The sequence below is a fragment of the Pseudoalteromonas maricaloris genome (assembly GCF_024746855.1).
Taxonomy (GTDB): domain Bacteria; phylum Pseudomonadota; class Gammaproteobacteria; order Enterobacterales; family Alteromonadaceae; genus Pseudoalteromonas; species Pseudoalteromonas maricaloris.
This window is the reverse complement of record NZ_CP024625.1, coordinates 3,970,515-4,028,185: the sequence shown is the minus strand read 5'-3', so window position 1 is coordinate 4,028,185 and position 57,671 is coordinate 3,970,515. Positions and strand designations below refer to the sequence as shown.

The 57,671-nt window shown below is 43.9% G+C and carries 45 protein-coding genes and 2 pseudogenes (2 of these 47 cut by a window edge); 23 read left to right on the top strand and 24 right to left on the bottom strand.

The annotated features are described in order from the left end of the window. On the top strand, nt 1-338 hold the 3' portion of the coding sequence (locus CTT31_RS17815) for a hypothetical protein (protein ID WP_039493197.1). 181 nt of this gene lie to the left of the window's left edge; the window shows 338 of its 519 coding nt (coding positions 182-519); its start codon lies off the left edge, out of view; its stop codon occupies nt 336-338. A 49-nt stretch (nt 339-387) separates the two neighbouring features. On the opposite strand, the gene CTT31_RS17810 is transcribed toward CTT31_RS17815, so the two are convergent. The 6 genes from CTT31_RS17810 to CTT31_RS17785 form a co-directional block, all read right to left on the bottom strand. After that, nucleotides 388-561 (bottom strand): hypothetical protein, encoded by a 174-nt coding sequence (locus CTT31_RS17810; protein ID WP_017218574.1) that lies wholly within the window; start codon nt 559-561, stop codon nt 388-390. 237 nt (nt 562-798) lie between these two features. After that, nucleotides 799-3,345 carry a family 20 glycosylhydrolase gene (locus tag CTT31_RS17805; RefSeq protein ID WP_260491694.1) on the bottom strand — a complete coding sequence of 849 codons (2,547 nt, stop codon included), beginning with the start codon at nt 3,343-3,345 and terminating at the stop codon, nt 799-801. Beyond that, nucleotides 3,335-4,210, bottom strand: coding sequence for an ROK family protein (locus CTT31_RS17800; RefSeq protein ID WP_260491693.1), 876 nt, complete (start codon nt 4,208-4,210; stop codon nt 3,335-3,337). Before CTT31_RS17800 ends, CTT31_RS17805 begins: the two co-directional genes overlap by 11 nt. A 6-nt stretch (nt 4,211-4,216) precedes the next feature. Then, the gene (locus CTT31_RS17795; protein WP_260491692.1) at nt 4,217-5,482 is read right to left on the bottom strand and encodes an MFS transporter; all 1,266 of its coding nucleotides are present in this window, start codon (nt 5,480-5,482) and stop codon (nt 4,217-4,219) included. Nucleotides 5,483-5,588: 106 nt separating this feature from the next. Further along, on the bottom strand, nt 5,589-7,076 hold the full coding sequence (locus CTT31_RS17790; protein WP_260491691.1) for a tryptophan halogenase family protein: 1,488 nt from the start codon (nt 7,074-7,076) through the stop codon (nt 5,589-5,591). Nucleotides 7,077-7,134: 58 nt separating this feature from the next. Further along, the gene (locus tag CTT31_RS17785; RefSeq protein ID WP_260491690.1) at nt 7,135-9,789 is read right to left on the bottom strand and encodes a TonB-dependent receptor; all 2,655 of its coding nucleotides are present in this window, start codon (nt 9,787-9,789) and stop codon (nt 7,135-7,137) included. 284 nt (nt 9,790-10,073) lie between these two features. On the opposite strand from CTT31_RS17785, the gene CTT31_RS17780 reads away from it, so the two are divergent. The 3 genes from CTT31_RS17780 (at nt 10,074) to thpR (ending at nt 12,382) form a co-directional block, all read left to right on the top strand. Continuing rightward, nucleotides 10,074-10,940, top strand: a complete 867-nt coding sequence (locus tag CTT31_RS17780) for a helix-turn-helix domain-containing protein (protein WP_260491689.1) — start codon at nt 10,074-10,076, stop codon at nt 10,938-10,940. Between the two features lie 171 nt (nt 10,941-11,111). After that, nucleotides 11,112-11,834, top strand: a complete 723-nt coding sequence (locus CTT31_RS17775; protein WP_017218581.1) for a helix-turn-helix domain-containing protein — start codon at nt 11,112-11,114, stop codon at nt 11,832-11,834. 29 nt (nt 11,835-11,863) lie between these two features. Then, a complete protein-coding gene (gene thpR / locus CTT31_RS17770; RefSeq protein ID WP_260491688.1) occupies nt 11,864-12,382 on the top strand; it encodes an RNA 2',3'-cyclic phosphodiesterase in 519 nt (172 codons plus the stop codon). Between the two features lie 2 nt (nt 12,383-12,384). Here thpR and CTT31_RS17765 read toward each other — a convergent pair whose 3' ends face one another. The 4 genes from CTT31_RS17765 to CTT31_RS17750 form a co-directional block, all read right to left on the bottom strand. Next, on the bottom strand, nt 12,385-13,038 hold the full coding sequence (locus tag CTT31_RS17765) for a lysozyme family protein (protein ID WP_017218583.1): 654 nt from the start codon (nt 13,036-13,038) through the stop codon (nt 12,385-12,387). Further along, entirely contained in the window at nt 13,002-13,751 is a 750-nt protein-coding gene (locus tag CTT31_RS17760; protein WP_017218584.1) for a hypothetical protein, read from the bottom strand. Before CTT31_RS17760 ends, CTT31_RS17765 begins: the two co-directional genes overlap by 37 nt. Before the next feature lie 23 nt (nt 13,752-13,774). Next, the gene (locus CTT31_RS17755; RefSeq protein ID WP_017218585.1) at nt 13,775-15,061 is read right to left on the bottom strand and encodes a LysM peptidoglycan-binding domain-containing protein; all 1,287 of its coding nucleotides are present in this window, start codon (nt 15,059-15,061) and stop codon (nt 13,775-13,777) included. A gap of 230 nt (nt 15,062-15,291) precedes the next feature. Beyond that, nucleotides 15,292-16,155 carry a LytTR family DNA-binding domain-containing protein gene (locus CTT31_RS17750; protein ID WP_045965497.1) on the bottom strand — a complete coding sequence of 288 codons (864 nt, stop codon included), beginning with the start codon at nt 16,153-16,155 and terminating at the stop codon, nt 15,292-15,294. Nucleotides 16,156-16,321: 166 nt separating this feature from the next. On the opposite strand from CTT31_RS17750, the gene CTT31_RS17745 reads away from it, so the two are divergent. Beyond that, nucleotides 16,322-17,524 (top strand): acyltransferase family protein, encoded by a 1,203-nt coding sequence (locus CTT31_RS17745; RefSeq protein WP_260491687.1) that lies wholly within the window; start codon nt 16,322-16,324, stop codon nt 17,522-17,524. 137 nt (nt 17,525-17,661) lie between these two features. After that, entirely contained in the window at nt 17,662-21,087 is a 3,426-nt protein-coding gene (locus tag CTT31_RS17740; protein ID WP_260491686.1) for a GMC family oxidoreductase N-terminal domain-containing protein, read from the top strand. Between the two features lie 38 nt (nt 21,088-21,125). Here CTT31_RS17740 and CTT31_RS17735 read toward each other — a convergent pair whose 3' ends face one another. The 4 genes from CTT31_RS17735 to CTT31_RS17720 form a co-directional block, all read right to left on the bottom strand. Then, the gene (locus tag CTT31_RS17735; protein WP_260491685.1) at nt 21,126-23,093 is read right to left on the bottom strand and encodes a TonB-dependent receptor; all 1,968 of its coding nucleotides are present in this window, start codon (nt 23,091-23,093) and stop codon (nt 21,126-21,128) included. 139 nt (nt 23,094-23,232) lie between these two features. After that, nucleotides 23,233-24,009, bottom strand: a complete 777-nt coding sequence (locus CTT31_RS17730; protein ID WP_017218591.1) for a LytR/AlgR family response regulator transcription factor — start codon at nt 24,007-24,009, stop codon at nt 23,233-23,235. Between the two features lie 131 nt (nt 24,010-24,140). Next, nucleotides 24,141-25,466: a sensor histidine kinase gene (locus CTT31_RS17725; protein ID WP_017218592.1), complete on the bottom strand. Its 1,326-nt coding sequence runs from the start codon at nt 25,464-25,466 to the stop codon at nt 24,141-24,143. Nucleotides 25,467-25,477: 11 nt separating this feature from the next. Next, nucleotides 25,478-26,890, bottom strand: coding sequence for a sigma-54-dependent transcriptional regulator (locus CTT31_RS17720; RefSeq protein ID WP_045964984.1), 1,413 nt, complete (start codon nt 26,888-26,890; stop codon nt 25,478-25,480). 249 nt (nt 26,891-27,139) lie between these two features. Here CTT31_RS17720 and CTT31_RS17715 point away from each other — a divergent pair, with 249 nt between their 5' ends. From CTT31_RS17715 to CTT31_RS17685, 7 genes are all read left to right on the top strand, one after another. Then, on the top strand, nt 27,140-28,393 hold the full coding sequence (locus CTT31_RS17715; protein ID WP_017218594.1) for an efflux RND transporter periplasmic adaptor subunit: 1,254 nt from the start codon (nt 27,140-27,142) through the stop codon (nt 28,391-28,393). Nucleotides 28,394-28,403: 10 nt separating this feature from the next. Next, complete coding sequence (locus CTT31_RS17710; RefSeq protein ID WP_017218595.1) at nt 28,404-29,111, top strand: ABC transporter ATP-binding protein; 708 nt, start codon at nt 28,404-28,406, stop codon at nt 29,109-29,111. Between the two features lie 2 nt (nt 29,112-29,113). Next, nucleotides 29,114-31,510 (top strand): ABC transporter permease, encoded by a 2,397-nt coding sequence (locus tag CTT31_RS17705; RefSeq protein ID WP_017218596.1) that lies wholly within the window; start codon nt 29,114-29,116, stop codon nt 31,508-31,510. A gap of 226 nt (nt 31,511-31,736) precedes the next feature. Next, the gene (locus CTT31_RS17700) at nt 31,737-34,151 is read left to right on the top strand and encodes an FtsX-like permease family protein (protein WP_260491684.1); all 2,415 of its coding nucleotides are present in this window, start codon (nt 31,737-31,739) and stop codon (nt 34,149-34,151) included. 122 nt (nt 34,152-34,273) lie between these two features. Then, nucleotides 34,274-35,620 (top strand): 3-deoxy-D-manno-octulosonic acid transferase, encoded by a 1,347-nt coding sequence (locus CTT31_RS17695; RefSeq protein ID WP_260491683.1) that lies wholly within the window; start codon nt 34,274-34,276, stop codon nt 35,618-35,620. Between the two features lie 2 nt (nt 35,621-35,622). Continuing rightward, nucleotides 35,623-36,651, top strand: coding sequence for a glycosyltransferase family 9 protein (locus CTT31_RS17690; RefSeq protein ID WP_260491682.1), 1,029 nt, complete (start codon nt 35,623-35,625; stop codon nt 36,649-36,651). Then, nucleotides 36,648-37,772, top strand: a complete 1,125-nt coding sequence (locus tag CTT31_RS17685) for a glycosyltransferase (RefSeq protein WP_260491681.1) — start codon at nt 36,648-36,650, stop codon at nt 37,770-37,772. The genes CTT31_RS17690 and CTT31_RS17685 overlap by 4 nt, the downstream gene beginning before the upstream one ends. Nucleotides 37,773-38,169: 397 nt before the next feature. On the opposite strand, the gene CTT31_RS17680 is transcribed toward CTT31_RS17685, so the two are convergent. Continuing rightward, nucleotides 38,170-38,463 (bottom strand): transposase, encoded by a 294-nt coding sequence (locus tag CTT31_RS17680; protein ID WP_211858884.1) that lies wholly within the window; start codon nt 38,461-38,463, stop codon nt 38,170-38,172. 203 nt (nt 38,464-38,666) lie between these two features. Here CTT31_RS17680 and CTT31_RS17675 point away from each other — a divergent pair, with 203 nt between their 5' ends. Next, nucleotides 38,667-38,987: a DUF6482 family protein gene (locus tag CTT31_RS17675; RefSeq protein WP_039493248.1), complete on the top strand. Its 321-nt coding sequence runs from the start codon at nt 38,667-38,669 to the stop codon at nt 38,985-38,987. 64 nt (nt 38,988-39,051) lie between these two features. On the opposite strand, the gene CTT31_RS17670 is transcribed toward CTT31_RS17675, so the two are convergent. Next, nucleotides 39,052-40,932: a PKD domain-containing protein gene (locus CTT31_RS17670; protein WP_260491680.1), complete on the bottom strand. Its 1,881-nt coding sequence runs from the start codon at nt 40,930-40,932 to the stop codon at nt 39,052-39,054. A 149-nt stretch (nt 40,933-41,081) separates the two neighbouring features. Between CTT31_RS17670 and CTT31_RS17665 the strand changes: the two genes are divergently transcribed. The 8 genes from CTT31_RS17665 (at nt 41,082) to CTT31_RS17630 (ending at nt 50,558) form a co-directional block, all read left to right on the top strand. Further along, nucleotides 41,082-41,864 (top strand): DeoR/GlpR family DNA-binding transcription regulator, encoded by a 783-nt coding sequence (locus CTT31_RS17665; RefSeq protein ID WP_010377680.1) that lies wholly within the window; start codon nt 41,082-41,084, stop codon nt 41,862-41,864. 10 nt (nt 41,865-41,874) lie between these two features. Then, nucleotides 41,875-43,695, top strand: a complete 1,821-nt coding sequence (gene glmS / locus CTT31_RS17660) for a glutamine--fructose-6-phosphate transaminase (isomerizing) (RefSeq protein WP_260491679.1) — start codon at nt 41,875-41,877, stop codon at nt 43,693-43,695. Between the two features lie 521 nt (nt 43,696-44,216). Continuing rightward, nucleotides 44,217-44,396 carry a hypothetical protein gene (locus CTT31_RS17655; RefSeq protein ID WP_260491678.1) on the top strand — a complete coding sequence of 60 codons (180 nt, stop codon included), beginning with the start codon at nt 44,217-44,219 and terminating at the stop codon, nt 44,394-44,396. Between the two features lie 157 nt (nt 44,397-44,553). Beyond that, nucleotides 44,554-44,703 carry a hypothetical protein gene (locus CTT31_RS17650; protein ID WP_235956599.1) on the top strand — a complete coding sequence of 50 codons (150 nt, stop codon included), beginning with the start codon at nt 44,554-44,556 and terminating at the stop codon, nt 44,701-44,703. After that, nucleotides 44,672-45,238: a TnsD family Tn7-like transposition protein gene (locus CTT31_RS17645; RefSeq protein WP_260491677.1), complete on the top strand. Its 567-nt coding sequence runs from the start codon at nt 44,672-44,674 to the stop codon at nt 45,236-45,238. Before CTT31_RS17650 ends, CTT31_RS17645 begins: the two co-directional genes overlap by 32 nt. Beyond that, nucleotides 45,225-46,841: a Tn7-like element transposition protein TnsE gene (locus tag CTT31_RS17640; RefSeq protein ID WP_260491676.1), complete on the top strand. Its 1,617-nt coding sequence runs from the start codon at nt 45,225-45,227 to the stop codon at nt 46,839-46,841. The genes CTT31_RS17645 and CTT31_RS17640 overlap by 14 nt, the downstream gene beginning before the upstream one ends. A 130-nt stretch (nt 46,842-46,971) precedes the next feature. Beyond that, nucleotides 46,972-49,161 (top strand): helicase HerA domain-containing protein, encoded by a 2,190-nt coding sequence (locus CTT31_RS17635; RefSeq protein WP_260491675.1) that lies wholly within the window; start codon nt 46,972-46,974, stop codon nt 49,159-49,161. Next, nucleotides 49,161-50,558 carry a hypothetical protein gene (locus CTT31_RS17630; protein WP_260491674.1) on the top strand — a complete coding sequence of 466 codons (1,398 nt, stop codon included), beginning with the start codon at nt 49,161-49,163 and terminating at the stop codon, nt 50,556-50,558. Before CTT31_RS17635 ends, CTT31_RS17630 begins: the two co-directional genes overlap by 1 nt. On the opposite strand, the gene CTT31_RS17625 is transcribed toward CTT31_RS17630, so the two are convergent. From CTT31_RS17625 to CTT31_RS17610, 4 genes and pseudogenes are all read right to left on the bottom strand, one after another. Beyond that, nucleotides 50,553-51,440 (bottom strand): DNA adenine methylase, encoded by an 888-nt coding sequence (locus tag CTT31_RS17625; protein WP_260491673.1) that lies wholly within the window; start codon nt 51,438-51,440, stop codon nt 50,553-50,555. The genes CTT31_RS17630 and CTT31_RS17625 overlap by 6 nt on opposite strands. A gap of 293 nt (nt 51,441-51,733) precedes the next feature. Beyond that, the gene (locus tag CTT31_RS17620) at nt 51,734-52,225 is read right to left on the bottom strand and encodes a hypothetical protein (protein WP_260491672.1); all 492 of its coding nucleotides are present in this window, start codon (nt 52,223-52,225) and stop codon (nt 51,734-51,736) included. Further along, a complete protein-coding gene (locus tag CTT31_RS17615) occupies nt 52,222-53,202 on the bottom strand; it encodes a hypothetical protein (protein ID WP_260491671.1) in 981 nt (326 codons plus the stop codon). Before CTT31_RS17615 ends, CTT31_RS17620 begins: the two co-directional genes overlap by 4 nt. A 431-nt stretch (nt 53,203-53,633) precedes the next feature. Further along, nucleotides 53,634-53,807, bottom strand: a pseudogene (locus tag CTT31_RS17610) (transposase); the annotation flags it as partial. Between the two features lie 199 nt (nt 53,808-54,006). On the opposite strand from CTT31_RS17610, the gene CTT31_RS17605 reads away from it, so the two are divergent. Then, complete coding sequence (locus CTT31_RS17605) at nt 54,007-55,377, top strand: hypothetical protein (protein WP_260491670.1); 1,371 nt, start codon at nt 54,007-54,009, stop codon at nt 55,375-55,377. 43 nt (nt 55,378-55,420) lie between these two features. Here the strand turns inward: CTT31_RS17605 and CTT31_RS17600 are convergent, their stop codons facing one another. The 4 genes and pseudogenes from CTT31_RS17600 to CTT31_RS17590 form a co-directional block, all read right to left on the bottom strand. Next, nucleotides 55,421-56,182 (bottom strand): hypothetical protein, encoded by a 762-nt coding sequence (locus CTT31_RS17600; protein WP_045963994.1) that lies wholly within the window; start codon nt 56,180-56,182, stop codon nt 55,421-55,423. A 653-nt stretch (nt 56,183-56,835) separates the two neighbouring features. After that, nucleotides 56,836-56,970: pseudogene (locus tag CTT31_RS17595) on the bottom strand (transposase); the annotation flags it as partial. Between the two features lie 292 nt (nt 56,971-57,262). Then, nucleotides 57,263-57,613: a LytR/AlgR family response regulator transcription factor gene (locus CTT31_RS23630; protein ID WP_370649627.1), complete on the bottom strand. Its 351-nt coding sequence runs from the start codon at nt 57,611-57,613 to the stop codon at nt 57,263-57,265. Nucleotides 57,614-57,664: 51 nt separating this feature from the next. Continuing rightward, a protein-coding gene (locus CTT31_RS17590) for a hypothetical protein (protein ID WP_260491669.1) crosses the window boundary here: on the bottom strand, nt 57,665-57,671 show its end. Its footprint extends 1,217 nt past the window's final position; only the last 7 of its 1,224 coding nucleotides appear in the window; its start codon lies beyond the right edge, outside the window — the gene reads right to left on this strand; the stop codon is at nt 57,665-57,667.

Here is a 57,671-nt window from a genome sequence, read left to right as displayed (position 1 = left end):
ATGGCACAGCCATTCGTACCTTACATTCAATCAACGATGGCATGTACGGCGGAGAGTCATTAATTTTCTGGGATAAAAGTAAAAACAGTCTAGTGTTTTACTATTTTACGACGGCTGGGTTTTACACCCAAGGAACAATGGAAGTCCTGAACCAGAGCGAGTTTGTGGCATACGAAGAGGTTATCAATAACAAAGATGGTATTACAAAGGTGAAATCAACCAGTAAGTTTGAGAGTGGTCAATTTACGGTGTCGACGCAATACTTGAAAAACGGCGAGTGGACTGAACCTGAGTCGCGCATTTATACAAAAAGCGACAAAAAAGTTAAATTTAAGTAAGCCTTAAAGTGCCTCCTTAGAGGCACTGAACTGTGTTATTTACTCTCGATTAGTAAATATCAGGGCAAGTATGGCGACCACACGTATTGGCAACACAATGCGTTAGCCTGTCTTGGCTGAAACGAAGCGCGCCGCCTGCAACCTGTGGAGTCATTACTGCTGGAACAGTTTGCTTGTCAGCTGATAGAGCTTTGATTTTCTTCTTGTTTAACGATAATTTCATTTCAGTATTCCTTCTAAATTATAGGCTCTGATTGAGCTCATTATATTGTAGTTATGTCATCTGATTTATTCTTCAGTGAACAAAAAAGTAACACAACAACTAAGCTAAAACATATTTATTACTTTTTCAACATTTTGCTATTAATTACATTTTCTCAATGTTTCTTTTGCGGCTGATAATGGTGATAGAGATGCTAAGAACTAAGTAGGGCTTAGCATCACATGTTGATCTTATTCGTTATTTTTTCTCTAAACTCAAAGCTCGTCCTTTGCGATCAGAGTTTGGGTGCACCGCTCTAAGCGCCTGTACTTGATTAAGTGAGGCATTGAAGGGCACCCAGTTGCCGTTTTCAAGCTGTGCTTCGATAACAAAACCCGGAATGGCGGTAAAAGCGTCGAGCTTTGCTCCAGATAGCTGTTTTGCGGCGACGACGGGAATGCGAAATTCAATTCCGGCTTGTGCTAACTTAGGTAGTTCTTGATTGCCCAAAATAGCCACGAATCGTTGCCAATCAGCCTCACGTTGCGCCTGTAACTTAGCCGTAAAATATCCGCTAGACTGGCTGTATATACGACCGGCTTGGTAGGGTAATTCCCACTCGGCATGGTGCCATGCACGCTCTGCAAGGGCCAATAGCCGTGGATAAAGCATGTATTCGGCTTGTGCATCACTGCGCAGCATTTCACTCCATAAGTGCCCTTGGAGCCCGGCAAACTTAATCCCTTTGTTTAGTGATGAGTCGCTGTCGTTGGCTATGTAGGCGTGGTTATTGGTATTTTTCCAGATCTCTGCATGTGCAGGAAGGTTGTCTGGCATAAACTCAAATATCTTCTTGCTTTCGATAGCACGGCTTGCCCAGTGATTACCACGCTCTTCTGGGTGAGACTGATATGGAAAGTCAAAGTAGGTTACATCAGGGCTAGACAAGACAACCTGCCAGCCCTGATTGGCGAAGCGATGCGCGACCGCGTGCCCGTTTTCGCTTAATGTCGCCCAAGCATTGCTCTGTACGTTTGCTGGCATATTCGCAGCACGTACATCACCTAAACCGTCGCTCCACCCTGCAACCTGTATTCCTTTTTTATCTAGTAACTTTGCGATCCGTTCAATGAAGTAACCGTTAAAGTTGGTAAAATCTTTCACGCTTGCCTGCAATTTTTTACAAGCCGGCGACTCTAGCCAAGCACCTGCGGTTTCATCTGCACCTATATGGTAAGTGTTGAGTGGTACACCAGCACGGTCATGCAGCACTTTTACTTCGCTTAATACTTTATCGATAAAGGTATAAGTGTTTGCAATACAGACATTTAGCGTGTTGTCGTTGTAATGTTGAATGGAGCTGTAACGCGTCTTATCTGCAGTTTCTACTAATCGATATTGCTGCGCATCCTCAGGTTTGCCTTGTGCCATCAACTTTTTATATCGCGCCTCCATGGCGATGATTGCAGCGCGTGAGTGACCTGGCATATCTAATGAGGGTAACACCTCGATATGATGCGCCTTGGCATAGCGCAGGATCTCAATATAATCCTCTGCAGAGTAAAAGCCATTCACTTGCGCGTTTTTATCATTCCCAGCGCCTAATTGCGGCAATAGGCAGCGAGTTTCGGTCAAATCAAAGCAGCGATAAGCGCCGACAGAGGTGAGTTCGTCAAGACCGTCGATGGCTAAGCGCCAGCCTTCATCATCCGCTAAATGAAGGTGCAGTTTATTTAGCTTATACGCCGCCATCTGTTCAATGGTTTGTAAAATAAAGGCTTTGGAGCGGAAGTTGCGGGCAACATCGATGTGTAAACCACGAAAGTCATACCTTGGTGTATCAATAATATCCACCTTGGGAATACTCAAATCATTAATATCCAACAGTCCTGCGAGGCTTTGTAGCGCATAAAATGCTGCGGCGCTGTTATTGGCTTGGATTGAGATATTATTTTCGGCGACTGTCAGTTGATAATGTGGACTTGATTGCTTATTTGGCTTTACAGCGACATTAACTACAAGTCCGTTCTTGGTGCTTTTTACCCCAAGGGTATTGAGTCGCTGTTGTGCCATGGCGATAGCCTCAGCGGAAACGCCTGAAAGTTGCAGATTGATACCGGCCGCTAAATTGAGTCGTTTATCGGACAGCACTGTCAGTTGTTTGGGTTTTGGTATCAGCCCAACTGCAACATCAAGCGTTGGCTTCACTTGATGTTGATATAAGTATTCACTGCCCATCCACGGCGTGTCATCCTTACTGCTGGTTTGCAGCTGGTTGAGCGTATCAAATGGCGTCAGATAAGGTTGTAGCTCAAGTCCTGTGTCGTTATCGCGCTGGGTTTGCGTGCTTTTGATCACTTGTGGGGTGAGCTTAAGCTGCGCGTCCGTTACAACATAATTTGGCATAAATTCTGAGCGTGTAACCTGAGAGTCCTTGGTATAAAAGCGCACGGTAGTGGGGGCACTTGAAAACCCACTAAACCCTGCTGTAGGCGTGATTTTGTGAATATCACCATTGATATGGGTGATGGCAAAGTTATCGCCCTCAACATGGTAAATCGGCATCAGTTGGCTAAAAAAGATAGCAAAGTCATTATTTGCCTTGGTATTTTCTTTAGCTACGCTAAAACTCAGCTCTGAGTAATAGCACTTTTGTTGTGCCTTGGGGCAGGTGCTCGGCTTGCTATCAAGCAAGGTGTACTTTACATCAAGATTTTGGCCTAACCAGTTTACTGCGGTTTGGTCGAGCGCATAAAGGGGTGACGACACCCCAAAAAGTAGGGCCATAAGCCGATTAAACTTCATTGGCTAGTTCCTTGTTATCATGGTTAATTTTATTGTGTTGAAACAATCCGTATGCCCCTAAAAGTGGCGCGTGATTTAAGGCGCTTGGAATGACACGAACGGATTGATATAAAGCATTGCCAAGCAATTGCTGCATCTTGGCGTCAAGTGCAGCGTTAAAATAGTCATATGAATGCGTCACGGAGCCGCCAAGTACAATGACATCTGGGTTAAGCACCATGACTATTTGCGCGAGTGCATGACCAACGTGACTGCCAAAAGTCTCAAATTGTTGTAGTGCAAATGGGTCGCCACTGTGTGCTTGTTCGGCCAACCACCTCCCTTCAATTCCTTGTCGCCCAAAGAACTGTCCTGAAGCATAATCTTCAATAATTCCATCAAGATAGCTTAAGTTTCCCAGTTCACCTGCAGCACTATGGTTACCCGTATATAAATTACCGTTAAACACAAAACCGGCACCAATGCCTGTGCCAAGGCATACGCCAATTAGGTTGTTGGCATGGTGGCCACCATATAAGTATTCACCAAATGCAAAGCAGTTTGCGTCATTATGGACAACAACAGGCAAAGAAAATTGCTGTTCTAACAATCCCTTCAGAGGCACATTTTGCCAATGAGGAATATTTTGTGTTGTCAGCACGGTGCCGCTGCACACATCCAGTGTGCTTGGTACGCCAATCGCAATACCGGTTGTTTCGGCTGTTAGGTTTTCTTCGATTAAACGGATAACAAAGGCATTAACTTGGTCCAAGTTGGCCTGACTAGGCACCGCATATTGGCGTACCTGCTCGACCTGAGTGTGCGCAACCGAAGCCACGAGGGCTTTGGTGCCACCCAAGTCAATACATAACAAAGAGTGATTCATCGTAATTTAACTATTTTCATTTAGAGGTTGAGACAGCGTCTTTTGACTATTGCCAAAAGTTTTATTTTTAATCAAAGGATTAGCCCATACACCAACACTCAGAATATAGCTAAGTGGCAGTAGTAACAGCAGGGCAGCAAGTTGTAAGTTGTTACTCAATTCAGCTGCAAAACCTATGATGGGAGACATAAAAGCACCGCCAATGATCCCGGTACATAAGATCCCTGTGATTGCGCCATGGCCGGTTTTGAATGAATTTAATGCCAGAGCAAAGATGACCGACCACATAATGGAGAGGAAGAACCCCACAACTGGAAAAGCGATAAGCGCCACGGTAGTGTTACCGAATAACGCACTTAGAAGTGCGATAGCGGCGCCAGAGCTGAATAAAATCAAAAGCTTTTGTGCATCAATGAGTTTAAGTAGTGCCAGTCCAAGTAAACAGCCTAAGGTTAGGCATAACCAGAATTCGCTCACCACTTTGGCGCCTTCAATGGCTGGGTCTAGGCCATGATATTGCTGCAAAAATACGGAAATAAGGTTAGCGACACCTTGTTCTAGCGCAACATAAGCGGCGATGGCGGCAAAAAATTTCAATACGGTGTTATCTTTAAAAAAGCCGATACTTTGTGACCAGCTCAGCTGCTGCTTTTTCTGCTCGGGTACCGCGCTAAATGGCGTAAATTGCGAGAGTAATAGCATCACGACGCTTAGGATTGCGAATACCGCATAGATACTTAGCCAGGTTTTATCTGCTGGGATAACACCAGACAGCGCTCCGCCAAATCCCTCTGCGGTGGTGACTTGAGACTGTAGTTTGCTATACACCAGAGGCGCGAGTGTTGCTGCAGCACCAAACATCAACTGCGCAAACACCGAAAGCACGGCAAAGTGTTCTGAACCACCGCTAGCGCGTAATAGAGGATTGATAGCCACTTGCAGTAGTGCCATGGCACAGCCGAGCATAAACAGTGCAACCATGGCAATGGCAAACGTTGGTATTAGCACAAAGGTCGTTGCGCCAATTGCAGCAAGGGTAAATGCGAGCTGCATAACGGTTTTTTCTCCAAAACGCTGAACTAGCAGTCCCGCTGGAATAGACATCACCCCATAAGCGATAAAAAAGGCGAACGGGAAAAACCCCGCGAGCGTTAGGCCTATGCTGTAACTTTCTATTAATGCTGGAAAAATCGCGCCTAAAATATTGGTGATAAAGGACACCGTAAAAAAGGTTGCCAATACTAAGGCAATCACTAGGTAGCTTTTTTTCATGTTGTATTTCCACCTTCATTAGAGAGCGGGTGATGGCGTGGCGATCTCGCTTGTGGGCAGACAAACAAAAAGATCAAGGGGAATCTCACCACCACCCGCAATTGGGTTATGCACGGAACGCTTGTGCTCGCTGTAATTGTTCCAGTGCTGTTGTATGGGCAGTAAAATGCTCATCACTAAGCTTCGTAAGATAGGCCTTGGCCGCCTGTTCGATATGCTGTGGTGCTTGATCAAAGGGCATTTGGCAGGTGCTATCGCGATGATCCATACCGCCAAGTAAGCAATACCAACTGGGACGAATATAGGGTGAGTGCATCCTGTGTTGGTTGAGCCAGGCATCAAAATCACCACCGCTACGCCAGTGTGTGAGCAGCTCATCGAGCTCGTTTAAGCTCAGTGCTGCGATTTTTGCATCTTGCCAATACGGTGAATCTACGCGCTTGCTGGTGGCGTAATGTGCCTGTACATACTCTTTAATACCGAGCACCAGCTCTGACAGTTGTTGATTGATGGCTTGCGCCTCGAGCTGTTGCGAAAGCAGCCTATTCAATAACTCAATGCTATAACCTGTGACCATCAGCGCAGTGGCTTCGAGTGGTTCAATAAAGCTCTGCGCGAGGCCAATAGCAAACACATTGCCTTCAATACTGCGCGCCATCATGCCCACTTTCATGGTGAGATGTTTGGCTTGTCCTTTATCGAGTTGCGCGGCTTGACGCAGTTGAGCCTCAGCCTCTTCGGGAGTGGTATGTGCGCTGCTGTACACGAAACCATGTCCGGTTCTGCCTTGTAGCGGGATCTGCCAGCGCCAGCCGTACGGCATCGCGATAGCTGAAGTGCTTGAAGGTAGCGGGTTTATTTTATCGCCAGCAATTGCGACAGCTGAATCATTGAGTAACTGATCTGCAAAGGAAATAAAGGGCACTTTGAGTGTTTTCTCTATCAACAGGGCGTTAAACCCTGAGGCATCGACGTAAAAATCGCTTTTCACCTGCTCACCCGACTCAAGTGTTAATGCAATAATTTCTTTGGCGTGATGCTGTACGCTACTCACCGTACTTTGAATATGTTTTACGCCTCGCGCTAGGCTAAATGCCCTTAACCAATCCGCGAGTTTTTGCGCATCAAAGTGATAGCCGTACTCAAGCGCCCTTGGTAATGGACGCTGCGGCAGTGGTGCTTGTTGCTTTTCGGCCAGTACTGCCGCTAAAAAGTAATGTTCGGGCTTATCTATATATTCGCTACCACGACGTCTGGCGTTGGCGTTGACAAAGTAGACTTCCGCTGTTTTTACATCCATTTCAGAGAAGAAGGGATGGAAATAGCTGCCATTGTCGCCATTCCAGTTATCAAAATAGATCCCGGTTTTATAGCTTGCTTGGCATGCGGGCATCCAATCGCGTTCTTTCACACCAAGACTTTGCATAAAAAGCTGCAAATGTGGCGTTGAGCCTTCGCCAACGCCAATTCTGCCAATACTCGATGATTCAATCACTGTGACCGATAAATTGGGTTGATGCTTAGCAAGGTAGGCTGCGCACATCCAACCGGCAGTACCGCCACCAAGGATGGTAAGTGAGTGTATTGTTTTCATAGGCAAATGAGTTTTCATAGGCAAATGACCCCAGCCGCAAGCGACTGGGGCTCCGAGGTTAGAACTTATAGCTGACGCCAAGGTAATAACGCGTACCAAATTCAATGGTGTTCTGCGTTAAGTTGTAGTTGGTGTCGTAAGATTGAATAACCTCATTGGTCAGGTTTACACCCTCTAAGCTGACATCCAGATTTTCCATTGCATGCCACACCAAAGATGCATCCCATTGTTGGTAGCTATCGTTGCGCACCGCTTGTGCTGCACCGACGCCAATCCATTCACTACGCCAGTTATAAGCGATACGTGCACTAAATTGCTCGTTTTCGAAAAATAGCGAGCCGTTGAATGAGTTTTCAGATACTCCCGGCACCATTTCTTTTGCATTATCTGGTGTGGTGGTTTCACTATCCACGTAGGTGTAGTTAGTAATAAAGCCGAAGCCATTATCAAAGCTATGTTGAAGCTGCAGTTCTATCCCTGTTACGTCACCGTCTCCGTTACTACGTGGGCGTGTGACTCGGCATTGATCATACTTAGAAGGGTCGGTACCGCATCCGTCCACATATTCAATCGCTTCGGTAGAAAAGACAACGTTGTCAATTTTCTTCACAAAAACGGCTGCTGAGAGCAAGGAAGCTTCGGTAAAGTAATATTCGACGCCAATATCTGCTTGATCTGCTTCATAAGGTTTAAGGTTCGGGTTACCACCGGTGGCGGAACCAAAGTTGGCATCAATCGCTAGACCTGGTTTTAAGTCGTTATAATTAACTCGAGACATAACGCTGGAGGCGGCCGCACGGATGATAATATCGTCGCTGTAGTCATAAGCGAAGTTGATGCTCGGTAGCCAGTTGTCGTAGTCAACCGTTTCATCGAACACCGTGTTATCAACATAGCCGCTGGACTGCTGTTCTGTATCCACATAGCGTAAACCGATATTACCGCGGAAGTTTTCACCGCTGAATTCACTTTGCACATAGATAGCGAGCATATCTTCTTCGACATTGTAGGTTTTACCAAAATCTTGCTGCTCGATTAATTCACCCGCCTCATACTTGCCAGTGATAAAATCCCACCACTTATCTTCATCGAGCTTGGCGTATGAATTAAGAATATGTCCGCCCGTTTGCGAATGAAGATTGGTAAAAATACCATCACTCCAGTTAGCTAAGCTATTACCATCAGGGACAAAACCAACAACATCCGCTGGGTTTCTTTGTATTGCGATACGTGCAAATTCGTTTTTATTAACCTTCACACCCGCTTTGATGTTCTTGAAGTAATCATGCTCTAGCATCCACTTGATATCGGCTTGTGCATAACTCACTTCATGCTCTTGGACCGTAGTTTGGAAGTTTGATTCCTGAGCAAATTTGAGCTGTGAGGCATCGGTTGGGTCTAGTGAATCAAACCAAATTTGATAAGGGCCGGATGCATCGTAAGTAAAGCCGCCATCAGTACTATTTTGACCGTTAGGGAAGGCTGGATCGCCAATTTTTCCACCCTCATCCGTTGCCGGGATCCACCAACTTGAGGAACCAAACTGTGTACCACCATCAGATGTTGAGCGACCAATAACACCGCTAATCTCGAAAGTATCACCGACGTATTTACCACTGAAGTTTAAGGCATCGACTTCCATGTTTACGGCGTTACGAACAGTGGGGTTGTATATAATGTTCGCGTAAGCTGGCAAAATACGCGCACGCTGTGTACCGCCTGCAGCGTTGTTTTGTACATCAACAGCACCTGCACCACGGGCACTTACGGTAAGAAAGTTATGGTTTACATGTGGATTGTCAAACTCAAAGCGAAAGTAGTCTACCGCAAATTCGGTGTTATCGCTTGGTGCAAATTGCGCGGTAAGTTGCGCGCTGGTGCGCTCGCGCTCAGCTCTGAATGCTTGCGAGCCGATAGCCCAAGCGCCCACTGTAGATGCTTGTCCCGTGTCTTGATCCGCCGCAAAATATTCATAGTAGCCACCAATGGACTCAATAACGTGACGGCCTGAAGTCAGGTTCTCAATAGAGTATGCTGCGAGCACACCAAATTTTTCATCGTCACTTTTCCAGCTACCTAAAAATGAGCCACTTATATCATTTTCATCATACAAGGTAGAGCGGCCCATTTCTGCTGACACCATGTAAGTGTGTGCATCTAAGTCCAGAGGTTTACGCGTGACAAGATTCACTGTACCACCCAGCGCACCTTCTTCAAGGTTTGCTTCAGGCGTTTTGTAGACGTTCACTGCCGAAACTTGCTCTGCTGATAACAGCTCCATGTTAAAAGTACGTGTCGATGGACCCAAATCATACCAATCGGTACTGGCGACAGATTGGCCATTTAATAGAATGCGAGATTGCTCGGGCGCGGTACCACGGATAGTAACACCACTTACTTCACCATATTGGCGATCGACCGTGACCCCAGAAATACGCTGTAGCGCATCACCAATGTTTTTGTCGGGAAACTTACCAATATCTTCCGAGGTGATAGCATCAACAATACCATCTGCAAAGCGCTTGGTGTTCATTGAAGCTTCAAGCGAGCGGCGAATGCCTCTTACTTCAATCACTTCGACTTTTTCTGTTGCGCTTTGTTCTTCGGCTAATGCTGATGGTGCAGCGGTGAGTAAAAGGGGGGATAAGGTACTTGCTGTCACGATGGCGGCAAGTTTATTCAATTTAAATTGCTTCAACTTAGTTGTTTTCATTGTTCTGCCCATTGTTCCTATTTGTTGTTGGCAGAAGCTAGGGTATCGCCTTGAGTGTTTTTTAAGCGGTATATTTCTATCTACTAATGATACTTTTCACGCTTAAATGAGCGTAATTTGACAAAAATACTTCACTGCACTTCAGGCTGTCGCTATATTTCGATAGATTAATATTGTTTGGTGATTGAATTTGCATGGTGTGCAACTAGGTGTAACGAGCAGTTGTTTTAAAATTTATAACATGCCGATTTTAAATAAGTTTATTAATGTAAAAGGAAATTGCTATGCGAGCGATGTACGAGAAAGTACTACCATCTCCTGGATGTTCATGGCGTTATTGCCTGTATCAATTGCCCGAAATTCCCTTTAATTGGCACTATCATCCGGAATATGAGATCTGTTTGACGCTCAACAGTGTCGGTGTATGTCATGTGGGTGATCATATCGCCCCTTACGAAGACTTAGATTTGGTTATCCTAGGTCCTGACTTACCACATACTTGGCAGTCAAAGCCGAATCCGGATCACTCCGCTCACGTTGTCCATGTTGCACAAATACCCGCGCACTGGTTGGAGTCTTTAGTGGCTCAGCACCCTGAATTACACGGCTTATCTGAATTGTTAAATGCAGCGCGCCGTGGCGTCAAATTTCCTGTGGAAGTCGCAAGGCAAGCGAAAAAGTGGTTTGAGCAAATCGCGGATGCCGAGCCGTTAATGCGCTTTGTGCTTTTGCTCGAAATGTTAACGCAGATGACGACATCGAACTATCAACATTTAGCCAGTAGTGGCTTTCGCTTTGACGCCCGCCATGACCCCGCGAAAGACAAGTTCGACCGGGTTATTGCCTATATCTATGACAATTACACCGACAAATTAAGCGCCGATGAGCTTGCACAACAAGTGCACATGAGCACCAATCACTTTCATCGTTTCTTTAAAAAGCGCACGGAGCGTACTGTGACGGAATTTATCAATCAGCTGCGTATTGCCAAGGCCTGCAAACTATTAATTAGCTCCGCCTCTCCCATTAGTGTGATATCGGATCAATGTGGTTTTAATAATATTTCTAATTTTAATCGTCGTTTTCAAGCGTTGAAGGCGTGTACACCCAGTGAATTTCGCGCACGGCTGCACCAAAAGGCATTGTATTGATCTAAACGTGGGCCTGTTTATTGTGCTTTTTAATCAAAACTTTAATTCAAACCATGAATATTTCGTAATGCTATGATATTCATGCTTATTCCTAAATATTCAACTTGGTATTTACCAAGGAATTGCCAAGAATGTGCGAGGTCGCAACAATAATAAACGAGGATGACCGTGATGACACTAGGACACTTTATTAAACAGATCCGTACACAAAAAGGCTTGAGCCAACCTCAGCTAGCTGAGCAAATGTGTGTTGAGCAAAGCTATTTATCTAAACTAGAAAACGACAAATCCGTGCCTTCTAACGAGGTATTTAGAAAGTTGCTAACGGCGCTCAATTTATCCTTAGATGAGTGTATGCAAACCTTATCAGCGCAAGGGAAACGTGAAGAATTAAGCCAAATTCCAGACATCGAATATTGGTATAAGCAACATCAGCAATCAAAACAAAAGCAATATAAGCAACTTGCGATGTTGGCTATTTTGCTAGTGTCTCTCGGTGTCGGATTATTTTGGAGTGGCTACAAACAGATATTTTTTAGTGAAAAGCTGTTTGAATATGAATCTCAAGGTGTATTGCAAGCCGGTGAGCCCGTCGAGCTATATAGAAAGTGGCGCTTTCTCCTTGTTCCTCATAGTAGGAATAGCGATATTGAATTTGTGGAGCAAGTTAAGCTTGCCATGGCGAAACGTTTAGACAAAAAAACGGTATTTTTCTCAGACTATAGGGGAAGCGCTTATACCGAAACGGTAACCGATGGTAGAAGGCATTATCGTTTTCAAGGCCCTAAATTTAGTGAGCGTGTAGAAAACGCCTGGCTGCAATTTGTTGGCTTATTATGCTTCTCTGCTGGGGTTATGCTAACTTTAGTAGGCAAACGGTTAGTTAAGCCTTAGTTTATTAAACCTTAAGGTAAAGGTGTAAGATGCAAAAGCGATTTTTTTTTGGTATTGGCATGGATGACGACGTTCGAGCGCATATCGGTCAGTGGCTGGTGGATAGCGTGAGTGCCAGTAAAGCCAATACACAACCAAGTAATTGGCATCTTACACTGGCGTTTCTTGCTATGGTAGAAGAGTCACAAGTAGCCGAGCTTTGTGATTTTGCTAGTAGTTTATCGGTGCCTAAATTTACACTCTCCTTTGATGACTATGGCTACTGGCAGCACAATGGTATTTTTTACTTAAAGCCCGAACAAAAACCACAAGCTTTGCTTGATTTAGCCAATCCACTGCGTGCTTTTGGAGAAAAATGCGATCTCTATCATAATCCGCATCCGTTCTCACCACATACCACACTATTTAGAAATTGTAAGCCAGAGCCGAGTGTTACGAAGCCCATTACGCCTTTTTCACTCACAGTAAAGAAATTTCATCTCTATCATTCTCACCGCAATGAGCGTGGCTTGATCTATGACCCTATTGAGTCATTTTTTCTGAGCTGAACTTAAGACAGCCAGCGCTTTAGCTTTTTAACCAAAGTTTCAAACCAAGTGAGTTGATAACGCTGGTATTTGTCGCACTTGAGGAATAGCTTTTTGGTGGCCTCGTTTCGTGCTGGACTAATATGTAGGCGACTGCACTCTTTACTTGCGCTGTGCCAATCTTGTGCGCTGACGGCTTTAATCAAATTAGGGAAAGCCAAAAATAACTTACTGGTACCGAGGTTGTAAGCCATATCCAACAGCGCAATCTTAGCGGGGGTTGGTAACAACTGATAAGGAATGCTACCGGTATCTTGCTTGGCAAGAAAGTGCACTAAATGCTGTTCAAATTCTTTGATCTGTTCTTTAAGGTATTGTTTAGACGCTTTTGGTGGCAAGGTAAGCTCGGTATATTGCGCATACCAAGAAGCCTTGTAGCCGCTGGGTTTGCCCTTAATCTTACGGTATTCATCGCGCTTTTGTTGCAAGGTGGCAGACCGTTTAGAGCGCCTATCCCGCATTGGTAACTGGCAAAATTGCTCAACACTTTGCATATGAAAACCAACACCAATCGTCGGATTGGCATTTACGTCTAGGTACAAATGCAGTACCTCGCCCTCAAATTGCAATAGATGCTGTATTACTCGTTGATAGAATTTGTCGGTGTCGTTGAACAACTAGGTACCTCAGTGATCACTGCTTTTTCGTTCGTGGTATAGCACTGTTTTAGTATAGAACAGTAGCAGGCCTCTGCCTTAAAAACCGATTTGTGGGCATCAATTTTATCCCATAATCCACGATTAAAATTGCTTTTTGGCATGGTAAAAATGTTGAAAGTGTCGCCATCTGCCAGCAAAATCTTTTGTGGCGCACTGGAAACATACCAGCCAAACTTTTTTAGATAATTGATATTTGACTCTTCGTTTTGAGCATCGCTAAGCGCTGCTTGATAGGCATTGAGGTTGCAGCATGCATCCATAAGTTCGGTAACATCAAAGTAATTTTCGCCATCAAACTCGTACTTAATGTAGTGGATTATGGCAGGTCCGGTCCCCGAATTGCGAATATCGACTCGAATGGTTGCTTGAGTGGAGTCTAAATCAAAGTTGCTATAGCTAAATTGAAGCCATGGCCAAGTTTCAGTTTTTAGCTGCTTTTCGGCTGCGGAAACTTGCTCCTGAGCAGCCTTTGCTTGCAGATAAGTTGCGTAAAACGACGCTGCGGAAATAAACATCGCACACAAAGCCAAAATGGTATTCATTTTGGAGCGAGAAAGTTTAAAGGAGCCCCTTGAGTGTCTTGAGTTGTGTGGCTGTGGCCGAGCAGGCTTTGCTGCCTGCGTTTCGGCTACATTTTCAGAGGGTAAGTTATTATTGTTATGTTCTGACATATTTATCCAACTGACACTACGGCCTAAGGCGACAGAAATACGAGTAACGTATCGCCAATTTTCAGTCTATCTGTCGATAGCTGGTTCCATTGCTTTAGCTTAGCGACACTGACATTAAATTGCTTAGCTATGCGCCATAAACTATCGCCGTGTTTTATCTTATAGTCCAGTTGTTTGTCAGCCAAAATGGGCAAAATTAGCTTTTTTCCTGCACGAATTCGGTCACTCTTTAATTGATTAAAGGTTTTTAACTCGGCGACGGTTAGCGAATAGCGTTTTGCAATGGTGCTGAGAGAGTCTCCACGTCGGATAGTATAATGTTGCCATGTATCTGCAGGCATTTTTGGTAAGTGTGTGAGCATGGTTTGCCACTCTGACACGCGCGCTGTGGGAATGACAATATGCTCAGGGCCGCCGAGTAATGCTGGAAAACGTGCATAGCCTGGATTTAATACCTCGACTTCTTTCCAGCCTTTGAGATCAGATAAAATGGCTTGTTGTTCGAGTTTAATAACGCTGATCAGCGAGCGATTAGGGATCTTAGGAAACTTCATCAAGTCATGCTTTAACAACTGTGATGCCGCAAGTAGCTTTGGTACGTAGTGGCTGGTTTGACGTGGTAGCTTCAAATGGAAAAAGTCAGTTGGTTTACCTGCTTTTTTATTTCGTTCAATGGCCGCAAGCACTCTACCTTCACCTGTGTTATAGGCGGCAATGGCATGATACCAATCACCATCAAAACGTTTGTGGAGGTATTGCAAAAAGTCCAATGCGACGCGGGTCGAGTCTACGATATCTTGGCGACCGTCATACCAAGCGTTGATCTTGGCACCATAATGTTTTGCGATCAGCGGCGTGAGTTGCCACAAACCTGAAGCATGCTTGTGAGAATAGGCTTGGGTGTTAAAGTCACTTTCTATTAGCGGCATCAATGCAAGCTCTATTGGCATATCGCGCTTTTCGACTTCTTCTACTAAGTAATAAAGTAGCGGCGCTGCACGTTCACTGATGGTATCCATATAATTGGGATGCCTGAGGTACCAATCAATCCGTTGTTTTACACGCTTATCGTCGGAATCGGCAAAGCTGAGTTGATCTTTAATACGGAGCCATAAATCATCAGTTGCGAGTGGATCATATGGCGTTTTAACCACCGTTTTAGCTTCGTCTTTGACTGTATTTTTTGGCTTGTTATGAGTAGATTGTACGGCGTTATCTGGCGTTGGTTCATTCTGTTGAGGTTGCTGTATTTGGCTACAGCCATTTAGCAGCAGGATTGCTGCAAGTAATGGAGTGATGAGGTTTTTCATAGAGCCTTTTTTATTATCCTTTTATTATGCAGTCCAATGAGGCATCTGAACTACATAAGATTGTATATAAATTCGGTGCAAATGCAAAAATAGGCACCTTACCTGTTGCGGCTGTGTAGTGTAGGGTGATGAAATGGATACAAAATGAACTTTAGCGTTACAGCATTTAGCATTGATTAATGGAATTAATGCAATAACACTCGGTTACTTGGTAATTGTGTATTGCTCACTTACTCAAGGCTTAGTTGGTGCTTAAACTGTGTTTTATAGGTTCGCGAGAGCGTTAATACTTTCCCACTTAGCAATGCGATTTCACTGTCACCGCTGGCGAGCGGCGTAATACTTACCACTTTAGACACATTAATAGCAAAAGAGCGATGAATACGCACGAAGCCAACGGGGTCTAAGCGCTGACATAACGTAGCAAGCGTGGAACGTAGCGGATAAATGCGGCCATTTACGTGTAGATTGACGTAATTTCCAGACGACTGTAACCACTCAACCTCTTCAACTTTAACGATAAATTCTTTACCAAGCTTACGTACCAATAAGTGATGAATAGGTTTGTGGAGTGTTTCATCTTCATCGCTTTCTTGTTTTATCGGAGATGCTTCACCAAGCATATGGGAGACACTAAATTGATAAGCTTTTATGAGTGCAATAAAAAACACTAAGCTCCACGCATCTTTTTGATATTCATAGATAAGTTCAAACCAAGAAAGGTGAAAGTTGTAATCTAGTTGCAAACTAAAATAAATCGTTTCACGTAATAACACCATGATGCCAACATGGCCAAAACAAAATAACAGTGAGGCAATAAAAAAGCTAAAAGCGACATTAAAAGGTTTGTGCCACTGCCAAGGAAATGCGTTTAAATACCAAGATATGGCAGGAATTAAGGCTAAACTGGCAGCAGCACTGGTATATTCCCATACGAAAGGTTCCCACAGCGCAAAATCGAGCTGCGCATCTCGTTTGGCATCCATGATCAGAGTAATGGCATTCAAGGTGTTATTAATCGTTAGAAAGAGGGCGAGTAATGCCATTGCCATCAAAGGGTGGAACTGCTGAATAAACGTACGTGAAAACATCATGGTTTGAGTTTTTCTTTTACTCTAGCAACTGGATGCAAAGCGGTCACTTATTTTATCCCTCTATTCCACGGTTTATCCCTAGCTATTGTTATTTAAGCAAATTTCGTTTGGTTGTACGCTGTATTGGCGCACTGTAGGGGGAAGTTTATTTTCAAAAAGAAATCCCATGGATCATTTAAATCGGCGAGTAGAGCTAGACTGGCTGCGTGTTATTGCATTTATGATACTCATTTTTTATCACACCGCCATGTTATATGTACCTAACTGGGGTTTTCACTACAAAAGTGCTTATACTTCGGTTTGGCTAGAATATCTAATGTTACTGATCTCACCATGGCGCATGTTGCTTATCTGGTTTATCTCGGGAGTTGCGCTTAGATATATTTTTGATAAACAAGGTGCATGCACAGCCATGCTCTTTCGCACTCCTTTGCTGTTGCTCCCGCTATTATTTGGCATATGGCTTGTTGTGCCCGTACAACTGTATGCAGAAATGCAGCAAAATGCTGGATTAACGCTTGGGTTTGTTGATTTTTACAAACAATTTATTGATTTTAACAGCCCTTTATTCAGTCAGTATCAAAGCGGTATTTGGCCCCATGTTGACGTCAATCACTTGTGGTATTTGCGAGAATTATGGTGTTTTACTTTGCTCCTTGCTGTGTTTCATATCGTCTTTAATTCTAACCTTCAAGTAATACTCCGGCATTTTATCACTTTGCGCTGGTCAACTTATCTACTAAGCGTGCTGGCTTTTGCAAGCTTACTCTGGGCTCAGCTAGCATTGGACGGCGATAGCAAAAGAGAGTTTCAGGGGGTTGTTTTTCTGCTCGCAGGTTATCTGCTTGCTAAGCATAATCGGTTTTGGGCTTGGCTTACTCGACAAGGTAAAGTGCTGCTGTGGGTTTGTGCAGTCAATGCTGTGATTATTTTGCTTTTATATCATTTTTACTGGTTGCAGCAAGACACGCGCACAACCTTCATTACTTTGGGTGGGAGTCTTGTGTTGGTGTTGCAGCGCGTGTGTGCGGTGTTGTTGATATTGGCATTAGCAGCGCGTTATCTTAACCGTCCTCATCCGCTGCTTACGAGGCTCAATAAAGTGGTGTTTCCCATCTATCTCTGGCATCAAAGCGTGATTATTGCCTTGGCGCTTTGGCTGAGTCGTTATCAACTCGGTGGTGTGCTTGAGAGCTTGTTGGTGATCACAGGAACACTGCTATTTTCTAGATTGTTGTTTTGGCTGGTGCCAAAGCTGGGTTCTCTTGGGTTGGTGGTGGGGTATCGCGCAGCCTTGCTGACAAACAATAAAATGCTTTGGGGGGTGGGGTGTTTGTTATTGTTGCCGCTGATCCTCCGGATTATTTAACCAGAGTACTGCACCATTGTGCAATAAATGCTCTACTCTTATTGCTAGGGTCAGTATGCCTCCGATGGAGGATACTTCACGGATAGCATCGCCACGGGCAAGGTGGTGAGCGAAAATAAGAAGAGGGAATCAAGCAAATGAAACCAATTTCTTCACCTCTGGCGGCAATTCAGCCGCATTACGATGTACTTGTTATTGGTAGTGGTTATGGCGGTTCTATCGCTGCGTCACGCATGGCGAGAGCCGGAAAATCAGTCTGCCTACTTGAGCGAGGGCGCGAGTTTTTAACGGGAGAATTTCCGGATACCGAATTGGAGGCCGCTGGCGAGTTGCAGTTTAATAGCCAAACAGGACACAAGGGCTCTCATTTGGGATTATTTGATATTCATATGCACCGTGAACAGAATGTCGTCGTCGGTTGTGGTTTAGGTGGCACCTCTCTTATCAATGCCAATGTTGCTTTGCCCCCAGTAGATGCAGTACTGAGAGATCCAGTATGGCCACACGCGATTAGAGATGATGAGGATGGCTTGTTGGAAGAGGGATTCACGCGGGCTCGAGAGATGCTGAAACCTGCCTTATACCCTGAATATTACCCAACTTTGAATAAACTGAAGGCTCACCAGCAGTCGGCAAATGCATTAGAAGCTCCCTTTAATAAAGTACCAATCAATGTATGTTTTGCGACGCCTGAAGGTGGCGTTAACCATGTGGGTGTTGAGCAGCAAGCATGTAATAACTGCGGAGACTGTGTGTCTGGCTGTAATTTCAATGCCAAAAATACCACTCGAATGAATTACTTACCGGATGCTTGGAATCATGGCGCAGAAATTTTTTGCCAGGCCAGTGTGCGCTACTTGGAGAAAACCGACTTCGGTTGGCGGGTGTTTTACCAAGACATGGGAACCGGCGCAGAGTGCTTTTCTGCAGCCCCGTTATTTGTTGAGGCGGATCTTGTGATTTTGGCTGCAGGCACGCTGGGCAGTAATGAAATTTTATTGCGTAGCCAAAGTCGTGGTTTGGCTATCTCTTCGCAACTTGGTCAGCATTTTACTGGTAATGGCGATATGTTGGGTTTTGGCTATAACTGCGACACCGAAATCGATGGTGTTGGGGTTGGTAATCTAGAGCCAGAAGGCAAAGCGCCTACAGGACCTTGTATCACCAGTGCAATCGATCTTCGTGAAGCGAGCGAACGCGCGCAACAAATGATTATTGAAGAGGGAAGTTTACCCGGCGCCATGGCGGGAGTGTTACCAACTGCGCTTGCAAGTGCTGCGGGTGTAATTGGGCTCGACACGGATCACGGTTTTTATGACGCTTTGGAGGAGCAAGCGAGAGTATGGCAAAGCCAATGGCGAGGCGCTTATCATGGTGCGGTAAAACATACTCAAACCTACTTAGTAATGAGCCATGACGATAGCCAAGGTGTCATAACTTTAGAGCAAGACAAGTTGAACATCCGTTGGCCAGAGTTAGGATCTCAGCCTAATTTTCATCATGTGAGTGAAAAGCTGCTTCAAGCGACAGCGGCGCTCGGTGGCACCTATGTTAAAAACCCAATTTGGTCACCGTGGTTGAATAATCGCTTGGTTACAGTTCATCCTTTAGGTGGCTGTCGGCTTGCTGAGACGGGTTCCGAAGGGGTGGTGAATCATAAAGGGCAAGTGTTTACAGGAGAGAGTGATGCCTGCTACGACTCGCTCTATGTGTCAGATGGTGCCATCATTCCAACGTCGCTTGCGGTCAATCCGCTGCTTACGATAAGTGCATTGACGGAGCGCTGCTGTGCACTTATCGCCAAGGACCGTGATTGGCAAATTGACTATCAATTGCCATCAAGCCGCTCCCGTAGCGCTGAGCCGACTACAACAGGGTTGGCGTTTACAGAGCGCATGCAGGGCTATTTTAGCCGCGTGGTAGAGCCAAGCACTACCTCTTTACAAACCTACTTGGCTGCCTATCAGCAGGGTCAAGAAACAAACCAAACGCTGTCGTTTGTATTGACGGTCACCTCGACGGATCTAGAGGTGATGTTGACCGACCCACAACATAAAGCGCATATTTCGGGTCGCGTTGAGTGCAATCTGCTTTCTGATAAACCACTGACCGTTCGCAATGGTGAGTTTCGTTTGTTTGAGCGTCAGGCCTTTCCTCCAAATACTCGGAAGATGATCTATAAAATGAATTTAACGGCGGAGGATGGCAAGCAGTACTTCTTTAATGCCTTTAAGTTAATCAAAGACGACCCTAACTCTCTCGATCTTTGGGATGATACTACAACCTTATTTGTTGATATTCATGAAGGAGAAGATACTCAAGGGGCCGTATGTGGTCACGGTATTATGAAGATAGCGCCGATTGATTTTGTGACGCAGCTTGCCACTATTCGTGTAAGTCATGCCGAGAGTAAAGCGGCTCGCTTAAAAGTCATCGCGCGCTTTGGGCAATTTTTTGCGGGCACACTATATCAAAGTTACGGCAGTATTTTTTACCAAGAAAAAACGCACAGTGGTGAATTGGTGCGCAAAAAGCGGCCGCTAAGGGCTCCAACACCTGAAGTATACTTGTTTGATACAGCTGATCATGTGCAGCTATCGCTGACTCGTTATCGTGGCGGTGACAAGGGCCCAGTTATGTTAGTGCATGGTCTGGGAGTTGCTTCGAGTATCTTTTCCACCGACATGATTGATACCAACTTAGTCGAGTACCTAGTCGCTAACCAATATGACGTGTGGCTATTGGATTATCGAGTCAGTATTTTGTTGCCTGCTGCCGCAAAGCAATCAAATGGCGATCAGGTAGCGAAATACGATTACCCAGCCGCGGTGAACAAGATCCGAACCATCACGGGAGCAGATAGTATTCAGGCGGTGGTGCATTGTTATGGTGCTACGACCTTCTTTATGTCTATGCTTCGCGGCCTTTCAGGGGTTCGCAGTGTTGTTGCATCACAAATTGCGGCGGACGTCGTGGTACCGATGGCAACAAAAATGAAAACAGGTTTACACCTCCCCTCATTTTTAGAAAGGCTGGGCGTAGACTCGCTAACGGCGCGTGTACCAGAGCAGAGCAATGGGCTTGCCTCTTTGTATGATAAGGCGTTAGGCTTGTACGCGCTCGCTGAAGCACAGGGGCGATGCAATAATGACAGCTGCCATCGCGTGACCTTTATGTACGCCTCCTTATACCGTCATGATCAGTTAACCGATTTGCTGCATGAGCATATTGATGAACTATTTGCCGAAGCCAATATTCAAACCCTAGAGCACCTTGCTGCAATTTGTCGCGCAGGAAAACTGGTTGATGCAGATGGCAAGGACGTTTACATGCCACACATCAACCGATTAAACGTGCCGACGCTATTTATTAGCGGGGCAGATAACGAATGCTATTTACCTGAGAGCACGAAAAAAACTTATGAACGTCTTTGTCTTGCCTTTGGTGATGAGCAATTTACGCGTAAGGTGATCCCCAATTACGCGCACATAGATTGTATCTTTGGGCGTCAGGCTGATGTAGATGTTTTTCCACATATTCTCAATCATTTAGAGCGATATTAGTTAGGACACTAAAGGCGGTAGGCACGATTAGTATCGGCCTACCAACTTCCGCTTAGCGTGAACGCAAACTCCGGTGGTACACGCTCGTAAATAGTTTCTACTGCGCTTATGGCGTTTGCCCGTGAGGTGTTGTAATACAAGCGTCGATATTCGTATCTAGACGTGAGTGGCGAAGCTTCTAAGTTGAGCTTAACTCGCTGGCTTACTTGAAGCTGCGCTTGCAAAGTCAATTGCAATGAGCCTGATTCAATAAACTGCTCATCGGAGTAATATTCGCGATAACTATCCCCGCTGGAAATCTCTGCGCTCCACGAAAAGCGATTAAAGCTTTGTCGAAACTGCACGCTAGCCCAATGTGGAACAGTCCCGTTAATCGTACGTTTTCCTGTGAGCGCGTCACGGTATGATGCGTCTCGATAACTATAATCAAGATTGAGCTGACTGTTGTTGATCCAGCTTGATAAGTCTAGATTAACCGCACCATCTAGCCCCCAAAGTGCGGCATCCCCGGCATTTTCAACTATGCTTTCACCTCGATTATCTTGCTGATATTCATGCACATCTTTTTGCCACTGATAAAAAGGCTTAACGTTAAAACGCCATCTTTCACCTTCTTCAATATCAATTTGCAGTGCAAGTTCAGTGTACTGCATTGGCTTTATTTCAAGATTGCCAAACTGTAAGCGGCCAAATCCTGCGTTGAGCTCTGGTAAAAAAAGTGAAAAATCGAGCTGTTCCACTTCATGCTTTAAGGTGGTTGTAAGCTGAATGTGTTTTGTTGCGTCATAATTTAATCGCACCAACGGCTTGGCGATGAGATGCTGAATATCTTCACTTTTACTACTGTTGGTCGAAAGCGTAGCCTGTTCGGCTGCCAGTTTGCTGTATAACTGCCATTTTGGTGAAAGCGACCAAGTAAAAGCAGCAAAAGGCTCAATACTTAGCTCTTTTATCGTGCTGTGTAACTGCTCCTCGGGCAATAGTGTGTTGGCATTCACGCGATTGATACTGGCCTCAAGACCGTACTCCGAGACAGTGTCGTTTACCATCAGGCGAATTACTCGCTCGTCAGTACGCCTATACTGTGTAAAGCTCGGTGTTGAAAGCCGCGCAGAGAGACCATCAAGCATGTGCAACTCATTTTTTTGTTTTGAGTAGTAACCTGTAAGTTGTGTGCTCCAGCGCTGACCTTGCCACTGCCTATCGATAGACATTTCGCTAGTGTCTGTTTTATCGCGCTCTTGCGAAAACGCAGATTCAACATCGCTGGGTGAAGTTGGCGTGCGGTACAGCCATTCGTATTGCGACTGCAAGTTGTCTTTTACAGCCTGAACATTGAGCGTTAGGGCACCATCCTGCATGGTTTTATGGCTGGTAAGTGAGAGCGTTATTCGCTCACTTTGCTCTTTAAATGTTTCTTCGCTCTTTTCCTCGAGAGTATTACTAGACGCAAACAGTTGACCTTTATTGGTACTTTTAAATGGCTCATCCTGAGCTTGAATATGACCGCTGTGTGTCCATTGCCCTTTAGGTAATACAAATCCCGCCATTGCTGTTTTGCCAGTGGAGGCACTGGCATTTATTGCACTACCTAGTTGCCAATTATAGGCATTGTTTTTTTCATCACGAATGATGTTAACAATTTGATTATATTGCTTAAGTGAAGGAAATGGATGGTGACTTAGGTACACTTCTAGCGCAACGATTTGGTCAACGGGAAGTTGTTTTAAATACTCCGAGACCGATCCAGACTTTACGCGGATCTCCATACCATTTAATAAAATATTGGCAGAACTGCCTCCGAGGCCGCGCTCACCACTTTGTTCAATGAGTGTGAATGACGGTAAGCGCTCGATAGCTGCAAGTGCATCTTGTGCTGCAAACTGTTGCAGTGAACTTCCAGCATAAACACTCGGTTTAGCGTTATCCATATTGGCGTAAACGCTGCTACTTATGACGCTCATTAAAGCGTAATAGGCCGCCGTGAAGGGATGAAGTCGTGTCATTGTTCCTCTTTGAATAAAAAGCTCTCCATTGCGCTATTAAAAATAAAAAAGCAGATAAAACAAATTATTAGGTACGTAAGGTGGTTCTATGGGACGGAGCGACGGGAAACCGTAAGCGGGTTCACGTCGCTCGTTGGTGTTATGCGGCTTGAGAAAGCGTATCAAAGCGTGACTTTAGTGCTTTCTTGTAGCCTTTACTCAAGCTAATTTGCGCGCCCGTTGATAACTTGATGATGGCATTACCAGAAGCTTTGGTGATGATACGTTCAACATAGGCTAGGTTAACCAAATAAGAGCGGTGGGTGCGCACAAACATATCGCTTGGCAGCATGGCTTCAAACTGAGATAGGGTCGCTCGTTTGAGGTATTGGTGTGACTCGGTGTGAATTTCAACATAGTTTTTAGCTGCCACAATGTGCACTATGTCTTTGATTTGTAAAAATGACTTATCGCCGCCTAAATCCACAAGCAAACGTTGATTTATCGCGGTACTATTGTTTTCTTTATTGCTTTCAATACGGATAAACTTGTGCCAAATCATAAAGCAGACGTAGATCACCAGCGGGTGTAATGGCGCAAAATAATACAAGGTATAGGGAATATCATCGCGATAAACGAGATAGTCGAATCCAGCTTGTATAGACATGCTCAGCACGAATAAAACCGAGCAGCAAACGAGGTAATTGCGCCAACATACCTTATTCTGTTGGCTGAGTTTATTTAGCCATAAGAAGAGTATAGGTGTGTAAATATACCAAAGCCCCCATTCCTGCAAGGCCCACCAGATAGGGTTATTCAGTCGCTCACTTTCTATCTCAACCCAATCGTGCAGTAAGTCGATTGCGGTTAAAAATATGATGACGGCAGTCCAGCCAACTCCAGTAATAGTAAGAATAGGTTTGTATACGGTGTGCACGAACTTTTCCCTAAATTAGATACTTCTAGTTTACCGATTTTTTATAAGTTCACAAATCCTCAAGGAGCGACCTGGCATGTAGTCTTATTTGCCTTTAACTAAAGATAAGCCTTAAGCAAAGCTCAAGTGAGTTAACCAAATACGCATCTGAAGCATGCGCCTTGCTCGCGCCTAAGATAAATTAAGTCGCCGCCATGATTGATCATAATTTGTCTCGATAGGCTTAAGCCTATCCCCGAGCCTTGTTGTTTAGTGGTAAAAAACGGCACGAAAATCATGTCAATGACATGTTCTGCGATGCCGGGCCCATTATCGCTTATTTCTATATAGTGCTGGCCTGCGTTATTGGCTCCAGTTTTCAACACCACTTGGCGGGTGTTTCGCTGGTCTTCGTCATTGCGCTGCTGCACCGCTTCAATGGCATTTTTGGTTAAGTTAATAAGCACTTGCTCAATCTGAGCCGTGTCTAACATCACCAGTTGGGAGTGGCTAACATCAAGCTGTAAGTCTATGTTCGCTTGATGACAGCTTTGTTGATGTAACTGATAAATCCCTTCTACAATCGACGCAAGCTGGGCAGGTTGCAGCGCTGGGCTGGGTAAATTACTCACCGTTCTAAAACGGGCGATAAAAGCGCCCAGATACTCAGTGCGTTTTGCCAGTGTTTGCAACGCTAAGGCTAGGTCTTGTTTATCCTCTTCATCGTCAAAACTTAATGTGTCGGGCAAGAGTCCCTCACAGGTTTGTGCAATGGATGACAGAGGTGTAATAGAGTTAGCCACCTCATGCGTAAGCACTTTGGTGAGGCGCTTATAGGCTTGCTGCTCTTTGTTTTGTAATGCATCACGAATGGATTGTAAGGTGACAATTTTACGAATTTGCCCTTGGATCTGCGCTGACGTTATTTGTATAGACAAGTTATCTTGTTGCTCGCCATATTGCCAATTTGCTATTGTTTTCAAGCTGTTATCGCATTCATTAATCAGTGGTGCGATATCTTCTAAATCTTCGCTGTGATTAATGGGTTTACCGAGTAAGCGGGTTACCGCTGGGTTGGACTCAATGACATTACCATCTTTATCGAAAACCAGTACGGCTAAATCTATATGCACTAAGAGGGTCTGTAAAAAGTGAGCTTGCTGCTCAGCGCTCAACCGCGCGTTTTGGATCCGCGTTTTAATTTCTTCTAAGTGTTGCCGCATGGGGTGATGTTGGCTTAATCCCAAGGAGCTATCGCCATTGGCTAAAGACTTAAGTACAAAGCCCATGTGCTTGTTTTGCTTGTTAAATTGAAAGTATAAGGCCGAGATAAACACGATGGTAATAAGGGTGATCAACAGCCAAGTTGCCGAAAAGCCACCTTGTATATACAAATATAACGAGAGCCCATTGGAGATTACTAAGCCAATAATAGTAAAGAAAAAAACAAGGGTGGGGTGGTGAGCAAGGCGGGTCATTTCTTTTCTTCCTACAAATCGTACTTTTCTAAGCGACGATACATCGCCCCTCGGGTTAACCCGAGCGCTTTGGCTGCGTTTGAGACATTGCCTTGATAATGCTTGAGCGCTGCACGCACCGTACGTTGTTCAATCTCTTCAAGGTTGAAAGTGCCTTCAAAAGTGAGTGTGTTGGTGTCCGAGGTATCTTCCATACTTGCTTGTGCCGCCGTGGGATTAGTGCCAATCACGGTACTGATATCCAAAAACTCGCTTTCACTTAAGATCACCGCACGCTCAATAGCATGTGCGAGCTCTCTGACATTACCTGGCCACGGGTAGGTTTGTAGACATTGCATGTCGCTGCTATTTACCTCAAGCTGCCTTTTATACTTGTGGCAAAAGTGTTTAAGGTAGTAGTTTACGAGCAGTGGAATATCCTCGGTACGCTCGCGAAGCGGTGGCAGACGGATCTCTATGGTATTGATCCGATATAATAAATCTTGCCTAAAACGGCCTTCATCAACCGCTTTTTGCAGATTGTCGTTGGTGGCACAGATAAGCCGTATGTCCACTGAAATGGGCTTATTGCCGCCCACTGGAGTGACTTGCCGATTTTGTAGCGCTGCAAGTAGCGTTGTTTGTTGGCTCATTGGCAGGTTGCCCAATTCGTCCAAAAACAAGCTCCCCTCGTGTGCGAGTTCAAAGCGGCCTACCTTATCGCTTTTCGCATCTGTAAACGCCCCTTTTTTATGACCAAACAATTCGCTTTCAAACAAACTTTCTGAGATAGCACCCATGTCTAGGCTGATAAAGGTATTGTCGCGGCGCATACTCGCCTGATGAATGGCGTGGGCGGCGAGCTCTTTGCCCGTGCCACTTTCGCCGGTGATCAGAATATTGGCATCGGTGAGTGCTGCGCGTTCTATGGTACTAAATACCTTTTGCATGGCCGGGCTTTGACCTAAAAAAGCAAATTGATGGCTACCACTAGATTGATTGAGTGCCTGATTTAACCCTTGTGCCTGACGAGTGAGCTTACCAACTTGCTGCTTGTCTTTGGCATGGGCAAATGCGGCAGCAACCGCACCGAGTAGTTGGTCGTTTTGCCAAGGCTTAGCGATAAAGTCGGCGGCGCCTGCTTTTATCGCATCAACGGCAAGCTGAATGTCACCATAGGCAGTCATTAACAACACCACAATGCTTGGGTCTTGTTCGACAATTTTCTTTAACCAATAAAAGCCCTCTTTGCCACTAATAGCATCTTGGCTAAAGTTCATATCAAGCAAGATCACATCTATTTGCTGCGAAGCGATCTGCGCTTCTATATCAAAGGGGTTATCTGTGGTGATGATGGTTTGGTAATGCTTTTTTAGCAAAAGCTTTGCTGCAATTAATATATCGCTGTTGTCGTCGACAATTAATATGGTGCCTTCCTGCTTCATATCCTGATCGCTTTATTTTTCTTTTAGCGTACCGCAATCGTTTAGATCTCGTCTACGAAAAGTGTTCATTTATGGACACTTTGTTATTTTTGATGTGTTCTATTTCCGGACACTTATTATTCTTAGAATATAATGCTAAACGCCTAACATTTTGTAATTGCTAATAAAATCAAGCTTGGCACGGGGCTTGATATTAGTCATACATATTCGATAAAACGATTTAACCGACTAACAACAAGAGGCGTGATTATGGATAAGAAAATAGAGCGTTCAGGATTGCAAAAACATCTTAAAAAAGCGGTGGCAGGTGGTGTACTTCTGAGCATTGCAGCAGCGGCACTGGCATTCAATAACACTGCCTCTTCAGGCCGTAGTCAAAATCTCGCGCTGAGTAGTCTCACGGTGAGTACCGTAAGCAAGGGGGCGTTTGTGGACGCACTAAGCTTACGTGGTCAAGTCGTACCAAAAACCACGATTTACTTAGATACCATCGCCGGTGGTCAAGTGGAAGAGCGCTTGGTGGAGCAGGGTGAGTTTGTTGAAGCGGGTCAGCCATTAGTGAGATTGAGCAATACCAGTTTACAGCTAGACGTGATGAGTCGCGAAGCGCAAGTAACAGAGCAGCTTAACTTCCTAAGAAACACCCAAATGACGATGGAAACCAGTCGCCTTAATTTACGCCGTGACTTGCTTGAAATTGACTTACAAATTAGTCATTTGGAACGTCGTTATAAGCAATCCAAGCCACTTGTTGAAAAAGGCGTGCTGGCAACCGACAGATTGTCTGAAATTGAGGACGATTTACAGTATTACAAGGCCCGAAAGGAGCTGACGTTAGAGCGCCAAACGCAGGAAAATTCAATTCGTAAAGTACAAGTCGAACAGCTAGAAGACAGTGCTGAGATGTTACAGAAGAACTTGCAATTTGCCCGTAAAAATCTCGAAAACCTACTGATCAAAGCGCCGGTGTCGGGTTACTTGAGTGAGCTGGATGTTGAAATCGGTGAGTCAAAGAGTAAAGGGGCAAGGTTAGGCCAAATTGACATTCCGAATGAATACAAGTTGGTTGTCCGTCTTGATGAGTTTTATTTAAATCAAGTACAACCGGATATGGCAGTGAATGTGATGTTAGACAGTGGCTTAGTCAGTGCAAAGGTGAGCAAAATTGATAGCCGTGTAACGCAATCACAATTTCAGGTAGAAGTGGCATTACCAAGCGGCCAAAGCGACATTAAACGCGGCCAAAGCATAGATGTAGAACTGATGCTTGGCGGTAACAAAGAAAATGCCTTATTGCTAAAACGCGGTGCCTTCTTTACTAGCTCTGGTGGTAACTGGGTATACGTGTTGGCAAGTGATGGCAAAACCGCCGAGCGTCGTGATATTCGCTTAGGTAAAAAGAATCAAGATTATTACGAAGTGTTAGATGGCTTATCACAAGGTGAGCAAGTGATCACCTCAAGCTATAGCAACTTCGACAAAGCGCAACAACTCAATTTCTAAGGATATAACAATGATAAAACTAACTAACCTAAACCGTGTATTCCGTACTCAAGACGTTGAAACGACTGCGCTAAACGATATTAACCTCGCCGTTAATGAAGGTGAGTTTGTCGCCATCATGGGCCCATCTGGGTGTGGTAAGTCTACTTTATTGTCCATCCTCGGGATGTTGGACTCACCGTCATCTGGGCAGTTTGAGTTTGCGGGCACGGACATTGCGGGCTATAGCGAAAAACAGCTCTCACAGCTACGTAAAGCGTCTATTGGTTTTGTATTTCAAAGCTTTAACCTGATTGATGAGCTAACGGTGTTTGAAAATGTTGAGCTACCGCTGCAATACCAAAATATCTCAAAAAGTGAACGTAAGCAGCGTGTAGAGCAGATTTTAAAGCGCGTTGCCATCGACCACCGTGCCGATCACCTACCACAGCAGCTTTCTGGTGGTCAGCAGCAGCGTGTGGCGGTTGCAAGAGCGCTGGTTATTAACCCTAAACTTATCTTAGCGGATGAGCCAACGGGTAACTTGGACTCCAAAAACGGCGAAGAAGTCATGGCGATGTTACGCGAGCTAAACCGCGAAGGCACAACCGTGATCATGGTAACGCACTCAGAAAAAGAGGGGTCATACGCGGATAGACTTGTTCGCCTTCTCGATGGCCAAGTGATGTTAGACAAAGCCAACACAGTGGTGCAACCACAAAAAGTAGAGGTGGCATAACGATGATAGTGAATTATCTAATAACGGCATTGCGTGCTTTTAAGCAGCAAAAACAGCATTTTATTTTAAATGTACTTGGGCTTAGTGTGGGCTTAGCCGCGGCAATTTTGGTCGCACTGTTTGCAAAAAATGAACTGTCTTACGACAGCCAGCAACCTCAAGCTGAGCGCGTGTATCGAATTGCACAAGACTATTCGCAATTAGGGCTTGGGGTCGTTCCTGTTTTTAATTACATCAATGGCACTCGAGCACTTGAATATAGCCAGGTTGAAGAAGTCTTTGCGCTGACGATGGTGGAGTTTACTCGCGAAGCTGAAGTCGATGTGACAGTAAAAAATCAAGGGTTTAAACTGAATGATCTTTATGGCGCAACTGCAAATATCGAGAATTTTATCGATATGGAAACGGTGGCAGGTAGTCTAAGTCGCGCCATGAGTGTACCGAATAGCATTGCATTGAGTAGTTCAGAAGCTCAGCGTATTTTTGGTCGCACAAACGTGGTTGGCGAGACTCTACAGCATAAAAACGGCCAATATACGGTAGGTGCAGTATTTACAGATTTACCTGAAAACACGCATTTTGGCTTTAAAAACCTAGTGTCTGTAGAGCATGATCCAGTCAATACGGATATAACTTCTAGTTATGTTTATTTAAGATTGGCGCCGCAAACAGATGTTATTGCTTTGGAAAGCATACTGACTGAGAAATATTATTTCGGTGATTTTAAGGGTCGCTTATCGCTGCAATTACACCCCTTAACGGAGCTTCACTTTACTGCAAAGTCGCCGTTTGAAATGAAAGTGGGTGGTGCGAAACAAGTGGTGATGATCTGTGTTGGTTTAAGCGTGCTGCTGATCCTTATCGCTGGCTTTAACTTTATTAATATGACGGTTGCACAGTCGACCAAACGTGCAAAAGAAGTGGGTGTACGCAAGGCACTTGGTGCCAGCAAGTCGCAATTAGTTGCACAGTTTTTATCTGAGTCTGTACTCGTGTCATTGCTTGCAATGACAATAGCCTGTGTTTTGGTCGAGCTACTATTACCAAGTTTCAACAATCTAGTTGGCCGTGAATTAAGTATTGATTATGCATCTATGTTTAGTGTCGTTGTGGTCGCGGTTGCCGTCACTGTGGGGCTATTGGCAGGTCTTTATCCTGCATTTTTTATCTCATCTTTTAGTGCTAAACGCGTATTAAGCGGAGATTTACAGCGTGGGAGTACTGCGATTTGGGTGCGCAAAAGTCTTTTAACTGTACAAGCTGCACTTGCGGTTGGGTTAATTATTGCTTCGGTAATGCTACAGTACCAGTTGGCACATTTGCAAAACTTACCGCTTGGTTACGAAACCACACAACGTTTGGTGGTCTCAGAAGTGCCCGTTAAAGCGGCTTTAACAAAAGCGCCAACATCATTAGTTAAACAGTTCGCGGCGATTGAGGGCGTTGAACATATCAGTGTGATAGATACGCAGCTGACTCGCTCGATTAATAATACCCTAGTACCAACTTGGCCAAATGGTGAACAGTCACAATCCCTAACGCCAGTTATTGGCACAAGCTACGAGGTAGTCAAAGGATTAGGGTTAACGCTACTTGCAGGTCGAGACTTTAGCCGAGAGTTTGCCGGTGATTGGTCAAATCGAGTTAACGGCGTAACCACAATAGGCACCATTATTACCGAGTCGGTCGCTAAGCAAGCTGGCTACAGTAATGTTGCTGATATTATTGGCAAAACTATCAAAGATACTGGCCGCAACGTAGAGATGCGAGTGGTTGGCGTCGTCGCAGACGTCAAAGTGGGGAATGCACAAGAAGCGAGTTCTAATATTATGTTTTTATTAGGATTTACTTATTTTAATCCAACATCTGAAGTGATCTTAACGATTAACCCGCAGTATTTAGCACAGATTAGACAAGATGTGATTAGTGTGTTGGCAAAAACCGCAAACGTGTATGAACCAGAGATCAACCTACTGTCAGACAGTTATAGGGCGGTACTTAGTGGTGATGAGCGTATCTCTAAGGTGGTACTTATCTTCACTGCACTAGCTGTATTCTTAACCTGTTTGGGCACTTTTGGATTGGCATCTTTTGCAACGGTTCGCCGTCAAAAAGAAGTAGCTGTACGCAAAGTCTTAGGGGCATCACGGCTAAGCATTGTGAATATCTTAGCAAAAGAGTTCCTGACTTTGGTGGGAGTCAGTATCGCCATAGCTTATCCAATCACCTATTGGCTTGTTGGTGATTGGCTTGCAAACTTTAATGACCGCATTGAGCAAGCAATGTGGGTTTATGGTGCAGCAGCCTTGGTGGTTGCCGGTATCACTTGGTTGACTGTGGCGACCCTTGCCTTTAAAGCCGCGAGTACACGTCCGTCGCTGATCTTGCGATATGAGTAAATTAAATTGGTAATCACTCAAGAAATTGCGGCCTAATTTAGGCCGCTTTCATCATTTATTTCTTGGTGTGTTCATCACTAATATCGGCACGACCATTTCTGCTTTTGAATGGTGTGAATATGCTGCTACAAGCAGTCATTTCAAAAGTGAGTCACAATCGCGAGTGGAAAAATCAAGTGACTTTGTACTGGATATCTTTATAAAAAATAACTAAAAAGGATCTTCTATGCTCACTTCATATTTGAGTACGGCAATTCGGGTAAGTAAAAAGCAAAAGCTACACACACTGCTCAATGTCATCGGTTTCAGCATTGGAATTGCTGCTGCAATTATCGTGGCTTTATTTGCCCAAAGTCAGTTGATTGTTGATAAACATCAGCCTGATGCAAATCATGTTTACCGAGTGCATTTAGATTTGCGTTCTGTGGGTGTGGGCGTGCGCGGTGCGATTGACCCTAGAATGCCGCAGCTGATGCAAAAGCACAGTCAAATTAAGGACCTGTTGATTATTAGTCGGATTGAATCGTTACAATATAGTGGCGAACCAATGGCGGATATCGTGAAGGTTAAAGATCAGCGCTTTAAGTTCAAAAAGGCGTATGTTGCGACGCCAAATTTGGCTGAGTTTGTGAATATCTCTGTATTACATGGAGACTTAACTCAGGCTCTTTCTCAGCCCAATCTTATCGCCCTTAGCCAGACAGAATCAAAGCGCTTGTTTGGCGATACAGATGTTATCGGCAGGCAACTTGAATACGATGGGGGAAGCTATGAAGTGGCTGCTGTTTTTGCGGATTTGGAAGCAAATACACACTTTGATTTTGATGTGCTGATGTACTTACCCAAATTACAGCGCGGTCCTTTTAGTAGTCATGTGTATTTGAAGTTGCAGCCAGAAGCAGATCCCAACGCGTTAGCCCAAGAGATGACGCGCGAGATGCAAAAAAGAGCTAAAAACCCGAACTTCAAAGACATCCAGTTTCAGTTTATTCCGTTGACCCAGTTGCATTTTCACACCAATGGCACCGTAGAGATGAAGCAAGGAGGGTCTTATTTGGCACTACAAGTGAGCGTTGTGCTGAGTACTTTACTTGTGATCATAGCCAGCGCTAATTTTATTAACTTCAATATTGCCAGTGCTGCAAAGCGTGCTAAAGAAGTCGGCATACGTAAAGCGCTAGGTGCCAGTAAGTCGCAACTCGTCACACAATTCCTGTCAGAATCGTTACTGACTGTACTGTTTTCAGGGTTTTTAGGGGTTGTAATCGTTGAGTTGGCATTGCCGCACTTTAATCAGTTAATCGCGCAGCCCCTGACATTGGTATACAACTCTCTATTTATGCTCGGTCTTGTAATTACATTGACAGTGGTTGGTTTATTTTCTGGGCTATATCCAGCTTTATTTATCTCGTCATTTGGTGCGAAAAAAGTGTTAAGTGGCGATTTTAGTCGAGGGCGTTCATCAGCAAGGATCCGCAAAATAACCTTATGCTTACAAGGTGCGATTGGCGTAGGGCTGATAGCAGCTATCAGCATGCTCTATCAACAAATGATGCTGGTAAAACAGTTGGATGTAGGTTACGAAAAAGCACAGCGAATTATCATTCGAGAATTGCCCTCAGAGCTGATCTATCAGCAACAAGGAAACGCATTGCTTGATGAGTTAGGCCAGATCTCAGGTGTGGCTGGTTGGACATTGAGCGATACCAATTATGCAACCGCCATTAACGGTGGGATGCATTACACTTGGCCAAATGGCGAAACCTATGACGGCATGTTAGCAGTAATCAATACGGGTTATGACGTGATTGATGTACTCGGGTTAAAGCTGATTACTGGGCGAGGCTTTAGTCGCGATTACACTGGAGATTGGTATCGTGAACAGCAAAATGGAGAGGCGCATGTCGCTATCCTGATAACCAAAAAAATGGCTCATTTAGCGGGATATGAGAAGCTTGATGAGGTAATCGGCGTCACTGTTACCGTACCAAGGCGAAAGTTGACAGCCAAGGTCGTGGGCGTAGTTGAGGATATCAGAATTGGTTCCGTGAATAATGCAGTACAACCTACTTCGTTGATGCTTGGTCATGTTGATGGTGAAACTGCAAATGTGGTATTAAAAATCGCTGAAGGCATTGATCCAGATAACGTGATCACTGAAATTGAACAAGTCCTTGCTGCACATCTCAATCGTCGTGATATAGAAGTGCAATCTCTCTATGATGAGTTCTTGGCGGCCCACAAGAATGAACTTTATACGCTTACCATGCTATCTATCTTTAGTCCTTTAGCTATATTGCTGACCTTACTCGGAACATTTGGGTTAGCGTCATTTACTACCTTGCGTAAAGAAAAGGAATTAGCTATCCGCAAAGTGTTAGGCGCTTCACGTATTGGGTTAATTAGCTTGGTTGCTAAAGAGTATTTGTGGTTATCTGCATTGAGTATGGTACTTGCAGTCCCGCTGACGTATTGGCTAGTTGGTGAGTGGCTTAATCGCTTTAATGAGCGGATAAATCAATCTATATGGATTTATGGAGTCGCAGGCCTACTTGTGATCTTGCTTACTTGGCTTACCGTTGTGCTCGTTACCTACAAGGTTGCAAGCCGGCGCCCCTCATCAGCGCTGCGCTACGAGTAGCTGATAGCAATTTTTAAAATAGACCACTTAATAAAGCAAGTTGGTATAACTCGCTGTCAATTTAGTGTCAAAAACCATAGTTACACTGGGGTTAATTCAGGCTTGAATAACAAGGTGTAGCTATGGCTAAGGTTAAGACAACCTCTCGTCTTCGTAGAAGATCAGCTAATTCACTTTGGATTGGTGTTTATAACAGTATCCTGTTGTTGTGCTTACCTTTGATTGCGCTGATCTTATTAAAAAAATGGCTACGTAAACCGGGTTATAAAAAGCACTTTTTACAACGCTTAGGTGTCTATAATTGTAAGCGTTTACCCGCCTGTATTCATTTACATGGCGTCTCCGTTGGCGAATGCGCCGCCATTGCTAAACTTATTCCTGAGCTGCGTAAACAGCATCCTCATTTACCCATTGTTTTTACTTGTACCACGGTTGCGGGTTCCAACTATATTGAGCGCAACTGGGGGGAGCAAGTCATTCACACTTATTTGCCACTGGACTTTCAATTGACAGTTGGTGCGTTCTTGACGCATTTTAATCCGGTATTGACCATGTCGGTTGAGATGGAGTGGTGGCCGAACCTTATTCGCCAGTCGCGCAACCAAGGCAGTCGAGTGATGCTGGTAAATGCCCGCATGACCGACAGATCAAAAAATCGCTATGCCAACATGTTAGGTCTTTTTACCTTTGTGGTGTCAAAGGTGCATAAAATTCTGCCGCAAAGTGAGCTCAGTTATCAAGCTTTTCGCGAGTTGGGTGTACCACCAGAAAAACTGATGATGTGCGGTAATATCAAGTACGATTGGCCAGAGCTTAAACATGCCGACCCAACGCAAAAACCCTCTCAGTTGACATGGATTGCGGGGAGCACGCATGACACTGAAGAAATAGCGGTGGTCGCAGCGCACAAACAGTTGTTACAGCAAAATCCAGCAGCTCAGCTAATTATCGCACCGCGTCATCCTGAAAGATTTGATGAGGTATGGCGGCTGCTGCAAGCAAGCGGGCTGAGCTGTCAGCGTTACTCGCAGGCATCAAAACTAACGGCAAATACGCAAGTGTATCTGCTCGATACGATGGGCAAACTATTTGCGTTTTATCGTGATGCCCACGTTGCCTTTATCGGTGGCTCGTTAGTTAAGCTCGGTGGTCATAATCCTGCCGAAGCTATTGTCCAAGGGGCTGCCGTCGTAATGGGAAGTAGTCGACGAAATTGTGAAGATATATGTGCGCCGCTGAGTCAAGTTGGTGCACTTGTTGAGGGTAACGAACCACAGCAAATAGCTAAAGAAGTCATCGGCTTTTGGCAAAATAGTGCTGCAACAGTGGAACAAATACAGGCTGGGCAAGCCGTAATCGCAAAGCATTATGGCGCACTACACAAAACCACATTGCAAGTTTTATATCAGTTAAAGCAGGCGCAACGGCCAGTTCATAGTACCCGATTACATCCAATGGTGATCAGATAACAATGCAATACAACAATATCCTTATTGTCCGGCTCAGTGCCATTGGTGATATCGTGATGGCGTCAGGCCTTATTTCTGCACTAAAGGCACGTTATCCAGAGGCAAAACTGAGCTGGTTGGCAGAGCCTGCTGGCGCGACCTTGCTACAACAAAATCCACTGCTAGATGAGGTGATCCTGTGGCCTCGTAATGAGTGGCAAAAAGTGCGAAAAGCACAGGGGATCATAGCGCTACTGAAGCTAGTTAATAGCTTTAAAAAGCAGTTGGCTAGTCGACAATTTGACTTAGTGATCGACGCCCAAGGACTCCTTAAAAGTGGCGTGCTAGCTTGGCTTAGTGGTGCTCAATATAAGGTTGGGATCAATAGTCGCGAAGGCAGTCAGTGGCTTATGAATAAGGTAGTGACCTCGCCTTGGTCTGCTGATATCAGCTCGGAATACAGAGCTGCTGCTACATTTTTTGGTGTGCCAGAAGCGGCATTTCAATACTCGCTCATTGCCTCGAAAGAGACACAACAACATACAGAAGCACTGCTATTGGAGCATACTCAAGGTCAACCTTATGTGGTGTTTTGCCCGTTCACAACGAGAGCTCAGAAACACTGGGTAGATGAGCATTGGCGTGAGTTGTATAAACAAGTAAATCAGTCTATTTGTGCGCATATTATTATATTGGGTGGACCAAGTGATATCGCGCATAGCGAGCGCTTAGAAAAACAGATGCCGGGGATCATTAATCTAACCGGGAAAACGACATTGCTTGAGTGCAGCGAGATCATTCGGGGAGCAAAAGGTGTGATTGGCGTTGATACTGGACTGACTCACATGGCGATGGCGCATCATACCCCGGTTATTGCGTTGTTTGGTTCAACCTTACCGTATGAAAACACCTTCAATCCAAATGGTCGCGTGTTGAGCGATAAACTTGCTTGCTCACCATGCAAACGCCGGCCAACCTGTGAGGCTCGTTTTGATTGTATGGTAGGTCTCACGCCACAAAGAGTGTCGAACGCACTAGGAGAAGTGCTATGAAAGTTCTGCATATTGAAGCGGGTCGTCACTTATATGGTGGCGCACAACAAGTGGTATATTTAACCCAAGCGTTGCAGCAAAAGGGCATTGAAAACGTACTGGTTTGCCCGCCTAATAGTGAAATGATTGCAGCCGTTGATAAGCAAGTAGTTGTGGAGCCTGTGAAAATGGCAGGCGATCTCGATGTCATGCAATGGTTGCGTTTACGAAAGGCTATTGCTCATCATCAGCCTGATTGTGTTCATATTCACAGCCGTCGAGGGGTTGATACTTGGGGATTACTTGCCGCGAAGTCGCTTAATGTTCCTATTATTTTATCGAGGCGAGTCGACAACACCGAGCCACGCTGGTGGTCAAAATTAAAATACCCAGCCTACGATAAAGTTATCGCTATCTCAGAGGGGATCCGCCAAGTATTACTCTCACAAGGTGTCGCCTCTGAGCAAGTAAAGTTAGTCCACAGTGCAGTCGATACCCAGCGCTTTGCACCAAATAGTGCGGAGCGGCAATGGCTGCTTGATGAGTTTGAACTGCCACAAAATGCCTTGGTTGTGGCTAATTTTGCGCAGCTGATAGAGCGCAAAGGGCAAGATGTGATCATGCGTGCAGCCAAACAACTCATTGTTGAGCATCCTAATTTGCGCGTATTACTGTTTGGTCGAGGGCCAAAGCAGCAACAGTATCAGGCGCGTATAGATGAGCTGGGGCTGCAAAAAATTGTTCAGCTGGTGGGATTTCGACAAGACGTAGCGCGTATTTTACCTGCGGTTGATATCGTTGCACATCCAGCATCGATGGAAGGGCTAGGCGTAGCGTTATTACAAAGCAGCGCATCTGGTGTGCCTGTAGTGGGCTGTGCTGCTGGCGGCATTCCTGAAGCGGTTGCGCACAATGAAACCGGATTACTTGCTCCGGTTGGTAATCAAGTTCAGTTTACCCAAGATCTTAATCGCTTATTGCAGGACCCGATTTTACGAGAGCAAATGGGCCGTAAAGGCCGCGCTAAAATGTGCAGTGAATTTGCCATTGAGGTGATGGCGGAAGGCAACTTGTCGGTATATCGAAGCGTGTTAACTGAGTTGGGAAGAGCGCCTTTAACCAGCCAATCACAGAAAGTGTGAGTTCCAATAAGGATAATCACCAATGCGGTTTACTAGCTTGGTTCTTAGTGGGTTTGCAGCAATATACCGGGCAATGGTATGCCTATCTTCTGTGGACCTGAGCATATGATCGTAATACGCGCTTTGCCAAATTCTGTATTTTGAATCCAATTGTTTATTTAACCTGAGGTTTGGATAAGGAATGTTCCAACTCATTGTTGCTAAAGCACAACTTAGTTTTCTCCTTGTCTAGCCAGAGAGTTTTAGGGAAAACACCGCTTCCGCTTCCGCTTCCGCGTCCTGCTCTCGCTAAGGTACCTACATCCTGTAGGCAAGGCGAATTTACGCACCAATAGCTGGCTATTGGAAGTGAATTCAACGCAGTTAGCGCTAAAACTGGCTGCTAGAAAGGCATTAATTATCCGCAGCTCAGGTTATTTAGCAGGTAAGCTGTTCTGCCTTTTAATTCTCCAACAACCTTACCAAGTTGCGTATTTCCAAGTGTCAGTAAGCCATGAAAGTGATCTGGCATTAACACCCATGTTTGCCAGCAGCACTCAAACTTTTGTTCATTATGTGAGATAGATTGGCAAAACAATCGTGCCAGCCGATAATCCGTAAAATAGGGCGTGCGTTTATGGCAGTTAAACGTAATGAAGTATTCCGCATACGGGATTGATATCCTGCCTTTTCTCAGGTCATTCCAGCTCATGTGCATTCCTTGCAATTGAGAGATGAATTTTAAAGATAATCCCTTCGATTAAATCTGTCGAGGTAAACCTCGACCTACGGTTGGATGGTAGGTCGTGATTTATCACGACAACAGGTTTGCGACAAAACATTCACGACAACCAAGGTGAACCAAACACGCACAAGGGTCGTTTAATTATTAATCGGTTAAACGAGGAGAGCATTATGCTTGCTGCCACACTCAAAGAAAAAATCGCTAATAAAGAACTTCATGCCATCGTGCTTAGCTACGCGGATTCAAATCACTACTTAGCTGGTGGTCAGGATGTTGATGGGAACTTGCATATCTTAATGCATGCTGAGGGTAAACTAACGCCGTTTAACTCGCTGCGAGAGGCCGAGACAAAGCTGGCGGAGCTCGGTGCAACTCAAGCCTACCTCAGAGTTGAGTCTGCCTATGATGAAATTGGTCCTGAGGACTCTTCGGGAACGCATATCAGCAATATGGAGATCCGTCACTTAACTCCATCCGACATAACAGTTTAAACAAAAAGGCTTAAGCGCCCACCAGTGAGCGCTTAAGCCTTAAAAGTTATCGAGTAGAGAGATCTTATTCTACTGAAAGTGTTATCGTTTTAGTTGCAACGGAATCGGACTTTTCATCAACAACACTTAAACTTACCTGATAGTCGCCTGATGCTACAGGAGTGAATTGTAGGTTCGAGTCATGTGCAGCGGTACTGTCAACCACTTCGCCTGACGGAGCAACCACCTTCCAAAAATAGGTCAAATTGTTTGCATTGCTGTCGCTATCCATAACAGTTGGAGTTATCCACAGTGCTGAACCTGTTTTCAGTACACCTTGATAGTCCAGCGCCGTAATTACTGGAGCGCTATTTTGAACAGCACTTACTTTGATGAATGCCGCGACTACCAGTTCAACCTTGCCATCAGACACGATGCATTTCAGTACATAATTACCAGCGTCATCGAAGGTAATTGACGCGCGATTATCAGCATTATTGAGCACTGCCGTGCTATTCTCTGGCTTCGTTTCAAGCGACCAGCGATAAGTGAGCGGATCGCCGTCTTTATCTTCTGCGGATACCACAAAGACTTTGGTTTCCCCTTCCGTAGCTGTAGATATTTGTGGGCTCATAGACGCTGTAGGTCCATAATTTTCAGGGTGGCTCTTTATCACGCCACTGGCAGTTTGGCTTAGCTCACCGTTACTTACCTCCACAAAATAACGGTAAGTCCCCTCTCCGTGAGGCGTAAAAATCACCGTGTCGGTATCTTCATTTGTAACGGAGTAGGTCAAACCGGCTTCAAATGGCTCAAACGTCCAACTAAAGGAGAGTGTTCTGCCGCTTGTATCTCTACTTCGCTTGGCACTAAGCTCGATGGCTTCATTGATTTTGGTTGACTCTGGCGCGTCGACGAATACAAGCGGTTTGTTTGCTTCGCCTAATTTGGCCGTTAAGGTATGGGTTGCTTCACTTAAACGGCCTTGTCTGTCTTTAAGGCTAAAGCGGATTTTATATTGCCCTGCCTTATCTAATTGAAGCGAGGTGAGAAATCCATTTGGTGTTGCCATTGCGGCTTGGCTGCCGCTCGGTTTGCTGTCAAAACTCCAAAGCGGTGTTACAGCGCCTTGATACTGACTACCGTCACTTTTCAGCTCAACAAAAGTCATTGAGCTTAATGTAACCTCTGAAGGCGCTGAAATAACCGCTTTAAGAGCTGGCTGGTTATCTACAACGATGACTTTTTCCGATTTGCTATGCGACGATTTTCCATCGTAAACGGTTAAAGTAATGGTGTATTCACCCGCAAATTTAGAGGCAAAAGAGGCAAGGTTATTGTTAGGGCTTACCAATGTGTATTCATCAACATTAGCAGGAGCAGTGACTTGCCATTTATAACTGAGACTATCGCCGTCTGAGTCTGAGCTGCTGCTCGCATCTAACTGTAGATGCTCGTTGATGGCAATTTCCTGTTTTGTGAGTGTGAAATCAGCGACAGGAGGCGTGTTCACACTTGGTGTGGTTTTTTCTTTTACACGGATCTCAAACTGTGTTGTCGATTCGTTACTACCTGACTTGATTGTTAGCCCTACTATGTAGCTACCTGCAACATCAGCGGTAAAGTGCGCTTGCTTAGCGTTGGGGTTAGAAAACTGAGCGTTACTGCCTTGGGGTTTGGTTTGCCACTGCCATGTTATTTCGGCATTTTCAGGGATCGTACTTCCCGCAGTGCTAAGCTGAATAACGTTGCCTGTCTCCCCAAAGGCACTTGCCTGAATTTTTGCGATTGGCTTAGTCGTGGTATCCGTTCCTGAATCTGTATTATCGTTATTTGAATCTGTGTTGCCATTATTTCCATTTTTGCCGCTATCCTGATTGACTGGTGTGGTGTCACCGCCTGAACCGCCGCATCCTGCTAGTAATAGTGAACAACAAAGTATTGATGTTATTAAGTTTTTGTTCATTTAATTATCCTTTTAAGTACCTCAACTGGGAAATGTATCCTGATGACCAAAATATTTCCAGTTAAAATTTGTTCAGTGCAAAATTTAACTTGTTTAGGTTTTGAAGTTTCGAATATAATCGCCTTAAATTTCGAAACGAAACTTATTTAATGACTAAACGAAACACTCAACAGCGCAGACATACTATTCTTTCATGGGTAAATGAATACGGTGAAGTAAGCGTAGAATCACTCGCTGCTGAGTTTGAAACGTCAGAAGTTACGATTCGTAAGGATTTAACAGCACTAGAAAAAAGTGGCCTGTTACTACGCCGCTATGGCGGTGCGATAGCCCTTCCTAAGGAGATCACCGCATCAGGTAAAGACGAGCAAGACTCGGTACGTAAAACGGCCATTGCCAAAGCGGCCGCTGAGCTGATTAAAGATCATAATCGCATTATTATTGATAGTGGCCGAACCACCGAAACCCTAATTCCTGAGCTTGCGCAAAAGCGCGGCTTAGTCGTGATGACCAATGCAATGAATATCGCTAATCGCTTGTTATCACTAGAAAATGAGCCAACCTTATTGATGACCGGCGGGACGTGGGATCCGCACTCAGAATCCTTTCAAGGGCAAGTGGCGGAGCAAGTACTGCAATCCTATGACTTTGATCAGCTTTTTATTGGTGCCGATGGCATTGATGTAGAGCGCGGCACAACCACATTCAACGAATTAATTGGGCTGAGCCGTGTGATGGCAAAGTCAGCCCGCGAAGTGATTGTAATGGTCGAATCCGACAAGATTGGCCGTAAAATTCCGAATTTAGAAATACCTTGGGCACAGATCACCACTTTGATCACCGACAACAACTTGGCCGATGACCTCCGCCAAGCGATCGAAGCGCGTGGCATACAACTTATCTGTGCTGAACTACACACAACGTGCAAATAATGGAGAGATTATGTGTGGAATCGTAGGCGCTGTTGCTGAGCGTCCAGTAAACAAAATTCTTATCGAAGGCCTAAAACGCCTTGAATACCGTGGTTATGACTCTGCGGGTGTCGCACTTTGCGAAGGCGGCGCACTCAACAGCGTGAAAGCCGTAGGTAAAGTGGTAAACCTAGAATCTGCGCTTGAAAATGCAGAAGTAAAAGGTACTACTGGTATCGCGCACACGCGCTGGGCAACACACGGTGGCGTAACAGAAGCTAACGCGCACCCGCATATTTCTAACAGCGAAATTGCGCTGGTACACAACGGCATTATTGAAAACCACGAAGGTTTGCGCGCGGCGTTAAAAGAAGACGGCTACGAGTTTTTGTCTGACACCGACACCGAAGTGATGGTGCACTTGATCCATCAACTCAGACAGCAACACACTACATTACTCGCTGCCGTGCAAGCCGCGGTAAAACAGCTTGAAGGTGCATACGGTACGGTATTATTTGATAAAGCTAATCAAGATGAAATCATCGTGGCACGCTCAGGCAGCCCATTGGTTATTGGCCTTGGCCTTGGTGAAAACTTTATTGCCTCTGATCAGCTTGCGCTATTACCAGTAACCCGCAGCTTTATCTTCCTAGAAGAAGGCGATGTAGCACGCATTACTCGCGAAACGGTAGAAATCTTCGACATTCACGGTAATCCTGTAGAGCGCGAAGTAGTTGAGTCTAACATTACTCAAGATGCGTCGGGCAAAGGTGAATATCGCCACTACATGCTAAAAGAAATTTACGAGCAGCCAATGGCCGTGCGTAATACACTTGAAGGCCGTCTAGACAACGATCGCGTTAGTATCGACGCATTTGGCGACAAAGCCAATGAAATCTTTAAAGATGTAAAACACGTACAGATCATCGCGTGTGGTACGTCTTACCACTCAGGCATGGTGGCACGCTACTGGTTGGAGCAATTTGCAGGCGTAAGCTGTAACGTTGAAATTGCCTCAGAGTTTCGCTACCGCGACTCATTCGTGCATGAAAATAGTCTATTGGTAACCATTTCACAATCAGGTGAAACCGCAGACACGCTTGCGGCACTGCGTCTTGCCAAAGAGCAAGGCTATATGGCATCGATGACCATCTGTAACGTACCAGGCTCATCACTTGTACGTGAGTCAGATCTTGCCTTTATGACCAAAGCCGGCGCTGAAATTGGGGTGGCATCAACCAAAGCATTTACGACTCAATTAGTTGGCTTATTGATGCTAACTGCATCGATCGCGCAGGAAAAAGGCCGTGACCAAAGTGCAATCGTCAACGCCATTAAAACCCTGCCAACCAAGCTTGAAGAAACCCTAAGCATGGCTGACGGTATTGAGCTACTGGCAGAAGAATTCGCCGACAAACATCACTCATTGTTCCTTGGCCGTGGTTCACAATACCCAATCGCAATGGAAGGTGCGCTTAAGCTTAAAGAGATCTCCTACATCCACGCCGAAGCTTATGCAGCAGGCGAGCTAAAACACGGGCCGCTAGCGCTTATCGACGCTGATATGCCAATCATCGTCGTTGCACCAAACAACGAGCTGCTTGAAAAGCTCAAATCAAACGTTGAAGAAGTGCGCGCACGCGGCGGTATCATCTACGTATTCGCGGACAAAGACTCAAACTTTGCCTCAGACGACACTATGCGAGTAATGGACGTCAACCACGTAGAAAACATCATCGCCCCAGTGGTTTACACCATCCCACTACAGCTACTTTCATACTATGTAGCCGTGATCAAAGGCACCGATGTTGATCAGCCTCGCAATTTGGCCAAGAGTGTAACGGTAGAATAGGAGAAGGCGCGCAAGCGCCTCAGATGTGGGTGAACAATAAAGTTTCACCCCATACAATAAAGTATCATCCCAAACAATAAAGTATCATCCCAAACAATAAAGTATCATCCCAAACAATAAAGTATCATCCCAAACAATAAAGTATCATCCCAAACAATAAAGTATCATCCCAAACAATAAAGTATCATACTGATTATGCGGTTCTGTCCGGTGCCATAACTTATACAAAAGTTAAGATGTGGAGTAGCCGCCATTTTTGTTTCAACTAACAATTCACTGATAGCACTACTCGAATTGGTTCCACTCTATTTATTAATCCAGTTTAAAATACATTCCAGCCGCAATTACGAATAATGACGTCATCAAGCTAAGAGTTGGTAGGTTATGTCTCCGAGATACTTACCTTCAAGACATGCCTTTGGTGTACGGTCTCGGCCATTTTGCTGTACCTCAAATTCATCTTTCCGACTCTGCTAGATTGTTTTATATCCAAATAATTGTACTTAAAAGGAGCATTCAATATGAAACTACAAGATAAGGGCAAGATAGAGGTAAAAGGCGTTATGAGTAAAAAAGGAGCTGATGAGGCTTGTAGATTACTTGCCAAGGGGCAGTGTTTTGAATCTACATGTCGCGGGTTTTCTCTACTGATTGCTGCGGTGTGCCTTTTGGCCAACTCCATTTTAGAGGTGTGGCTATGAAGATGCTGTAAAGTAACACTAATTTTTTAACTCTGGCCAGAGTTAGTTGACGTTTTCACTGGATTTGAGCGCTCACAGTGACTTCATGAATTAATAAATTTGCATCACACTTTCACTCTAGCTATGGTGAAATTTCAATCAGTTATAGCGGTATATTATGTCTAGGAAGATTGGCCATACTGAGACGCAATATCTTAGCTGGATAAAAGAGGGGCGTGGTACTGGCGAGTATCAGGATTACAAGCCGTGGTTAACGGTTTATGATGCGCCATCCGATGGTCGTATACACCGAGCCTGTGGTAGTTGACCAAACTCGTCGCACAAAGTGGCAAAGCGCTGTGGCCAAGTTTGGCGTTAAAGGCGCAAGGCAAACCGGTTTTGCTCACCTTTACACATGGTTATATCGGCATGATAAACAATGGTTGATGCAATTTAATCAAAGCTCGATGCGACCAAATGTTGCAGAACCAAGTAGGGTTGATTGGCCGAAAAGAGATAAGGAATTTGTTAGGCAACTAATTAATTTAATGAATAAATTTGAAAATCAAGTAGATACTGCGCGATATACAATCACTTGGTTTGCAACCCACGCAAACATTCCATTGTCTCAGATCAAAAAAACACATAAGTTACCTTTATGTAAATTGTTTTTTAATAAATATTGTGAAACTATAGAGGAGTATCAATGCCGTCGTATCGCTGTGGCATGTATTCGTTGTATTGCAAAACATCAAATACTCAGAACTTGGCGAATTGAACGTATGGCAGGGCTAAACGAGAAAAGGACCCGACCACTCGCGTCACAATTGCTAGGATTTGCAGTAAAGTATGAACCAAGTTGATAGATTTAAAACGCTACCAGATAACGCCAGAATACAGGCGATAGGCAACCTGTTTAAATACAATGACCGCAAAACGTGGGATATTGGTGTTCGTTTTAAGCAATCCACTCGCAAGGCTCTTAAATTTAGCCAGCTCCCCTATTTAAGCCGACAAGTCGTACTAAACCAAGCGGTTGCTGCCTTGCCCCTAGGTTTCCCGATTGAGTTTACCTTACCCGATCGAGCATTTTGGCAAACCGCCACGGTGGGTGACAGCGCTTTAGTGACGTATAAGCTGAGCGAAGAGCAATCACAAAAATGCTTTGTGTTTGAAAGTGCAGGCAAAACCATCTACTTGCCACAGTTGGAACTGGCCAGAGCCTTGTTTTTTACAAACAATTATCTGGCAAACGCTGCATTAATAAACTGTGCACTCGACCTAGAGTTTTACGTTGACCAAGAACCAAACAACGATGATAAAGAGTTCCCTTTGGATCTCGTGATCAACGCCTTACCAACAACACTATGTCCAAAAGTATTGTTTGATAATGAAGGGTTTAGACATCAAATCGCTTGGTTGCTGTTAAACAGTGACATTAAAAGTTCGTTTAACAGTATTTATCAGTATTTTTCGCAAGAGCGAGTTAGGGCACCTAACGTTGAACGTTGGACGTTTCGATTCGATCCACCTCAGCTCAAGGGTGTAAAAGTAGCCGCAAGAGGCTGGAAGTCATCTGATGAAAGCACATGGTTTATCAATCGCATAGAATTGTTAGATGGTTTGTTCTTCCCTGATATTTCGGACGTTGGCTTTTCACATCCAGATTTCATCGAAAATAAACCAGGCTCGGGTAAAGGAAAAGGCGGTACCTATCCACAACTGCCTACACAGCGAGAAATCGATGAAAACAGCGTTGGTAGCCAAGATAACGAGTCTGCATTGATATTCTGTGATACAACACAGCGCATATACAACAGAGTGCCACGTACTCGTAAAGTCGATGCAAAGCCTAGAAAAACCTCTGGTGGTAAAGAAGACGAAGATAAACCCAGCACCTTACCACCTGACGTAAGCACCGACGACCCAAATTCGCGAGGCGATACACCCAGAGCCGCCGTAGATGGTTTAGATGACTTAACCGACAACGCCGATTTATATCTCAACAAATTCGATAGCTTCTTCAAAATGCTGGAGATATTAGAAAAAGAGCACGGTGTTAAACAAAGTAAACCCATCGTTCGCAAGCTGCCAGAAGTGGGGCGCAGTGAGAGTCACCTGATGGTAGATGGTTCGCCTAGATGTATGGCAATTGTAATGATTGAACATCAAAACGAAGGCTATTTATTATTAGAGGTGGATACCTCAGATGGTAAAGCTGCCATTGCTACCAAAGTCATCTCGGCGCGAGCATTAGCGCCAAAAGGCAAGCTACGAGACTTTATACCTGAGATAGAAAGAAGATTGCTCAGCAATCAATTCTGCTGGCCAAAGAAATACTTTGATGCGCTGGTTGGAGAAGGCAATCACAAAAGTGTGTCGCATCAGCCTTCAAAAGATAAAGGAAAACTGACTGAGGAGAAAATAGAAAGATGGGCTGAGCGATTCATTAAACACTTTAGTTAGAATGCCACCTACAACTAATATAAAACTACAATTTTTTATCATTTTGAAAGCTATAGCGTGAACCTGTTTCACTAAGTATTGATTAAAACGGTCCATAATATGAGGCGCGGATAAAGGAAGTACATCTCTTATGAATAAATACATTACTAACTTATTGGGCACTGAAGATAGGTTGTTGCAATTACTCGGGGTGCCACCCAGGGAAAACTTAGTAGGATACGTTTACTCTATGGATTTTAGTGAGGCGTTAGTTCTTACGAATGACTCATTTAAGGAGGCGGTAGCGGGAGTACCACATAATAGCTTTCTTGTAGCTACGTCTTTAAACCCAAACAATATCTCCGTTGCAACAGAGCTGGACAGGGAGGTGATTCTTTTGAGGGTTCTAGGACCATCTAAATTACCGACAGATGAAGATTTTGTTCGGACAAGAATCGAGCACAATCAAAGGCGAACATCAGGCGAAGTATTTGCAAACGATAAACTGGATGGCCTAGATGTGTTGACTCACTCAGAACTACAAGCGGGGGGGTTAAGATGCAGGATCTTAGGTACGTTCTATATTGATAATGGTGAGTTACGTCTAGGTAGTGATATTGAGAATTACATGTCAACGAGTCGAATGAGAGTATTTAAACCGAGAAATGAGGCTTTAAGTACCATAGTGAATCACGTAAATGAAGAAGTGAAGCGGAAAGCACTAGAGGAAGCAAAAAAATCAGGTTTTGGTGCTTTGCCTACTGCAATCAAAATTGGAACTGTCAGGTATACGTCAACATCGAGGTTACATCGGGCTAAAACAGAAACTCTTGTACCTGTAAATATACAACCTACAGATTTCTTAGCCCGCAGGACAGCCATATTGGGCATGACTAGAACAGGTAAATCAAACACTTTAAAGACGACTGTGTCGTCAGTTGCAATGTCCGCAGCAAAGGATAGTACCGCCGTTGGCCAAATTATATTTGATATAAATGGCGAATATGCAAATGTGAATCAACAAGATGATGGAAGCTCAATAGCTGATGTATTTCATGGTGATGTTATTCGATACCGAGGTATGCCCAGCACTGACCCAGATGTACGTGATTTAAGGAATAATTTTTACGAGCAGCCTGATGTTGGTCTGAAGATCATTCAGGATATTTTGAGAGATGAAAATATCACGGCTGGCGACATGAGAATTTTAGTCTCTTCCATTTCTCTAGACCAACTTCCTGATGATGCAAGCGAAAGTGAAAAATCTCGATTCAAAAGGCATATGGCCGCATTTAAAGCATTGATGTATTCAAAGGGATTTCAAGCCTCTAAGGGTTACAAAGTTTCTTTGCCTATATCGAAAGAGGTTAAAAGGCAAATACTTGAGCAAAACTATTCGGATATTGTCACCCAATTAGAAGAACGGCTAGGTAAAAAACCATCACAAGCAGAGTTGAGCGAGGAAGCTGAGAGTTTTTTTCCAGACTATAAAATGGGTGCATCACTAGATGAGCTTGTGAAATTTTTCACTGATGCTAGAAGTGCAGATAAAAAAATAAGGAAAGAATACGAAGTTGCAGAAAGGGAGTTCAGAACAAAAGGTACAAAAATCCCTAGTGGGGTTTGGCCATCGCTTAGGAGTAAAAAAACGGGTGATGATTGGCTTGATGACAATTTAAAAGCTCTATGTAATTTAATTGTTGGCAAGAATGAAACAGATATGCCAATACGAGTTAAAAGCTATCTAGGTCCAATAGCTGACTACCATAGTGTCAGTCGTAGTAATGAAGTTGAGGCTGAAATATACGAGTATTTGAAGTCAGGTAAAATTGTTATATTGGATTTGTCGGTAGGGTCTGAAATGGTCCGCAAAGCAATGGCTTTACGCATTGCACGCCATATCCTTACGAGCTCCATGAGTCGTTTTCATAAGAATGAGCCTCTTTCAAACATTGTAATTTATGTTGAAGAAGCCCATAACCTAATAGGTAAGAAAGATGACTTAACAGGAGTGTGGCCACGAATAGCAAAAGAAGGAGCTAAAGCTAAAATTGCTTTTGTTTATGCTACTCAAGAACCATCTTCGATACATCCAAATATTCTAGCCAACACTGAAAACTGGTTTGTAACACACTTGAACAATGAGGATGAACTTCGAGCTCTCGGAAAGTTTTATGACTTTTCAGACTTTCATGAATCACTAAAGACAGCTCAAGATGTTGGTTTTGCGCGTATAAAAACGCTTTCCTCTCCATTCGTTGTACCTACACAAATTAATCGATTTACACCGCAGGAACTCGCGCAGGAATATACGATTATAAAACAACAAGGAGGTGCTTGATGCCATATAGCAGAGAGTCAGCTGGAAAAGGGGGGCATATTGATTTAGTGAAAAATCCTGATGTACAAAACTTTCTTAACGACTGTAAATGTTTGACCCAGCCCTCAGCAGAAGAGGCGAAAAAAATTACTGCAGATTATGTGCATTGGGAGGATGGGAACAGTAAATTGCCAGACTATGTTGTAGCCTCTGATGCTAGCCCGTACAAAGAAGCTATTTCGGGTTTATTTCCGAGTACACAAATAGGCTACGTTAAGAATAGTATGATAATCATAGAGGTATCTGAATTCGACAACCTTCAGCCTGTTAATTCAAATTTTGTTGATCCATTCAAAGTTGCGGAGCTTCACCGTAGCGGAGACCCTATTTCATTTACTTTACCTGGATGTAATGTCAGATATAAGGGAGCAGAAACGGTCAAAGATGGTTTTAGGTTGGCAGTTTATGAGCAACTTTCTGATATGCGAACTAGTTTTACTAATGATGACAACTTCAATGTTGTAGGGACTTTACTTGCGATAGATGATGGAGAAGTTGAACTAGAACTGTGCCCTGCTTGTGGTAGTAAAGAAGAATTTAAGTTCAAAAAAAGTGAAGAAGTACAATGTTGCGTTGCATGTCAGAAGGATGTGTATATTACGGATGTTATGAGGATTCATGAACAAATATCAGATCTAGGTGATAATGGTTCAGCTATTACTCGGTTTATGAATGTAGTTGAGCATCTGATTATTGCTTCCTTTATCCGTATGGTTGGTTATCGAGATCCGTCGTTATTAAGTAGAATGGCATTTATTGTTGATGGTCCTTTGGCCATTTTTGGTCAGCCAGCAAAAGTTCATACGCGACTGCTGAGGCTATATGAAAAAGTCAGGAAACATCTGGTTGAAAAGGGGTATCAGCCTCCTCTAATTATTGGTATACAAAAAACAGGCCCCGCCGTTGAACATGCTAAGGCTTTATGTCCCTACATTCCTATGGGAGCATTTAGAGTAATAGATGATGAATACCGCCACAAGTATATTGCCGCTCGTTCAGAAACATCAGCCAACTTTGGGCATGAAACCTACTACGGGCAAGATTTTATATTTAAAACAAGAAGCGGAAAGGTGTTTGTTTTTGGCCTAGTTTATCCATTCGCCAAAAAAGTACCTTCTAATATCGAAGGTGAAGAGGCTACTAGCAATTCAAAAGCTAGATTTTCTAAAGAAAAAGTGGAAGTCGACCGTTATAGAGAACAACTGAAATTAGCAATGAGTTTAATTACTCACTTTGAACTTGAGTTATATGAAAATGCGATTGTTCCTATAGCCTTAGCTCATAGACACGCATCGATAAGCTTAGTTCCTGGAGGGAGAGTTCTTGAGATACTATCCAAAAAGGGTCTAAATCTATAAAGTCGCAATGCAATTAGCTCTTTTCTTTGAAACTTTCTTCAAACTTAATTTCTGAGGAACCCTAAGAGTGGTGCTAGCAATAAGCAGCTCGGTACCTTTCTTTTTGTCTGCTGCGCTATAGTTCAACGAAAAAGTAAAAAGCCTATACTTTGAATATAGGTTTTTTATTGTTTCAGCATAATCGTAAGTCATTACCCACTTTCCTTTTATTTCGCTAATAGCAGAAGCCAGACGTTCGTGATCATTTGGCTCATAAAAGTTAGTGTATAAGCTTTGGCCTTTTACAAAGTATGGGGGGTCGATACAATAGAAGCTTCGCTCTATGTGTGTCTCAATATGTTTGATGAAATCAATGGCATCCATGTTATAAATATGGATTTGGTTGGAAAAACTGGCAATTTTTCTTATTTTGAGAATGAGGTCTGATTTATTAAAACGACAATCTAGCTTATAGCTACTTTTTTGCTCTAACCCGCCAATAACCCCTGCTTTTTGAATGATTCCAGACCTATTTGTCCTATTCAAGAAAAAACTAGAAAAGCCAAGAGTAAGACTATCTACGATACTTTTTGATTCTTGAATCGCTTTTTGTTTATGCCATTCATCTAACGTTATATCTGTTTTTTCAATGAGCTCTATAAATTCGTCAGTGCGGTAAAGTATTGAGTGCCAGAAAGACCATATAGAAATGTCGATATCATTTAAATGGATATGTGGAACAGAGCCATTAAATAGTAATGACAGTGCTAAACCAGCTCCTCCCGCATAAGGCTCCACATAGTGAGCTGTGCGAAGGTTATTTGTATTTATCAACTCTGTAACCATAGGGGTAATGGCTGTTTTACCACCTGGGTAGCGGAGTGGTGACGGGGTGACTGGCATTATTACTTAGTTCTCCTAGCTTCTCGCAACATTGTACCATCATTAATCGAGTCGTGGCCAGAGTTATATACAGTGTACTCTCATAGCTGTGGTTGAGGAAAATATAAGCTCAAATGGAAGGTCATGTATCAAAGTTTGATAAGTCTATTCTAGCAAAAGAAAGGTGTGTAACCTACGATGAATAATAGAGCCTCGTGTGATTTGCAAAAGTTGGCATGACTGGTTTGGCTAAATGTTTTAGGAGGGTATCTGTCTGTTGTACAAGTAAAGGTTGTGACTTTTTCTATTACTATTTATTCATCTATTCCTTCTCGTTTTCTCCTCTCAGTGATTTCATGTTCAATTCGTTCTTGCTGTAACTCAATTAATGCACTTGGCAGCTTAAATGATAAGACGCAGGATATCGTTGCAAAGAACATATATGTGTATTCTAAGACTAATCGTACTGCTGGATATTTGTTTTTAATTACAATGGAGATAAATATCAAAAATAGAGTTATTAAATAGGCCTTAAATAGCCACTTGTGGCGAATAAGGCGGTTATAAGTAAGGTCACTACCTAATCTTGCAACCTGCCAGCCCCCAGCTGGTAAAGACTTAGGGTCTCCGATTAAGGTAATTACAGCGACCAAAAAACCAGCCAGGATAGAGAATACTGTGACAATTACATTTATAGCATCTTGATTCCCATGAATTAAAGGTTGACAAAGGTAGGAGCCGAGCCCACCCCAAAGAAGTAAGCATACGGCTAGCTTGATCTTATCTTTATCAATTTCTCTACTCATTGTTTGAACACACCATCAGAATCCAATCTATCATGGTACTCTTTCAATTTGGTCCATGTTGCATTTTTATTTAAAGATTTACCAAGGGTCTCAACTCTAAAAGAGTCAGATACACGAATTTCATCCGAAGTGATTCTATTCCCTGCTCCGGTTACAATAATGAAGCCATTTTCTTCATCTTCATCAAATGCCTGAATCACCTGTTCTGCTGTCCGCTCAAGTCGTTTTTTTCCTGATTTGCCAAATTCAGGATCTTTAGAGTGCTTCCGTGCTTCTAAACCGTCAAATTTAATTGTTACTTTAACATTGAGGTTTTCTTTTTCAGTGATCTCTTTTAAATCTTTGTCTTTACTGAAAACAGCGGAAAATTGGTTTGCCAATGCTTTTTTCCAATCGCCCACTTTTGGCCGACTCCTATCCATGTGGATCAGACTAGCTTCATACAGCGAAGTGTTTAAATCTATTTCTTTAACTCCCTCGTCTTTAATCATGCGGAGTTTATTTGTTTTTGCAACTTTATCTAGTTCAAATGTTTGCGCGATAACTTTTTCATCTACGGCCCTAAGGACGTGCCAAAAGTATGTTTCCACAACGCTCTCCCTTACACCAGAAGGGCACAAGATAACGTGATTGCCTTTCACATAAACAAAAACTTCACCGTCAAGATAGTCCTTACCATCAGGAGCAGGCTGTGCAGTAACGTTTGACTGCTTTGCTCGTTTACTTTTGTCTATAATTGATGTTGCTTCGCCAGGAACATATGAAGCTATTTGTAGATACAAACCTTTGTCGTCTTTAAAACTTGCTCCTCTAATTTCGGCTCCTGTGCTTGCTAAAAAAGTTCTTTTCCCTACAGTGTAGAGTGTCTTATGGGCATCAATTAATACTCTTTCAAGGGTTTTCTTTCCTTGCTTATCCCACCTTGCTCGTCGGTAGTAGAATTTCTTATTTTTATAATTTTGTTTTTTTCCTGCCACTTTTTTCTCCCTGAAAGTAAAAAAGATTTGCTGTATTGCGTTGACCAAACTACATGGAGTAAGAGCTATATTGTTGAAGGTCGAATATGGAATTGATAATGAGTGTTGAAATTTATGTTAATATAAATGGTTTGGTAAATAAAGTAAGTTTATAATTTTACTCATAGCAAGATTTTATATAGCAGGTATTGCTGGGTTGTGGATGAAACTTTATTATTTGAAATCTAGGTCAATCTGACAGAGTCTCCAGTTCAGTATGAAACTTTATTTCCCTATCTTAAATTTCCAAACCAAAACACTGGCCCTTCAGCCCCGTTCAGTATGAGACTATATTGCGGGGCGACATTTTTGTAACTTAGGAATATAGTTTCACCAAGGTTAAGTGTCATATGCACTTATAGAGTTTCTATCCTAAAATGGCAGCGATCATAGTCGATACAGAAAACAGCAGCCAACATTAGAAGCTTTTCTTCAACCCAATCACGGCGATGTTCATAGGATTTTCCGGTCAATTTATCTTCACCGCACAGAGAGGCCCGCCTCACGCAACGGGAGATATAGTGGTAGGTGTCATTGTAGTTCTTTTGTGGTTTCTTTTGCTTGATATCTTGAACAAAAAGTGGTGTGCGTGACTCTGAGGGGGAGATCTGTTTGATGATGGCATTTATTATTTTTAATGGAATGAGCGGTGTTGGGGGAGTAAGGCAGTACCTATTAGAGGATAAATTAACTGTTTAGCATTGAAATTATTAGGTTTTTGTGACTATATGTTGTTGGCTTTTCAATATTATAAAAGGAGATTTTATGAAAAAGTTTACAATGACGGGCATTGTCCTTGCTTTGTCACCCATGTTGAGTGTTGCGAGTTCAGACCTTCCTCTGCCAAGCGGATTTTCGGATTCACTGGAAAGGGGGAATACTGTTATTCACAGCAATCGGCAATTAATTACAAAAAGCGAAATGCGTGCTTCTTCTGCCACAGTGTTTGCTGAAACGAATCAACAAACTACGGCTATTACGCTGCGTTGCCCGACCACATTAAACATCAATACTAGCTATCCACTTGGTGGTGCGCAGACTGGCGGCTCAGATTGCTTTCACTTTAAACTCGACAATCCGAGTAAACTATATGCCTTTGTGACGGAACAAAATGCACAAACCAATGTGAATTTAACGCTGATCCGCCACAAGCCGGACGATACGCTGACTGTGATTGGCGCTTCATCAAATGAGGGAGGGCTGGATGAGCTGATCACGACGGTTTCACAAGCTGGTGATTACTATTGGTTATTGGACTATGTTCAAGCGGATGGCGGTGAGTTTAATTTTGGGGTGATGACCAGTGAAAGTATTGATAGCAACGAGCTAAATGATACGATTGCGGAATCAACAATTTTACCGGATCAGCTCAATAAAGTTGTGGGTAATCTGGACAGTATACTTGATGTTGACCACTACGCGTTCGAAGCGAAAAGAGGGCAAGAGGTCCTGTTAAAATTTCTGGATCCGGGTAATACCGGTGAGTTTGTACTTGAGCACTTAGAGGCCGGAGCCTGGGTAGAAGTACCACTTGCAAAAGGTAAGCTAATTACTCCTGCACAAGCTGGCGAGTATCAGATTGTACGGGTCAGACCAAACTATAGCCTACCTAATAACCCGGCGAGCGCTTATCAACTTACTTTAGGTTCTAATGTTGCGTCATTTTCGCAGCACTCAATTGAAGGTGAGTCGAATGTTTTACGCGTACCTTATGCCGCTCAAAGCTCTCCTTACATGACTACACAGGCTTATCAAAAGTTGAAATGGAATGTTACTTTGCAAGACTCTAAGGGACATCCTGTACCTGGAGGACAGGCATTATTGTTCTTATGGCGTGATTATTATAACAGGACTACGTCCAACTTTGAGCTAACTCCCGCAGTGGCTGATGCTCAGGGAAAAATTTCTCAAGTCATTGACTTGGGACGTTGCGTGTCTGGAAATGGTGAGGCTTTGCATACTGAATATAGTGGTGGCTACACTAATGAGTGGTACTCCCAGTATCAAATCGGGGCTTGGCGAGTAGAAATTCCAAGTGGTCTTGAAGGTTCTATAGGCATTGGTGGAAATCGGCATCCGATTGTAACCCTGGGTCATATTTGTGATCAGGATCTTCTGTCAAGTACTCGTCAGTAACGCGTCTTATAGCCGGAATGCGAAGGCCTTCCGGCTATAAGGTTTATTTTGTGAAAACGGGCGCTGCTCTGGCGCTGAGCTGGTCGGATATATTGAATGTCCAATCCCACTTGTTGAGCAAATAGCCTGTTTTCTCTCTTTGGATCTCGTTGTTGCTGCTTTGTGTGATCATCTCTTTGAAATCGATGATCTCCGCAAAGTTGTCTTCGTTGACATCATATTTTCCCCAGTACTGGCTCGTGCCGGAGCTACCCCGCTCAATCTCCAGCCCTTCTAAAAAGTTGGCTTTAAAGTCCTGTGCGGCACTGACTAGTTTGTCATTACTATTCAAAACTCCTTCCACAAGTTTTTTATCTGCCTGACTCAAATGGCCTGTTGCAACCAGTTTGCCCGTGTCATCAACTGAAAAGCCCCAACTTTTATTCTTTAGTTGTGGGTGTTGTTCATACAAGCCTGCAGACACTTTTTCATATTCTTCTGCTACCCTGTCAGCGGCGGCTGGGGTGTCGTGTAAATACAATTTGCTTGTGGAGTTTGCTACACGCTCAATGAGATCTCGGTGTTCTTCAAATCTGGCTGGTAGGTCCAATTTACCGTTACTGGTATAAGTGATTACTGTCAACTTGCCATCGTCAGACTTAGCTCGTAATTCTTCAGCAGAACGTGTCGGTTCGGTATTGGTAAATTGTGTGGCAGAGTCTACTGAAAATGTCTTTTTACTGCTTGAGGCAGTAACCCTAGTTTCATCATTAACCTGGTTGTTTTTTGCATGCAGGTGTTGACCCGCACTAGCGTCAATCTTCATGTCATTATCCTTATTACACGCTTCACTCATAACTGTATCGGCTGTACGGTGAATTAATTTAACAAAATTTACACTTATTTTAATCTAAATTGAGTAGATAACCTATGGTTGATTCAGAGTGTAGACTCTAGGTTCATGTATCCAATCTGTATCTGGCGGGTAGAAACCCCAGATGGTCCTGAGAGCCCCGTTAGTACCGAATCGATGACACCCAATACTATTTGCATCAACGCTGGACAAACTTAGGTTAAAAAGTATCAAAATACTTAAATCACTGGGTACAGAAACGCTCATCTATAGGCCAATTTTGAGCGCCCAAGCGTATCTCCGCACTAAAATTGGGTTATCACGCACGGCAACGCGCTGCAAACACAGCAGCACTGACACCCACGATTATTTGCTTACCATGGTTATGGTAGTTTCGACTTAGCATTGTGCAGGTTGTTCATTATTCGTATCAAAAGCGCTTCTAAAATAAGGTAGCTGTTGGTGTTTGCTTATTTTTCGACACTAAAACTAGTGTATCACGCACGACAAGGGCGCTGTAATTTGCACAGCTTGAGGGGTTATCGCTAAGGCGTTATTTGGTTAAGCTAGCAAGCGTTCACAATTTGCTAGATTTGTGCGCCGTCGTTTTTTAAGGGTTCCACAATAAGCTGTGAGTACTGTTCAAAAGGCAGCCCTTTTGGTATATGTTTTCGGGGACTTCCCGCAAACCGTAATAGGCTTTTTGGTTGTTTCCCTTGCCTTGCATGGTCGATACGCTTTTTGATACTGGTAAAGTCGGAGGGGTTATAAAGACACCCATAATTATTTGTCATCAAAGCTGCACTATCCATATACAACCTAATACGATTTGCATTGGCTTAATCGAAAAACGAAAATGATTTCTGTCCAGAAGTGAGTTACAACGAGTATGATACTTTAATACTCAGTTGTAGCTTGAGTCGGATTCGATAGTAGCAATTAGTATAAAATTTTATTCATCTCCTAAATTTTTCTGTAGCTTAGAATGAAGCTATATTCCCAAGTCACACAATAATTGCAACGGCTCTAATAGTGTCTAATTTGGATAGCCGTCTAACCTAATGCGTCGCGAACTTTGGGCATGATCCTGCGACTAACTGGGACTTCGTCACCTGTCGATAAATGTAAAATGCCGGTTCCTGATGCGCTTCTGGATAATGATGTTATGAACTGAGTATTCACTATATACGAGCGATGAACCCGTAAAAAAGTGGCAGGAAGTGTACTTTCGAGTTCAGACAAGCTGTTGTGGTGCAATACACTTCCCCTATTATTTATAACCAGCTCAACATAATCTCTCGCCCCCTTACAAAAACAAATTTCTTCGCAAGATATAAAGTCTGTTTTTCCAGCATGGCTGATTTTTATTCTAGTTGGTTGTTCCCGTTCCTTCTGTTCGTCCAATATGCGCTGTAATCGATCTGCCCGATTTTGCTCAAACCGCTTTTCTTCCTGTTATTTC

Excerpts from the sequence above, each read along its gene's own strand:
- CTT31_RS17810 (WP_017218574.1), bottom strand. The coding sequence starts at position 561 with ATGAAATTATCGTTAAACAAGAAGAAAATCAAAGCTCTATCAGCTGAC.
- CTT31_RS17805 (WP_260491694.1), bottom strand. The coding sequence starts at position 3,345 with ATGAAGTTTAATCGGCTTATGGCCCTACTTTTTGGGGTGTCGTCACCC.
- CTT31_RS17800 (WP_260491693.1), bottom strand. The coding sequence starts at position 4,210 with ATGAATCACTCTTTGTTATGTATTGACTTGGGTGGCACCAAAGCCCTC.
- CTT31_RS17795 (WP_260491692.1), bottom strand. The coding sequence starts at position 5,482 with ATGAAAAAAAGCTACCTAGTGATTGCCTTAGTATTGGCAACCTTTTTT.
- CTT31_RS17790 (WP_260491691.1), bottom strand. The coding sequence starts at position 7,076 with ATGAAAACAATACACTCACTTACCATCCTTGGTGGCGGTACTGCCGGT.
- CTT31_RS17785 (WP_260491690.1), bottom strand. The coding sequence starts at position 9,789 with ATGAAAACAACTAAGTTGAAGCAATTTAAATTGAATAAACTTGCCGCC.
- CTT31_RS17780 (WP_260491689.1), top strand. The coding sequence starts at position 10,074 with ATGCGAGCGATGTACGAGAAAGTACTACCATCTCCTGGATGTTCATGG.
- CTT31_RS17775 (WP_017218581.1), top strand. The coding sequence starts at position 11,112 with ATGACACTAGGACACTTTATTAAACAGATCCGTACACAAAAAGGCTTG.
- thpR (WP_260491688.1), top strand. The coding sequence starts at position 11,864 with ATGCAAAAGCGATTTTTTTTTGGTATTGGCATGGATGACGACGTTCGA.
- CTT31_RS17760 (WP_017218584.1), bottom strand. The coding sequence starts at position 13,751 with ATGTCAGAACATAACAATAATAACTTACCCTCTGAAAATGTAGCCGAA.
- CTT31_RS17755 (WP_017218585.1), bottom strand. The coding sequence starts at position 15,061 with ATGAAAAACCTCATCACTCCATTACTTGCAGCAATCCTGCTGCTAAAT.
- CTT31_RS17750 (WP_045965497.1), bottom strand. The coding sequence starts at position 16,155 with ATGATGTTTTCACGTACGTTTATTCAGCAGTTCCACCCTTTGATGGCA.
- CTT31_RS17745 (WP_260491687.1), top strand. The coding sequence starts at position 16,322 with ATGGATCATTTAAATCGGCGAGTAGAGCTAGACTGGCTGCGTGTTATT.
- CTT31_RS17740 (WP_260491686.1), top strand. The coding sequence starts at position 17,662 with ATGAAACCAATTTCTTCACCTCTGGCGGCAATTCAGCCGCATTACGAT.
- CTT31_RS17735 (WP_260491685.1), bottom strand. The coding sequence starts at position 23,093 with ATGACACGACTTCATCCCTTCACGGCGGCCTATTACGCTTTAATGAGC.
- CTT31_RS17725 (WP_017218592.1), bottom strand. The coding sequence starts at position 25,466 with ATGACCCGCCTTGCTCACCACCCCACCCTTGTTTTTTTCTTTACTATT.
- CTT31_RS17720 (WP_045964984.1), bottom strand. The coding sequence starts at position 26,890 with ATGAAGCAGGAAGGCACCATATTAATTGTCGACGACAACAGCGATATA.
- CTT31_RS17715 (WP_017218594.1), top strand. The coding sequence starts at position 27,140 with ATGGATAAGAAAATAGAGCGTTCAGGATTGCAAAAACATCTTAAAAAA.
- CTT31_RS17710 (WP_017218595.1), top strand. The coding sequence starts at position 28,404 with ATGATAAAACTAACTAACCTAAACCGTGTATTCCGTACTCAAGACGTT.
- CTT31_RS17705 (WP_017218596.1), top strand. The coding sequence starts at position 29,114 with ATGATAGTGAATTATCTAATAACGGCATTGCGTGCTTTTAAGCAGCAA.
- CTT31_RS17700 (WP_260491684.1), top strand. The coding sequence starts at position 31,737 with ATGCTCACTTCATATTTGAGTACGGCAATTCGGGTAAGTAAAAAGCAA.
- CTT31_RS17695 (WP_260491683.1), top strand. The coding sequence starts at position 34,274 with ATGGCTAAGGTTAAGACAACCTCTCGTCTTCGTAGAAGATCAGCTAAT.
- CTT31_RS17690 (WP_260491682.1), top strand. The coding sequence starts at position 35,623 with ATGCAATACAACAATATCCTTATTGTCCGGCTCAGTGCCATTGGTGAT.
- CTT31_RS17685 (WP_260491681.1), top strand. The coding sequence starts at position 36,648 with ATGAAAGTTCTGCATATTGAAGCGGGTCGTCACTTATATGGTGGCGCA.
- CTT31_RS17680 (WP_211858884.1), bottom strand. The coding sequence starts at position 38,463 with ATGAGCTGGAATGACCTGAGAAAAGGCAGGATATCAATCCCGTATGCG.
- CTT31_RS17675 (WP_039493248.1), top strand. The coding sequence starts at position 38,667 with ATGCTTGCTGCCACACTCAAAGAAAAAATCGCTAATAAAGAACTTCAT.
- CTT31_RS17670 (WP_260491680.1), bottom strand. The coding sequence starts at position 40,932 with ATGAACAAAAACTTAATAACATCAATACTTTGTTGTTCACTATTACTA.
- CTT31_RS17665 (WP_010377680.1), top strand. The coding sequence starts at position 41,082 with ATGACTAAACGAAACACTCAACAGCGCAGACATACTATTCTTTCATGG.
- glmS (WP_260491679.1), top strand. The coding sequence starts at position 41,875 with ATGTGTGGAATCGTAGGCGCTGTTGCTGAGCGTCCAGTAAACAAAATT.
- CTT31_RS17655 (WP_260491678.1), top strand. The coding sequence starts at position 44,217 with ATGAAACTACAAGATAAGGGCAAGATAGAGGTAAAAGGCGTTATGAGT.
- CTT31_RS17650 (WP_235956599.1), top strand. The coding sequence starts at position 44,554 with ATGTCTAGGAAGATTGGCCATACTGAGACGCAATATCTTAGCTGGATA.
- CTT31_RS17645 (WP_260491677.1), top strand. The coding sequence starts at position 44,672 with ATGGTCGTATACACCGAGCCTGTGGTAGTTGACCAAACTCGTCGCACA.
- CTT31_RS17640 (WP_260491676.1), top strand. The coding sequence starts at position 45,225 with ATGAACCAAGTTGATAGATTTAAAACGCTACCAGATAACGCCAGAATA.
- CTT31_RS17635 (WP_260491675.1), top strand. The coding sequence starts at position 46,972 with ATGAATAAATACATTACTAACTTATTGGGCACTGAAGATAGGTTGTTG.
- CTT31_RS17630 (WP_260491674.1), top strand. The coding sequence starts at position 49,161 with ATGCCATATAGCAGAGAGTCAGCTGGAAAAGGGGGGCATATTGATTTA.
- CTT31_RS17625 (WP_260491673.1), bottom strand. The coding sequence starts at position 51,440 with ATGCCAGTCACCCCGTCACCACTCCGCTACCCAGGTGGTAAAACAGCC.
- CTT31_RS17620 (WP_260491672.1), bottom strand. The coding sequence starts at position 52,225 with ATGAGTAGAGAAATTGATAAAGATAAGATCAAGCTAGCCGTATGCTTA.
- CTT31_RS17605 (WP_260491670.1), top strand. The coding sequence starts at position 54,007 with ATGAAAAAGTTTACAATGACGGGCATTGTCCTTGCTTTGTCACCCATG.
- CTT31_RS17600 (WP_045963994.1), bottom strand. The coding sequence starts at position 56,182 with ATGAAGATTGACGCTAGTGCGGGTCAACACCTGCATGCAAAAAACAAC.